This window comes from Neopusillimonas maritima, assembly GCF_003576595.1.
GTDB classification, from domain to species: domain Bacteria; phylum Pseudomonadota; class Gammaproteobacteria; order Burkholderiales; family Burkholderiaceae_B; genus Neopusillimonas; species Neopusillimonas maritima.
Window position 1 is genome coordinate 1 of the sequence record NZ_NQOU01000001.1, and the last position, 57,671, is coordinate 57,671.

Consider the following 57,671-nt stretch of genomic DNA (forward strand, 5'->3'; position numbering starts at 1 on the left):
ATATTAATTTCGATATCGCTCCAGCTTTCCAGGCCGGCGGTAATCAAATCAAGCGTTTCCGAATCGCCGGCTCGCAAAAATTCGAGCGCTTTATCGGAGAACACTACCCCAAAACCAAAGGTCGTGTGCGCATCGTTTTGCTCGAAGACCTGGACTTCAGAGTTGGGCAGGTCACGACGAATTCGGTAAGCAGCGTATAAACCAGCAGGGCCACCGCCCAAAATATTTACTTTCACGCTAAAGTCTCCCTTTGCTAAAAATTGCGTGATTAATTCAAGGGCTGTCTTCAAGCCCTTTTATATCTATTTCATTACCATGCTGTGCATGCAATACAGGAAATCAGACGCCCAAGTACGACTGAACTAATTGCGAATCGGAGCGCAAAGAAGACGAACCACCGTTCCAGACAACCACACCTTTCTCGATCACGTAGTGCTGATCGGCCAACTCAAGCAAAGCACTTATGTTTTTATCCACAACAATCATCGAAAGCCCTTCGTACTTAAGCCTTGTCAAGACAGCCCATATTTCCGCCCTAATTAACGGCGCAAGACCTTCTGTAGCCTCATCCAGTATTAATAGTCGAGGGTTGGTTAACAAGGCCCGGCCAATCGCCAGCATTTGTTGTTCTCCACCTGAAAGCTGAGAACCGAAATTGGATTTTCGTTCTTCAAGTCGGGGAAAAAATTGATAAATACGATTAAGCGTCCATGGCTCAAGCTTGGCGTTTTTTGACGAACGCGCGGTCGCGATCAAATTTTCTTCCACAGTTAAATTAGGAAAAACCTGGCGACCCTCTGGAACAAAACCAAGACCCATTTGCGCCCTGCGGTAGGATGGCATGCGATCAAGGCGCTGACCAGAGAAAGTGATCACCCCTTTTGTCACTGGTAATAAACCAAACAAGCATTTGATTACAGTTGACCGCCCCATACCATTTCGACCCAATAGCGATACAACCTGCCCCTGATCGGCAGCAAAATCGATACCAAATAGAACCTGTGCAGCACCATAACCCGCGCATAGACTATTTACAGAAAGAAGAGACGTCATGAGGTCGCGACCTCCTCTTCACCCAAATAGACAGCGCGAACCTCTTCGTTCGCCTTTATTTCATCTGGCGTTCCAGTAACCAAAATACGACCATAAACAAGCACACTAATGCGATCCGCCAGTTCGAACACCGCATTCATATCATGCTCAACCAGAAGCACGCTGTATCGCCGCTTTAAACTTCTAAGCAACTCAACTACAACGTTTGACTCCTGTACACTCATCCCCGCCATCGGCTCGTCTAACAAGAGAAATTTAGGGTTGGTGGCCAAAGCCATGGCTAACTCAAGCTGACGCCGCTGCCCGTAGCCTAACTGATGCGCCGGCAATTCCATTTGTGCGGCCAAGCCCGTAAGCTCAAGTGCAGATAATGCGGAAGCAACTTCTTGCTTATACGAAAGCAAACTGCCCCAAAAACGATACGCGTGCTTGCGCGAGGCCAACGACGAAAACACAACATTCTCTAGCACAGACAACTCATCAAAAACCGACGTGATCTGATAAGAACGTACCAGGCCTGCACGAGCTCGCTTGCTAATACTCAGAGCCGTGACGTTGTTACCATTGAAATAGACCTCTCCTTCCTGAGGCTCCAATTCGCCTGATAACTGATTAATTAAAGTCGTCTTCCCGGCGCCATTAGGGCCGATAATTGCATGAATCTCGCCTTGTTTGATGTCGATCGAAATGTTGTCTGTTACAACAAGGGCGCCATACTTTTTAGTTAACCTTTCAGTAGTTAATATCGATTTCATTTTTGCTGCTCCGTAACACCTACAACCCCTGAAGCATGCAAGCATTTCGAAGAAAGCGTTCGCAACACACCCAAGATCCCTGCTTTGCCAGCCAAAGCAACAGCCAAAATCGCCAAACCAAGAAGTGCCATCCAGTGTTCGGTGTAAGACTTAAAGACCTCCTCAATACCCAAATAAGCAACAGCACCCAACACCGGACCCACCACTGTTCCAAGTCCCCCTAAAACAACCATGACAATCAACTCACCAGAGACCATCCAAGACATACTGCTTGGAGAGGCATAAGCATTCAAATTAGCCATAAGCAATCCAGCTACACCGCAGAGCACTGCGGATATTACATAGGCAGCTAACTGATAATGCCGTACAGAAAGACCAACAGACATCACGCGTTTGGGGTTCAAACGCCCCGCGCGCAAAACGACACCAAAAGGAGCCGAGCGAAGTTTAAATATCCAATAAACTGAAGCAACCAACACTAACCAAGCGACATAATAGACAGAGGCCACCGAATCAAGCACAAGGCCGGAGAAATCACTGTGATGAGCGATGCTCAACCCATCATCACCACCAAACTGCTTCAAGCTGACGATAACGAAATAGCCCATTTGAGCAAACGCCAGCGTGATCATAATGAATGCAATACCCGACGTTCGTATGCTTGCAAGACCAGTCATCAAACCAATACCCAAGCACAAAAAGCATGTAAATAGCAGGTGAACCCAGCCTGATTCAATTCCGTAATAAGATGACAACGCAACGCTGTACATCCCTATCCCCAAAAACAATGCATGTCCCAAACTTACCAACCCGCCTAAACCCAACACTATATTCAACGCCGTCGCCGCAATTGCATAGATCAACACTCTTGCAATAAAAAGCATCCAAAAAGTATTATTCTCGGCATCTAATAACAATGGTATGGCGGCAATAAATAACAAACCAACAACTGAACAAAAAACGGAAAAACGCATGGCAAACCTCATCGGGCACCTCCAATAGCTGGAAATAAACCTTGAGGCCTCCAGATCAACACCGATGCCATTAACAAATAAACCATCATTGATGCCAAAGCTGGACCGGCTGCATTGGCTATGTCGCGACTCGCGAACTCACGAATATAGAAAGGAAGGAAAGTGCGGCCTAATGTATCAATGACGCCAACAAGCAAACTTGCGTAAAGTGCACCACGCACCGAACCGATACCTCCAATCACAATTACAACCAGAGTGGTAATCAGCACCGGTTCGCCCATTCCACTTTGTATCGCTAGCACTGGGCCTGACATCGCCCCGGCCAATGCCGCAAGCGCAGCACCCAGCGCAAATAAAAACGCGTTCAGCAATCGAATATTGACACCCAACGCACCAACCATTTGAGGGTTAACGGACCCCGCACGTATCAACATTCCAACACGCGTTCTGTGAATCAACCATTGGCTTCCTATTGCAACCAGTAGACCTACAAAAATAATCACGAGTCGATACAAGGGATAAGAAAAACCGAGCAGTTCAAATGTGCCCGACAACCAGTGAGGAAGGGCCAAGTAAAGCGGTTGAGGCCCCCAAATGATATTAACCAGTTCGTTAAAGAACAAAATCAAGCCAAATGTCGCCAACACATGGTCAAGATGGTCTCTACGGTACAAACGGGAGACCGCCACCCACTCCAGGAAAGCGCCAACAACTAACCCCGTAATGACTGCAGCTGACACACTTAATACAAACGATCCAGTTTGCCCCCCCACGACTGCCGCGGCGTACGCACCCAACATGTATAACGAACCATGAGCCAGGTTAACGAAACTCATAATGCCAAACACAAGCGTCAGACCAGCTGCCAAAAGAAATAGCAAGACACCATACTGCAATCCATTCAGCAACTGGCCAAGCAAAAGCGAAATTGTCATAACCGCCTACTTCAACTTACATTCGTTGTGATAAGCATCTTTGTGATTTTTCAACGGCGTATCGATGTGTTTCATCATTACGCCATCGTCAGTTTTTTCCGCCTGAAAAGCGTAAAAATTCTGAATGGGCATATTATTGTTGTTGAACTTAAAAGGTCCTCTAACTGACTGAAAACTGGATCCTGCCTCTTTCACCGCGGCGGCAAACTTCACCTTATCGCTCACTTTGCCATCAACACTTTCAATCGCAGCACCCAACAAATTGGCCGCATCATAGCCAGACGCTGAATACAAACTGGGAACTCTGCCATATTTTTCCTGATACGCTTTTACAAACTCTTTACTAGCGTCATTTTCAAGCGAGGCATCCCACATAGCGCCGGCAATCACACCATCAGCAAGCCCTTTAAGAGCAGGAAGCGTCGTACCATCGACCGTAAAAACAGACAAAACCGGGATTTTTTCCAGCATGCCCGCCTGGCGCATCTGTTTCACAAAATTAATGCCTAAACCGCCGGGGTAGAATACAAATACCGCTTCAGGGGAAGATGCTTGCAACATGGTAATCTCAGCCGAAAAATCAGTTTGCGACAAAGGGGTATAAACTTCGTCAACCACATCTCCCTTATAAAATCGCTTGAAACCGGCCAACATTTCCTTACCGGCTTGATAATTCGGCGCCATCAAATAAACATTATTGAAATTATTCTCTTGTGCGTACACTCCCATTGCTTCCGCCGGGCCGTCGCTTTGCCAAGCGGTGGAAAACACATTAGGCTGACAACCCGCTCCTGAAAGTGTCAACGGGCCTGAATTGGTGGCGATTGCAACGACACCGGAATCAATAATAGGAGGCAACATCGCCATCAACACATTGGTAAACCCCATCCCAACGATTGCATCGACTTTATCCTGATCAACCAGCTTTCTGGCCGCTTGCAGACCAATCTCGGGCTTAACCTGGTCATCCTCACGAATGACTTCAACGGCCTCTCCTCCTAACATTCCTTTGTTCTGCTCAACAGCCAGCATGAAGCCATCATATTGATCCTGCCCTAGAGCTGCTGCCGGCCCAGAAAGCGCCCCGGTAAAGCCAATTTTCACATCGGCCATCGCCTGTTGCCCAAAAAACGATACGGCTAAGATACACGCCAATAAATAGTTTTTTTTCATCTTTGTCTCCTTTATCTTTTGAAAGTTAACGGCATATTTACCGTTGCAACGGATAGGCATCAATTAACACAAAGCCCACCACCGCCGGCTTGTCACTTCGATTACTCCATGCGTGACTTGTACCGCGTTGAACCAGTACGTCTCCCGCTTTCATGTAAACCTCATCCTCATCAAGAACAGCCCAAATCTCGCCTTCGATCACAAATGCATAATCGACTGACTCCGTGGTATGCATCATTTCGTGACGTGACGCGTCTTCCTCCAAAGCCTCGGCGCCCGAATCTCCCATCGAAGCAAAAGCCGCTTCGCGTTTCCATTTGCCGATGTACTCTTTGTCGGGCGGAAACTCTACAACCCTAAAAACTGTTCCGCTCTTGGGCGGAGCAAGAACGATTGGCAAGCTGCAAGGGTCAATATCACCCTCGTTACTGGCCGGCGCCGATTCGGTTTTCCAGATATCCGTCACACCGAAATTCGACACCCCGGCCAGCGACATCGTGTGAGGCGAAGGGGCATCGGTTAGCACAACCGACCGCCCCACCTCGTTATGCCCGGTCACAATTCGTCTGACCGGGCGAAAAGTGGGTTCTGCCACAATTTATCTCCTATCTTTTTAAAGCCCAAAACCAGCCGACACCACTCACACATCATGATGCCCGGCCGGATACTGAACACTGATTATTTAAGAGGTGGCAGCCCCATAATCTCGCGAGCTTCAGTCGGCGTCGTGGGCTCACAGCCCAGTTCACGAATAATTCGAACCATTCTTTCGACCAACATAAGATTTGTCGCCTGAACACCGGGCTCATACATCAGATTGTCTTCCAATCCGACCCGAACATGCCCTCCCATCAGTACCGCCTGTGTCGTTGCGGGTAACTGAGCAGCACCAATAGCACTAACGTTAAACACGACATCCTTCGGAAGGTGATCAACCATTTGCTGGAGTATTTTCGGGGTGTAGGGCAAGGCACCTTGGAATGCGTTCACGCCAAGCACGATGTTGATGAAGTACGGTGGCTTATCAAATCCCGCCGCGATCGCCTTATTCACTTCTTGCACGATGTCAGAAAGACTGAAAACCTCCCATTCCGGTTTGATACCCCGCTCCATCATGCCTTCAGCCAACTTACGTATTCTTGTTGGAGTCGTTGGTACCAGGATTTCTTTATCGCCAAAACTGGCACAAATTGTCTGAGCATCAAGTGTGCACATCTCAACGCCAGGCGCTTGCATCCCTTTTATGCGTTGCTCAAAATTAATTTCCCACAGACCATTATTAAGTTGGTGGACCATATCGCCATTAATGCCACCGCCTGTAGAGTTATTCAATACGATGTCGCACTTTTCACGAATGAGCGTATTCATCTCGCCATAAACGGCCGGATCACACGTTGCCTCGTCGTCCTGGGCACGACGTGCATGCAATGCAACGACACTCGCCCCTGCGTTATAGCAACGGTATACGTCTTCTGCTATTTCCTGTGGTTGAGTTGGTAGATTAGGGTTCTGTTTCTTGCTGGCCATCCCCCCTGTCGGCGCAACTGTCACAATGACTTTCTGTTTACCCATTGAATTGTCTCCTTTCAATGCCGCCAGCCAATCCTGCGGCTAATGAAAGAATTCTATGGTAGCCATTGATATTTGAATAATGTTAAACAGTCATTGCCATTATTCATATAATGGATAACAAACAATTCATGTTTAGTTGCCTTTACACAAACGTTTCAAATGTGCGTTCGCAACCATCAGCAAAGGAGCTTCAAAATACGATGGAACCTCGTCTTCTGGAATATATGCTTCGCGTGGCGGAACTGGGAAGCATCAACAAAGCAGCCGCCGACCTTCATGTGTCCCAGCCGGCCCTATCACGCCATATTGCGGCACTTGAGCGGGAAATGGGCACAAAATTATTTCAACGCTCACAAGGGGGTGTAAAACTAACGGATTCAGGAAAGCTACTTGCCGACAAGGCACGACCACTTTTACGACAACTTTCCATTATTAAAGAACAAGTCGGCGAGATGGCAGCGGGCCAGCTTTCCATTGGTATTCCTCCCTCATGGAATCAGGTGTTCACCGCACAATACATAAGCCAGTTGGTACAGCGCCACTCGGATATAAAACTGCGTGCTCACGAAGGCGTCAGTCACATCCTGCGCGAACAGATGTTGGCCGGAATATTGGATTTATGCGTTATCCCATTTGATACTGCACCACCCACCGGTTTCAAACAAACGCCATTGGCCCGGGAACCTTTGGTTATTGTCGGAGGGAAAGACTCAGGACTCAGCCCCGACAGCCCGGTTTTTCTAAATAAACTCGATGGAGTCAAGCTTATTTTGCCTGGTCGCCCCAACCAGCTTCGGGTACAAATAGAACACATGCTCGCCCGAAAAGGGCTTCGATTTAATGGTGCAGTTGAAACCGACACCCTAAGCTTATGCCTTCAACTGGCAAAAGAAGGTTTTGGTTTAACGGTTGTGCCTGCATGCGCAGTCAGCACAAGCATTCTGGATCAATCCATACACTGGAGCCCCATCAAACGCATTTATCTCACCTGGTCTCTTTTCGAGAACCAATCCCGTTCACACTCCCAAGCCGTGCGGGAAGGGAAAAAACTATTATTTGAAACAATACAAAACGCAGTGGAGAAAAAAAACTGGTATGGGCTTGAGCCATTGGGAGTACTAGCTAAAATGGCTAGCGGCTCAGCGCCACCGCCTGCATAAACGCCCGAATCTTACCTGCGCATTTAACGCCGCCGGAAATCTCCACTCCACTACTAACATCAACGGCAAATGGTGCCACCTGCGCAATGGCCGCGCCAACTGTTTCCACATTCAATCCGCCCGCCAGCACCACCGGCCTTGACTCAGGAGTTGCAATAACCATTTCCAGAAGTCCTAGATCAAACTGCTTGCCGCTACCGCCGTACCCAGCGCTGTAACTGTCGAACAACCAGGCACTGGCGGAGCGATACCGACGACACGTTTCCAATACCGCCTGCGGAGTATCCAAGCCCGGCGCGCCAACGCGAAACGCTTTCATATATCGACGACCATACTGCTCACACTCGTCGGGGCTTTCATCCCCGTGAAATTGCAGAATATCGGGTTGCACTTGATCAATGACTTGTTGCACATCTTCATTTGAAGCGTTCACAAAAAGCGCCACAACACTTACCATGGCCGGAACCAGGTTGCGCAAACCGCAAGCGTTTTCAGGTGATACATAACGGCTGCTGGGTGGATAAAAAACCAAACCGACGGCATCGGCACCCGCGGCCACTGCAGCGTTCACATCTTCAGCCCGGGTTAAACCACATATTTTCACGCGTGTGCGGATTTTCTTCATTTTTTGCCCAATAACACCGGCCATTCACAACAGCCTTCAGGTTCTACCAAAACCCTATTTTAACGAGCAATGAAACGCTGGTCCGGTCAAAGCAAAACAACGCTGCGATTTGCTTGGCACCCACTAACCGACTGTTCTGGTCGTATAGGAGGCAACGAGTTCATGGTTTAACTTTTGGAAGACACCCAACTTTAACCAAGAAAGCCAAAATGCAGCTTGAAGTTTTCTTGTGCTGATAATTGCGGCAAGTTAAATGAATCGGGATAATCGACCCGTGCAAAATACAAGCCGTCGGGTGCAAAGGTAGGTGGCGCCAGACAACGATCTTTGTCGTTAAGCAAAGTGGTCACGGATTCGGGCGTCATGCGCTGCAAACCCACATAAATCAGCGTACCCATTAAGTTACGCACCATGTGGTGTAAAAACGCATTAGCCTTAAACGTAAAGACGTAGTAAACACCGTGCTGCTCAATGTCGACCTGTTGCAAGTCGCGTACCGGGCTGGCTGCCTGACACTCGGACGCCCGAAAGCTGCTGAAATCGTGTTCACCTAACAAGCGTGCCGCCGCTTCTTTCATGAGTGTCAGGTTCAAGGGATAAAAAACCCAACCCACCCGTCGATGCACCAAAGGCGAACGAATGCGATCGTTGCGAACAACATAAATATAGGTGCGGGCTGTTGCCGAAAAACGAGCATGAAAATCGCTGGTAACAGGCTTAACCCAGTTTACGGAAATACTCGGCGGCAACAGACCGTTTAACGCCCTTGTCCAGGATTCAAGCGAGCGATTAACCGGCGTATCAAGGTGTACGACTTGCTCAAGGGCATGAACGCCTGCGTCGGTACGCCCGGAACAAACCGTCATCACCGGTTCGGTGATGAACTGGTGAACTGCCCGCTGAAATTGATCTTGTACCGTTTGGCCATGCGACTGGCTTTGCCAACCGCGCCAAGGTGAGCCGTCGTAAGACACACCCAATGCCAGTCGAGTCATACCTTATCTGCGTTTTTCCGTTTGACCGGTTTCCGTCGAATCGTCGAGATCGAGATTAATGCTTTGCAAACGCTCACGCACCATCTCCTCTGTAATAACGGCATCAGAGTCATCGTCGCGTTCAGCGCCGACACGACGCAGCAACCAAGCAACGATCAAAACAATAAGCGCAAGTGCACCGCTAATGACAATCAGCAAGTTATTCATGAACCACGTAGAAAGTGAACCGGAGTCTTTATTGGCATCTTCAACAGATGCAGCCGCTTCGGTGCCCGAAGGCTTATTGGCGGACTGGGCTTGGGCAGCGGAAGAAGTATTTCCCGCCAATACCCCTGATGAGCCTTCTGTTAAGGTGCTGGTTCCGGCATTGGTGCCGGCACTGATGCTGGCGTTAGCGTTGACGTCGGCGTTAGCATCGGCGTTGATGCCCGAGTTAGTACTGGTGCCGGCATTGGCGGGGCTGGTTGAACTATCACTGCCGGACGTCACCACACTCTTATTCTGATCCGTTTCCGGCGCATTATCGTTACGCCCGTTATTTGCAGAAGCAGTATCAGAGCCGGACATTTCACCATCAACCATTTCCTTCAACTGCTCAACCGTTTCTTCTACTGTTTTTGCACCGTCCACCATCGCTTGATGGGCAGCGGTACCTTGCTGCTGCAAAGCCTGATTCAAATTCTTTACGTTATCTTCAAGTTGATTAACGCGCTGACGTGCCTCTTCAGTATTACGCTCAAGCGCAAGCTGATCATCGCTACTCACCGACGCTGCGCTTGAGCCGGCCGTGCCGCTATTTGCTGGCGTAGTTGAACCCCCGCTGCCGTTCTGACCCCCTGAGTTCGCCACCGATGACGAATTAGCTGAGGGAGAATTTACCGCAGTTGTGGATGCTTGCGCTGATTGCAGCACAAGACGGTCCTGTTGTTGGGGGGCCGGAGCGGGCGCCGAGCCAACTTCGGGTGCTGTGACCTCGCCGCGATCGGTTGCTTGCGCAGTGGCAGGTTCAGCGCGTGCAACTTCACCTGCCAAACGCTGCCGATATTCGGCAAAAGCCGTGGCATGTTTTTGAAAGATTTCACGCGCTTCGCGATCGGACAAAGCCGCAAGCTGCTGCCCGCCCGGCACATTTAATGTTGCGCCCGCCTTGATTAAATTAACGTTATCGTTAATGAACGCCTGCGGATTCGCCTGCATTACCCCAATCATCCACTGATATACGCTGATACCTGGAACGGCATGGCGACGCGCCAGGGCAAACAAAGTATCACCGCGACGAATTTGAATGGATGTGGCCGCAGCATTACCCGGCGTACCCACTGCCCCGGAACCAGAAGCCGTTACGCCGCCACTCGCACGTGCCACTTCGAGATCGGCGGGAGCCAACAAACTAACCTGATGTTGCATCTGACCGGATGAAGAACGCACCGCCAACAGCAAATCTGCCACGTTCGAAGAAAGCGGTTGACTGGAACGGACGGTAATGAGCTTTGACCCGGCCCTAACGCCGTCAACCACGGCAACTTGCATCGTTGCCGGGTCAACCGGCGGCGTCAAACCCGCCTGCTCCCAGGCCGGCGCGGCCGCCACGGAAACCACCAAGGAGTTACGCTCCTGGTCGGTTAACGCGTGCACCGGTACCTGAATCTGCAGGGGCTGACCCACCGGGGACAGTAAACGCGAATGACCGAAACTTATCGCATAAACTGAAGAACTTACAGCTAATGAGGCTAATGCCGTGAGGTAAGCCAAACGAACTGCCAAAGGCTTTACAGTTACGCGACAAGAATCATTCATATTACAGTTCGCCCAAAGTGATACGTAACATGCGGCGCAATGGTTCGGCCGCGCCCCAAAGAAGCTGATCGCCCACCGTAAAGGCACTCAGGTACTGAGACCCCATGGACATTTTGCGCAAACGCCCCACCGGAATATCGAGCGTGCCCGTTACTGCCACCGGAGTCAGATCGTTTACAGTGGCCTCTTTTTCGTTGGGCACAACTTTAGCCCATTTGGAACCGTCGCGAATAATATCGGATATCTCGTCAAGCGGCACGTCTTTCTTCAGGCGAATGGTTAATGCCTGACTATGGCAACGCATGGCACCAATACGGACGCACAAACCATCGATACGCGTTGGTTCCGTACCAAACGCCTCGCCGCGGCCCAGAATTTTATTGGTTTCGGCTTCTGCCTTCCATTCTTCACGAGACACGCCATTACCCAGATCGCGATCAATCCAGGGAATGAGGCTGCCCGCTAAGGGAACCTGGAATTGCTCACGAGGCAAGTTAGGGTCTTTCTGAACGTCAAGCACGCCGCGATCTATTTCCAAAATGGCCGAAGCGGGATCATCGAGTAATGATTTAACAGATTGATTAATAATGCCAAACTGCGTAAGCAACTCACGCATGTGTTGGGCACCACCACCGGAAGCTGCCTGGTATGTCATGCTGGTCATCCAGTCGACCAGATCTTTGTTAAACAGGCCGGCCAAGCCCATGAGCATGCAACTTACCGTGCAGTTGCCACCCACAAAGTTCTTTACACCTCGCTTCATTGCCGCATCGATAACAGGCCGATTTACCGGGTCCAGAACGATAATGGCGTCTTCAGCCATGCGTAATGTGCTGGCGGCATCAATCCAAACGCCATCCCAGCCCGCATCGCGCAACTGCCCGTGCACTTTAGTGGTGTAGTCTCCGCCTTGAGCCGTTACGATCACGGGCAGCTTTTTAAGTGCCTCGATATCGTACGCATCTTGCAAGGGCCCGGCGCCATCAGCCCAGGCGGGTGCTTTTCCACCTGCGTTACTGGTTGAAAAAAACACCGGATTGAATAAGGAAAAATCATTTTCATCGCGCATGCGCTGCATGAGCACTGAGCCCACCATGCCGCGCCAACCGACTAAGCCTACTGATTGGGTCATAAAAAATCACTGTCTATTTAAGAAACAAGCGGCTATTTTAACGCCTTAAGCACCGCATCGCCCATTTCCGACGTAGAAACACGTGTAGTGCCTTCCTCGTGAATGTCGAGCGTACGCAAACCTTGTTTCAACACTGACTGCACGGCTGCCTCAATTCGCTTTGCCTGGTCATCGGCATTCAACGAATATCGCAGCATCATGGCCGCCGACAAAATCGTCGCCAGTGGGTTGGCGATATTTTGGCCGGCGATATCAGGGGCCGAACCGTGGCTGGGCTCATATAAACCCTGGTTCGATTCATTCAGGGAAGCCGAAGGCAGCATGCCAATGGAACCCGTAAGCATTGAGGCCTCGTCGGACAAAATGTCCCCAAACAGGTTCCCTGTCACGATTACATCGAATGCCTTGGGTGCACGCACCAGTTGCATTGCCGCGTTATCGACATACATGTGGGTTAACTCAACATCAGGATAGGATTTCGCGACGTCGATCACGATATCGCGCCAGAACTGAGACGTTTCCAATACATTGGCTTTATCGACGCTGCATAATTTCTTATTACGTTTGCGCGCCGCCTGAAATCCAACATGCGCGATGCGACGTACCTCAGGCTCTGTATACAACATAGTGTCAAACCCTTGACGCTCCCCCTTGAAAGGACCATCGGGCGCTTCACGCACACCGCGCGGACTACCGAAATAAATATCGCCGGTTAGCTCACGAACAATCAGAATATCCAAACCCGCCACCACTTCCGGTTTAAGCGAAGACGCGTTCGCCAGCTCTTCATACAAAATCGCCGGACGTAAATTAGCAAACAAACCCAACGCTTTGCGCAAGCCCAGAATAGCCTGTTCCGGCCGGTGCTCGCGAGGAAGGGAGTCGTATTTCCAATCGCCTACCGCACCGAACAAAATAGCATCTGCGCTTTTTGCCAATTCCAGCGTAGCGGGCGGCAAAGGGTGACCGTGCTGCGCATAGGCGGCCCCGCCAACTGGTTGTGTCTCAAAACTCAAATCGAGATTCAGCGCACTTAGGACGCGCAAAGCCTGATCAATAATTTCCGGGCCGATTCCATCACCGGGCAAAACTGCAATCTTTCGGGTCATTCTGGGTTCTCTGAATGTTCTGGTTTAATGTGTCGTAATCATAAAGCCGGGCCTAAGCCCACCATTTAGCCGGGCAGACCTTCAAGCCACGGGAAACGCGCAAGACGATCGGCTTCGAAAGCACGAATTTTGTCGGCTTTCTGTAATGTCGTGGCGATGTCGTCCAGCCCGTTCAGCAAACAATGTTTACGGAAAGGCTCAACGTCAAACTTCAACACATCACCATTCGGCTTTGTAATGGTTTGCGCGTCAAGGTCGACAGTTAGCTCATAGCCTGGCGTTGCCTCCATTTCACGGAATAGCTCGGATACGACCTCTTCCGGTTGCACAATAGGCAACAAACCATTTTTGAAGCAGTTATTAAAAAAAATGTCGGCATACGAGGGAGCAATAATGGCCCTGAAACCAAACTGCAGCAAAGCCCAGGGCGCATGCTCACGGCTGGAGCCACAACCAAAATTTTTGCGCGTCAGTAAAACTGAAGCGCCCTGATAACGCGGCTGGTTCAGGGAAAAATCCGGATTCAACGGGCGCTTCGAGTTGTCCATTCCCGGCTCACCTACGTCGAGATAACGCAAGGTATCAAACAAATTCGGGCCGAACCCGGTTCTTTTGATCGACTTCAAAAACTGCTTGGGCATGATCAAATCGGTGTCAACGTTTTCACGATCAAGCGGCGCAACCAGGCCCTTATGAGTGGTAAAAGCTTCCATGATCTACTCCTTAACTGAATTGACGAACGTCGACAAAATGACCGGCCACCGCTGCTGCTGCTGCCATCGCGGGGCTAACCAGATGTGATCGCCCACCCTGACCCTGCCGGCCTTCAAAATTGCGGTTTGATGTCGACGCACCGCGCTCGCCAGGCTCAAGACGATCGGCATTCATGGCCAGACACATAGAGCAACCCGGCTCACGCCATTCGAAGCCTGCCTCAAGAAAAATTTTGTCCAAACCTTCTTTTTCAGCCTGACGCTTGACCAAGCCCGAACCCGGCACGACCATGGCCTGTTTGATGTTCGCTGCAACTTTCTTGCCTTTAACGACCGCCGCCGCAGCACGCATGTCTTCAATACGCGAATTAGTACAGGATCCGATGAACACCCGATCTGGTTTGATTTCCGTCATAGGAGTATTGGGCTCAAGACCCATATACTTCAACGCACCTTCCATACCGCTGCGCTTCACGGGGTCTTTTTCCAGGGCGGGATCCGGTACCCTGCCTGATACAGAAACCACCATTTCAGGCGACGTACCCCATGTCACCTGGGGCTGCACATCGGCGGCATTCAATTTGATCACACGATCAAAGTGCGCACCCTCGTCGGAATGCAGGGTACGCCAATATTCAACGGCTTGATCCCACATTTCCCCGGTGGGCGAATAGGGCCGATTACGGAAGTACTCAACGGTTTTATCATCGACCGCCACCATGCCCGACCGTGCACCTGCCTCGATGGCCATATTACACATGGTCATGCGACCTTCAATCGACAGATTTCGTACCGCACTACCCGCGAACTCAATGGCATAGCCGGTTGCACCTGCTGTACCGATTTCGCCGATGATATACAACACCAAGTCTTTGGCTGAACAGCCGAAGGGCAATTCACCATCGACTTCAATCAACATGTTCTTGCTCTTTTTCATGAGCAAGGTTTGGGTGGCCATGGCGTGTTCAACTTCGGATGTGCCGATACCGAATGCCAAAGCCGCCACTGCACCATGAGTACTGGTGTGGGAATCACCGCACACCACCGTCATCCCGGGCAATGTCGCCCCCTGCTCCGGCCCGATGACGTGCACAATGCCTTGACGCATGTCGTTCATGCGAAATTCGGTAATACCGTATTTCTCGCAATTGTTATCCAACGTCTCGACCTGGATGCGGGAAATTTCATCCTGGATGCCCTGATCGCGCGCTGTCGTAGGTACATTGTGATCGGCAACCGCCAAATTGGCACTGATCCGCCATGGTTTTCGCCCAGCCAACGCCAGCCCCTCAAAAGCCTGAGGGCTGGTTACTTCGTGCAACAGTTGTCGGTCGATATAAAGCAAACAGGTGCCATCGGACTCCTGATGCACGACGTGGGCATTCCAAAGTTTGTCGTAAAGGGTTTCAGCCATAATAGTGCTCTCTGAGAATCGAAAAAGAAACGATAAGCCTATTATGCCAAGCTCTTACGCTAGTACAAGAAGATAATTTATACTAGTACTGCAACTAACAGGCTATGCGCACTTCGATTAACGACCTTGAGTGCGTTCGTACAAAGGCATCACTTGATTCGCTATCACTTGTAAATCCTGGATACGCGTGTCAGGAGAAGGATGGGTCGATAAGAATTCAGGTGGCGCGTTACCACGGTCGAGCGCTGCCATTTTTTGCCACAAGGTTACTGCGGCGTTGGGGTTATAACCCGCACGCGCGGCCAGTTCCGTCCCAATACGGTCTGCCTCGATTTCGTGGGTGCGGCTATTGGGCAAGGTGAACATCACATTGGTTAAAGCATTGCCCAAATTGGCTGAAGCCTGACTACCCGTTACAGCCGCCAATACCGACAACCCCAATTGCGTGGCCATTTGCTGGGACACTTGTTCACGCGAGTGCTCACGTAACGCATGAGCAATTTCATGACCGATAACGGCAGCAAGTTCATCGTCAGTTGGATTCAATCGATTAATCAGGCCGCTGTAAACCGCAATCTTGCCACCCGGCATACACCATGCATTCACCTGATTATCATTCAACACATGAACTTCCCAGTTCCATTGGGCGGCATCGGGACGAAACACCCCGGCTTGAGCAATCAGGCGTTGAGCAATATTTTGAACCCGACGTGTTTGGGCGGCATTAGTGTCGAGTTTCCCTTGTGCCCTGGCTTGTGACAACAAACTGTTGTATTGCTGCGCCGCCTCTTGCTGCAAAGCCTGTTCAGAGACCAGCCCTGACATATACTGCTGACGCTCAACGCCCACTGCGCCAGACTGCGTTGTTTGCACACTGGCACACCCTGAAACCACTAAAGTGGTAGCCAGTGCGCCGGCACTGAAAATACGGTTGAATTTCAATTTGCCCATGGTGAACTCCTGATCCGAACTTTCGTTACTACATAAACGTGCCTGATTGGCTACGCCATCATGACTTAACCGCATTGCGCGCGGTGTCGCAACGCATGATCCATTAACACCACTGCCAATAACGCCTCTGCAATTGGCGTCGCGCGGATACCCACACAAGGGTCGTGACGCCCCAAGGTTTGAACCTCAACGGGCTCATTGGCGCGATTCACTGAACGCCGCATTACCCGAATACTGGAAGTTGGCTTAATTGCCAGGGAAACGGTTAGCGGCTGGCCCGACGAAACACCGCCCAGCACACCGCCGGCGTTATTACCAACAAAACCTTCGGGCGTAATTTCGTCCCCGTGTTCAGAGCCACGTTGTGCAACAGCGTCGAAGCCGGCGCCAATCGACACCCCTTTCACTGCATTCAACCCCATCATGGCATGGGCGATATCGGCATCAAGGCGATCATAAATGGGTTCGCCCCAGCCGGCTGGTACCTTTTCAGCCACGACTTCAATACGCGCTCCAATGGAGTCACCATCGCGCCGCAATTGATCCATATAAGCCTCAAGTTCCGGAACAATGCCCGCATTAGGCGCGAAAAACGGGTTCTGCCCCACCATCTCCCAATTAACAAAAGGAATGGGAATTTCGCCCAATTGACTCATGTAACCGCGAATTTGAACACCGAATGTTTGTGCCAGCCATTTCTTTGCAATGGCACCGGCGGCAACTGTTGGAGCGGTAAGCCGGGCGGAGGAACGGCCGCCGCCTCGTGGATCACGATGTGCATACTTGCGCCAATAGGCGTAATCGGCATGCCCGGGCCGAAATGTGTCCTCGATATTGCTGTAGTCTTTACTGCGTGCATCGGTGTTACGAATAAGCAGGCCTATTGGCGTTCCGGTTGTTATTCCGTTATACACACCCGACAATATCTCAACCGTGTCCGGCTCTTTGCGCTGGGTAACATGGCGCGACGTGCCGGGCCTGCGGCGATCCAGTTCCGCCTGTATATCCGCCTCCGACAATGGCAAACCGGGAGGACAGCCATCGACAACGGCACCAATGGCCGGGCCATGCGACTCACCAAAGTTTGAAACACAAAACAGTTTTCCAAGAGTATTGCCCGACATAATGTCCAGTCACGAAAATAATAAACACACCAAAGCGTGATTATCGCATTAAGAGGAGCAGCTTACTTCTAGGTGCCGGGCCCACTCGGGGGCTGCCTGCGCATAGGCCTCAAACCCCGCCCGTTCTGTATACGGGTCGCGCAATACGGTCATTAAGGCATCAATAACAGAAGCATCATCTTTCTCGGCCGCATCAATCGCTTGCTGCGCCAAATGGTTGCGCAACACATAAAGCGGATTCGCAGACAACATTTGAGTCACCCGGTCGGCTTCGCTCCGTCCATCAAACTGCACGCGTTGCCTGTATTGTTCCAGCCACTCGCGCGCCGGAGCCGGCTCGTCGAAGAGCGCAAAAAAGGACTCCGGCTGATCGAGGGCCGTCGCCAAGCGACGAAAACTGAGCGTGAAATCGGCCGATTGAGTATGTAATAACCGCCACCACTCATCCACCAAGTCCTGGTCTTGCTCGTGCCAGGACAGCCAACCGAATTTGCGCACAAGATTTCCCTGATAAGCCTGCAGAAAAGCGCCCTCAAACACCTGTAACTGCGTTTTCAACTCGTCGGACTCCAGACCCAATGCCGTTAAACTGCTGGCCAGGCGATACAGGTTCCAGTGCATAACCGCCGGCTGCACATTCCAGGCGTAGCGACCATGCGTATCGGTGTGGTTGCAAACGTGGTTTATACGGAAGCCATCCATAAACCCATAAGGCCCGTAATCGAGCGTAATGCCCAAAATCGACATATTGTCGGTGTTCATTACGCCATGACAAAAACCACACGTTTGCCAATCGGCCACCAAACGCGCCGACTTCACCACAACTTCTTTTAAAAATCGCAAAATAGTGTCGCGACTTAAGTCGGACTGGGCCGACTCTTGGGCAGCCAGACACTGCGGGTAAAACCGCGGCACAACATAGCGCAGCAACAATTTCAGGCTGTCTGGATCTTGCGCCCAATGCTCGAACGTGCCGAAACGTACGAAGGAAGGCGCCACCCGGGTAACCACGGCCGCAGCTTCCTGTGTTTCCCGATAGACCGGATCGTCGGCCACCACCAGCGACAACGCCCGGGTGGTAGGGATGCCCAGGCCGGCCATTGCCTCTCCGGCAAGATATTCGCGCACCGAGGAGCGCACAACGGCACGGCCGTCACCCATGCGTGAATACGGCGTTAACCCTGACCCTTTCAACTGCAACTCCTGAGGGCCTGCATCGGTTGAAATTTCCCCCAACAGGTGCGCGCGACCATCGCCCAACTGCCCAGCCCAAACACCAAACTGATGCCCGCTATAAACGGCAGCCAAGGTTTGCCCGCCGGGTAAAGGCTCCGAACCCGAAACCACCTCGAGAAACGTCGGGCTTTCGAGGTCTGGCTCCCGCAGGCCGAGCGCATGCGCAACATCCTTGTTTACATGCAACAGCCTTGGATTCGTTAAGGGTTGCGTTTCAAGGCGAGTATAAAAACGCGCCGGCAGATCATCGGCAAACGAATTTTCAATGTGCAAATGCCCAAACGGATTAATGCTCATTTCGCCTCCCTTGCTTTAGCTGCTTTTTTGGCCGCCTGTGCTGCTTTCTTCGCCGGGCGCAAATACATTAAGGCGCAAACGTAAAAAACAAACGACAAAACGATTTCCACGCCGGCAAGCATTGCCGACATGGCATTCGGGTCGGAATAAGCCCGAACCACGCCTTCCATAAAATACAGAAGAATCAACATGCTGGCCCATTGCATGGTGTAAACATTACCTTTCAAAACACCGCGCAAAGGCAACAATAAGGGCAAGACCTTCAACACCAATAAAGAACCACCCGGGCGCAGCGGCGCCCAAAACAATTCCCACGCCAGACCCAATGCAATCAAGCCGATCAAGGAAGCCGAAGCCGTATACCGCAAGTAAGGATTTAATTGAACGTTCATACTGGTATTATTACCCGAATGCCAAGCCACGTCTCGAGAGTCCACGATATCAATGAGTGCAAAGTCGCCGCAACCCACTGATCGCGATGAAGAAACTACCACCACCAAGGCCAAATTGAAGCGAAAATGGCATGATGCGGCAAAAGTACTGGCGTATGCAGCGGCTCATGCGAAAGATAAAAAGCTTACCCAGGTCGCCTCAAGCCTGACCTTCACCACGGTGCTGGCTCTGGTACCCATGCTGGCGGTTTTCCTTTCTTTGTTCACCGCCTTCCCACTGTTTGCCGAATTTCGCGAAGCACTGGAAAACTTCCTGGTGAACAGCCTGATGCCCCCCACCGTATCCGATACGGTTATGCGGTATTTGAATATGTTTGCCGAACAGGCCTCGGGGCTCACCGCCATCGGTACCGTATTTCTGCTGGTAGTGTCGATCATGCTGATCATGACCATCGATACCGTTCTGAATGATATTTGGCAGGTTGAGCAGCAGCGTCCTTTGCCGCAACGCATTCTGGTGTACTGGGCCATTATCTCGGCCGGCCCCATTCTGGCAGGCGCCAGCTTGTGGGCTACGTCGTACCTGGCCCAGCAATCGGCATTCGACGTCGGGCATATTGCCAGCTCCATGCGAATTGCACTGTCGGTCATTCCGGTTGTTATTACCGGGCTCGCTTTCAGTGCACTGTTCGTTTTCGTACCCAACCGCCATGTATTTTGGCGAGACGCATTGGCGGGTGGGTTCGGCACCGCTATTGTGCTCGAAATAATGAAAGCCGGGTTTGCCTACTACATCACGCAATTTCCCTCTTACACCGTTATTTACGGCGCGTTTGCCACCCTACCTATCTTCCTGCTGTGGATTTACTTATCGTGGCTGGCGATCTTATTTGGGGCCACTGTGGCCGCCACGTTGCCCTCACTACGGTTACGTCGATGGGCCGAGAAACGCAAGACGGGTGCAGCTTTCATTGACGCAGTGCGCATCCTGCGCCTTTTGCGCAGTACACAAAACACACCGAACCCAGGGCGCAGCACGCGTTTTTTGGGCGCCCACATGCGCCTGCACGCCAACGAACTGCTCTCGGTACTGCGCGCCCTTAAACAGTTGGGTATTGTCGTGCCAACCCAGGAAAAAGGCATGGATCACTGGGTATTAGCGTGCGACATTCGCGAAGCAAAATTATCGACCTTGATCGACCAATTCCTTCTGGACCGGCATCAGCCCGAATTACAGGAAGATCCTTTCCTGCTCAAAGCGTTGGCACACGCTTTGTCAGATTGCCCCAACATAACGCTGGAAGACTTGTTCAACGAAACAATCCCGCTATCGGAAACGCCCGAATTGTTGGAGAATAAAGAAACCACACCGAAGTCTGGGGAGACGCATCATGCTTAAAGTTAGTGAAATACTGCGGGTTAAAGGCCACACGCTTTACACCGCTACGCCGGAAACACCCATTAAACAAGCGCTTGAAACCATGGCCGAACAAGATATTGGGTCGCTGGTTATTATGGAACACGGCGAACTGGTTGGCATGGTGACCTTCCGCGAAATTATTCGCCACTTACATGGCAACCATGGCGCCACAGGCGACTTCACGATTCGCAGCATTATGGACGATGCGCCCGTTAGCGTCACACCCAACACCAGCGCCGAAGAAGTACAACGGCTCATGCTCGACAAACATGCACGCTACATGCCTGTCATGGATGGCCCTGTTCTGCTGGGCGTCATTTCGTTCTACGACATGGCACAAGCCATTGTGGCCGCACAGCGTTTCGAAAACAACATGCTGAAGGCCTATATTCGAGACTGGCCAACCGAACTAGACGAAGAAAACAACAGCACCAGGCCACCTAAACACTAACGGAACGATGACCGGCCACTTGTTCGTAGGCTCGGGTAATTAACATGGGATCCTGCTCATTCAAATGCGCAGGATCCGACAACATTTGACGCCAGCGTCTGGCCCCCGGGCGGCCGGATAGCCAACCCAGCATAGGACGCACCACCATACGCAAAGGGACTCCTTGCCGGACCTGTTCAGCGGCATAATCAACCATATTTTGCAGCACTTGCGCCTCGTCTGATACCAGGCTTTGCGGCCACAAACGCCTTGAGAGCGCCGACAGCACGGCCGGATCATGCCAGGCAGCCCTGCCTAACATCACGCCGTCAAACCGATGCAATAACGTAACCGCCTGATCAACTTCGGCGATTCCTCCATTCAGCACAAAAACAGCGTCGGGAAAATCATTGCGCAACAGTTCAGCCACGTTGTAACGCAAAGGCGGTATTTCACGGTTGTCTTTCGGGCTCAGACCCTTCAATACCGCATTGCGGGCATGCACGATAAACACGCGGCATCCTGCCTGGTGCAAAGTCCCTACGAAATCACGCACCATACCGTAAGACTCGTCGTAATCGAGCCCCAAACGGTGTTTAACGGTAACCGGAACGGTTACGGCATCCTGCATTGCTTTGACGCAATCGGCCACCAGTTGTGCTTCGGCCATTAGACAGGCACCAAACGCTCCTTTTTGCACCCGTTCCGATGGGCAGCCGCAATTCAAATTGATTTCATCGTACCCCCACTCTTGGCCAACTTGTGCAGCAGCCCCTAACGCCGCCGGCTCACTGCCGCCAAGCTGCAAGGCTACGGGGTGTTCGATGACATTAAAATCCAGCAAACGCGATCGGTTGCCATGTTCAATTGCACCCGTTGTAATCATTTCCGTGTAAAGACGTACGTGCGGAGCCAGTAAACGATGGAAATACCGGCAATGACGATCAGTCACGTCGATCATGGGAGCGACACAAACACGCCAACCTTCGCTACCTGCGCGAAAATGGGTCGGACTAAACGGGTTTTCTTGGGCTGAAGCCTGCACACCACACCTTAAATAACTTTGTCTGAGCATTTTAACGCGGACATCTCTACACGATCTTGCGCCGTAGTCTAAAATCAGACCTTTATGTCTGAATTATTCGTGGTGACATGGCCGTATTTACCCCCGTATCCGAAGCCGATGCAGAAACATTATTAACCCAGTTCAACTTGGGTAAGCTGGTTTCTCTTCGAGGAATTACCGCCGGAATCGAAAACACCAATTATTTTCTGAGCACCACAGGCGGGGAATATGTTCTTACCGTGTTTGAAGTACTTACCTTTGAACAGTTGCCGTTTTATATCGAACTGATGCACCATTTGGCCGAACGCCATATTCCCGTACCGGAGCCGCAAACCAGCAAGCAAGGGCGGCGTTTAACGACGCTGCACGGCAAGCCCTGCGCAATCGTAACGCGCCTGTCCGGCGGCTACGAGCCCGACCCCAGCGAGCGCCATTGCAGATTGGCCGGCCAAACATTGGCGCAAACACATTTAGCAGGTGCTTCATTTCCCATGCACCAACCCAATTTAAGGGGGCTATCGTGGTGGCAGGAAACCATTCCCAAACTGCTCACTTTTCTAACACCGGTACAAAACACGCTTATTCAAACCGTATTAAAAGAACAATCAGAATTTGCCCAAACTGAGCTTTATCAAAGCCTTCCTTATGGTCCGGCACATTGCGACTTGTTTCGCGACAACGTGCTATTCGATGGCACATATGAACAACCTCGAATGGGCGGCCTGATCGATTTTTACTTTGCCGGTTGCGACACATGGCTCTTTGATGTGGCAGTAAGCATCAATGACTGGTGCATACACCGCAATACCGGTGAATTTGATATGGGAAAAACAACGGCCTGGTTGCAGGCCTACGCCGAAATTCGACCATTCACTGAAGCGGAACAACACGCTTGGCCACTCGTTCTCCAGGCGGCTGCATTACGTTTTTGGGTGTCACGCCTATACGATTATTTTCTGCCCCGACCTGCACAGACACTCAAGCCACACGACCCACGCCATTTCGAAATCGTGCTTCAGGCCCGGCGCAACGGCAATAACCCAGAACTACCTAAAGTAACAACGTAACAATGCAAGCGGCCATACTTCCGATCACTGCCGGATGGCAATGGATTATCGACGGGTTCAATCTTTTCCGGCGCCAACCATTAGCCATGTTTTTCTGGAGCCTGATGACAGGTCTGCTCATTACGCTCACCTATCTCATACCCCTATTTGGCCAGGTTTTCCTAATTGCAGCGATGCCTTCCTTAACCTACATCACACTGAACGCATGTCGCCAAATTGAGGCAGGTCGCCCCATGCAGCCAGGCATGTGGCTCATACCCTTAAAAGACGCGCAAGCGCGTGCAGGGCTCATCCGGTTGGGGTTGGCTTACCTGGCCTGCTGCCTGGCGGCCGGCTTTATTGCCACCTTGCCCTTTCTCGATCAGATCATGGCCGCATTGAATAACGAGTCTTTCGATGAAACGGCACTGCTTTCCGCCATTCAAGGCCCATTTCTAACGTTCGGCTTGCTCTATATTCTTATCTCAGCACTATTCTGGCATGCCCCGGCGCTTATTGGCTGGCATCGCCTGAAAATGTCGCAAGCATTGTTCTTCTCCATGGTTGCATGCTGGAGAAACAAGTTTCCTTTCATGTTGTACGGCGCTACCTGGATCGGGCTGTTTTTCGTTGCTCAAACACTGGGAGATGTCTTGGCTGCCTCTGGGCTATCGGCCACGATAACTCAGTTGATTATGACACCAATTAACCTGGTGATCGCCGCCATTCTGTATTGCAGCTTCTACCCTACTTACATGAGCATTTTTGGACGCCCGGCTTATAACCAGGCCGACCAAACCGGCTCAACCCCCGACGGCAACTGAGGTAATTGGCCAAGATCAATTCGGCTTTCCTCAGGGCTGTGAAAGTCGGAGCCGCGCGATGCAAGAAAGCCATAGCGTCGCGCAATTTTGGCATATTCAATATATTGTTCGGGATAATGGCTACCCGTTACCACCTCAATAGCCTGGCCGCCCAAGTCGCGGAAAGCGTCAAACAACTCGCTGAATTGGGTTGAGGAAAACCGATAACGACCCGGATGCGCCACCACGGCCACACCGCCTGCTGCATGAATCCAGCCCAAAGCTTGTTGCAGCGATGCCCACTGCACCCCCACAAAGCCGGGCTTTCCCTCACCCAGATATGAATCGAATACTTGTTGCAACCGCTTGCAATAACCTTGGTCCAGCATGAAACGGGCAAAATGCGTACGACTCAGCAACAACGCATTGCCGGCATAGCTCAAAGCCCCTTCGTAGCAACCGGGAAAACCAAGTTTTTCAAGCTTATCGCCCATTGCCCGCGCGCGATCAGCCCGCCGCCGCCGTACCTCTTGCAAACCGTTCACCAATTGGATATTCGCCGGATCAATATTCAACCCAACAATATGAATCGTACGATTCATCCAGGTGACCGAAACTTCCACGCCGGGGATAAACTGCAGTCCCTGCTCATTGGCGGCAGCTCCTGCCGCAGTTAAACCAGACAGTTCATCGTGATCCGTCAGCGACCAGACTTGCACCCCTTGCCGAGCGGCGCGCAGCGCCAATTCGCGCGGATCCAGCACTCCGTCGGACTGGCTGGAGTGGCAATGCAAATCGGCGTTGACTTCCAAAAGATTCATTTTCAATTCGGAGGGGGAAACAAACATCATTGTAGCGAACCCTGCTGTGACCTATTGTGGGGTCACATTAGGCATTGTGTGTTGCCAGTAACGGCGTTGTAATTGACGTTCCGACTGCACCACTAAACCGCTTTGACGTGACTGCACCGTAACGGCACCGTCGCGATCCGAGCGCCACACCCGCGCCCCTTCACGCCGCCAGCGGGCCACAGTTTGTGGCGCGGGATGACCATAGCGGTTCATAAGGCCAACCTGAGTCAAAACATGACGAGCGCCACTGGCTGACACAAACGCCGGCGTAGAGGATTTCCCCGAACCATGATGGGGAGCAACCATCACATCAACGCGCGGCATACCACGATCAACCAACGCATTTTCTTCGGCCTTACCAATGTCGCCGGGCAATAAGGCGGCGTGATAGGCACCCTGAATGCGCAACACGCAAGAGGCGGCATTACGCACTTTTGAACCCGCCCGCGCCGAGACGTTGTGTTTCAGCGGCCATAAAAAGGAAAATGTCACGCCGTCCATTGTCCAACTCGTGCCGTAGCGGCAGGGTGACTGCGCCAACGGTGCATTCTCCTGCAAAAAAGGCTGCTTTAAACGGCCCGCCTCAATAGACAGATAACGACCTAAAGGAAACGACGAAAACGACTGCTCCACTTTGGTGTTCTCCAGTACCGAGCGCACTCCCCCTGCGTGATCAATATCCGAATGCGATACGATCATAATATCGAGTTTGCGCTCACCCAACGCACGCAAAAAAGGCACGATCGTTCGTATTCCCTGGTCCGACTGGGCACTATGACGCAACCCGCTATCAAACAATAATACGTGCTCCGCCGTTTGTACGACGAGGGCGCTGCCTTGACCAACATCCAACGCGTACAGTGCCCACTCCCCCGCCGCCGGGCGGGTCGGTTGCCAGGTCAGCGCCGGTAACATCAAAAGCCAGCCCATTGACCGCAATGGAAACCCATAAGGTGCAATGGCCAGCACAATGCCAAGCAAAGCAAGCACGGTCAGAGATATCGGTGCCGCTGCAACGGTGAAACTCGCCCAGGGCAACTCAGCCAACCAAACAGTTGGCTGCATCATTGCGTTAAAGGCAGTATGGGCAAACCATGAAATACCGAAACACAATCCGGCAAAAGCCGGAACCAGCACTTGCAACAAAGCAAACAAAGCCAGTAGAAGTGCCAAGGGTGTCACAATAAAACTAATAATCGGAATAGCGTAAGCATTCACCAATGGTGAGACAACCGACACCTCGTGGAAAATGAGCGCAAGCGCCGGCATCAAGCCCACCGTAATGGCCATTTGCAGACACGTTATTGAAATTGCAGCCCGGCAGACAGTTTGATAACGCGAGCCGCGCTCATTACTCAGAAATCGACCCCACCAGGCAGCGCTGGCCAACAAAATCGCAACTGCCCCGAACGACAACCAGAACCCGCTGGCCAGCAACGCCCATGGGTCGAGCAACACCACAATAACGGCTACCGCACTTAGCAAGCGGGACGCAGATAACGGAACACGCAAAAACTGGGCGGCACCAATAACCGACAGCATAAGAAAGGTTCGTCGCGCGGGGACACCCCAACCAGCCAACAAACAGTACAGCCAGGCAATCGTCAACGCCACCACCGCCGCCGCCATACGTGCCGGGATATATTCCGACAAACCGACCCCGCGCCAACGCAATCGCCGCCAAAGCCAAAACACCGCCAACCCCCCAACGGCTGCAATCATCGTGATGTGACTGCCACTAATGCTAACCAAGTGAGTAATACCGCTACGATTAAAAATAATCCAATCGTTTGCACCCACACTGGCCTGATCACCAATGGTGAGCGCCAGCAGCACCGCGCCGTAAGATTTATTTTCCACAAAGGGCAGCATCGCCTTGCGCACGTAATAACGCGCACGCTGCGCCGAAACCGCGAGCCCCGCCCAACCTTCATCCCTTAAATATCGGGGGTTACCCCGCACGCGCCCCAGGGCGCGAATGCCATCGGCAAACACATAGGCTTCATAGTCAAAACCATGCGGGTTACGTGCCCCATGAGGCGTTTTCAATATCAACGCCATTTTCCAAACCTGTCCGGGAATGATTTCCGGGAACTGAGCAACCTCGCCTTGCTCGTCGGCATAAGGTCCGGCGTAACCTTTGGCTCCCCAATTCACCATAATGCGCGACGGAACACCGGAAGGCCGGGACGACAGTACTTCAGCCTCAAACTGGCGACTTCGTGACTTGATACGCGGCAAGCCGGCAACACGCAGTTCAACACGCGACACCAGATTTTCATTCGACAACGCCAAACGGTCGTGCAAACGCGCTTCTGCGCGCCATACAACGTAAGTGAAGGTAGCGCCAAATGCCCACAGCACCAGCAATACAGTTGCACACGGGCGCGACCATGAGCATTTGCGACGCACCAACACACGAAACAAAGCCGTCAGCACACTCAGGGCGCCCAAAAAAACTCCCTGCACCGTTAATGCCGGCAACAACGACAATAGCTGGACAAGACCAGCCGCACACAGCATGGCAAGCGCAACAAAGCGACCCCGCAACGAGACTCTCCGCAAATAAACACAGGCTAGCGGTACTCATTCAAGACCGGGGAACAATAGACACTTAACCAGCACAGGCATAACTACGACTTGTTTTTGTTATGATTTCGCGGGCACAAACGGAGAACGATCTTGAAAGTTATTATTGCTGGAGCAGGAATTGGAGGTTTAACGCTGGCACTGATGTTGCACCAACGCGGCATTGAATGTGAGCTTTATGAAAGCGTGCCGGAACTCAAGCCACTAGGGGTCGGTATTAATCTTCTACCCCATGCTGCCAATGAAATGGACCAGCTCGGGCTACTGGACACCTTGGCCGGTAACGCGGTGCAAACCTCCGCCCTGCACTACTACAACAAGTTCGGACAAAGCATCTGGCAGGAGCCCCGCGGCATGGCGGCGGGTTATCCGGTGCCACAACTTTCCATTCATCGCGGTCGGTTGCAAATGCTGCTTGCCCAGGCTGTTGAAGAGCGCTTGGGTGCCGGATGCATCCACACCGGCATGACGTTTACGGAACTCACTCAAGACGACCAGGGCGTCACCGCGACCTTTATTGAGCGCCAAACGGGTGAACATCACAATGTGCGCGGCGACATTCTGGTTGGCGCCGACGGCATCCATTCGGCCGTACGTAAATTTTTCTATCCGGCTAACGACGAATTTCAGTTTTCCGGGCGTATTCTATGGCGCGCAGTGAGTTACACCCAACCCTTCCTGGATGGGCGCACCATGTTTATGGCCGGCTACCAGGATGAAAAATTCGTCGCGTATCCCATTCTCGACCCGAATACCCCTGAAGGACTCTGTGCCGTTAACTGGATTGCAGAACTGACGGTTGGCGAGCAGCCGTCCAGCACCGATTGGAACCGTAAAGTAGACCAGAGCGTTTTCCGTGGCCCCTTCCAAAGCTGGAAATGGGACTGGATCGACATCCCGGCACTCATTGACCAGGCTGCTGCAGTGTATGAATTTCCCTTGGTCGACAAGAACCCGTTGCCGCGATGGTCATTCCAACGAACAACGCTCATGGGCGACGCCGCGCATCCTTTGTACCCTATCGGCTCAAACGGTTCTGCGCAAGCCATTCTCGACGCCCGTTGCCTGGCTGATCATTTACGCAATGCACACGATCGCCCGGGCGCCAGGCTCGAGCACGTTCTGAAGGAATACGAAGCCGACCGCTTACCACCCACCACGGGCATTATCCTGCGCAATCGTCTGAATGGGCCGGAACAAGTTATGCAAATGGCGCATGAGCGGGCCCCGAACGGCTTCAATCACATTCATGATGTGGTCAGCTATGAAGAGCTTGAGGCGGTGTCGCTGCGTTACAAACGTTTGGCCGGGTTCGACCCGAAAGCACTGAAACGAAGCTAAACAATTAACACAAAGTGGCAAGCCGGGGTAACACCCGGTACGCCGCACGTGTGGTTTCAGCGGCAATATCGTTCAACGACATGTCACGCAAGCCGGCCAAAGTTTGCGCAATCCGGCATAACTGCGCGGGCTCGTTGCGTAATTGTTGAGCCGCCCCCTTTGCAACAGAGTCTTTTGTCACGTCGGCCTTTGTTCCCAGCCACGCAGGGGGAATATCGGGTGCATCAGTTTCCAGCACCAAATTTTCCAGCGGCAATTGGGTTGCCAGCCGGCGAATACGCAAGGCGCGTTCAAAGGTCATGGCGCCGCCAATTCCCAACGCAAAACCGAGGCCGATAAACTGCTGCGCCTGCTGGAGGCTGCCATTGAATGCATGCGCTGTCCCGCCAATAAGCGGGCGCCGACGCAAACCTTTGAGCAAGGCGTCTTGCGAACGGCGCACATGCAAAATAACCGGTAAATTAAACTTCACGGCAAGGTCTAGCTGTGCTTCATAAAAGCGTGTTTGTTTATCGACCATTGCCGGAACGCGAAGTTCAGGTACAAAAAAATCCAGGCCGATTTCACCCACGGCAACCAGCTTGGGGTCGTGAATGTTGGCCGTCAATGCGGCCTCAAGCCGGTTCAAATCCTCTTGTGCCGCTTGCGGGACAAATAAAGGATGAATACCCAGCGCATAAACCGCCTCGGGTACAGCGTGCGCTAACTGACGCACCTCCTCAAAATTTCCCGCCTCAACCGCCGGAATCACTATGTGCCCCACACCGGCATGCCGGGCGCGCTCAATGACTTCTGAGCGATCTTGCAGGAATTCGGTCGCATCGAGATGGCAATGGGTATCAATTAGCATGACTGTGTTTGGCTTTGTATTCAGCAACGTCTACCAAAACACCATTGTCCATATAAAGCTGCCGATGTGCCAGCGCAGCCAGTTCAATATCATGCGTCACAATTGCAAATGCCGTTCCCAATTCACGATTAATCCGCACCAGCAAATCGAACATCGCTTTGGCGGTTTGACGATCGAGGTTGCCGGTGGGCTCATCGGCCAGCACGCAAGCCGGTTGCGTGACAAGCGCACGTGCCAGCGCCACGCGCTGCCGCTCGCCCCCCGACAACTGACCGGGGAAATGGCGTTCACGCGCTTCAAGCCCCACTTGCTTGAGCATTTCATGCGCGGCCCGCCTGGCATCCGGGCGACTAAGGCGGCGTACGATTAACGGCATGGCCACGTTATCGAGCGCGGTAAACTCCGGCAGCAAATGATGGAACTGATACACAAATCCCAAGTTTCGATTACGGACCTGACTGCGCTGTGCCTCCGACAACCCGGTGCTCACCCGACCGTCGATAACGACTTGCCCTGAAGAGGGGGAATCAAGCAAGCCCAAAATATGCAATAAGGTACTTTTTCCGGACCCCGAAGCACCCACGATGGCCACAATTTCAGCGGGGTGCACTTCAATGCTAACCCCGCTCAGTACCTCAACCCGGGAACCGCCTTCTTCATAGTTTTTAACCAGGTCGCGAGCCGATAAAACGGCGGGCTGAACAGGTTTGGAAACAGTTTCAGTCATGACGCAACACCCTTGCCGGTTGCAGGCGTGAAGCCCGCCAACTGGGATACAACGTAGCCAACAACGACAAAATCAGCGAGGTAAGGGCAATAGTGACGATATCCGACATTTGCGGATTCGACGGCAACTCACTAATGAAATAGATTTGTTGGGGCAAAAACTCGATTCCCATCAGGTTTTCAATAAACGGGACGATCACGTCGATGTTATAGGCAACCAACATGCCCAGTGCAACCCCCAATACTGTGCCAACCACGCCAATCAAAGCCCCTTGAATTAAAAAGATACGCCCAATCTCCCGGGGTGTGGCGCCGAGTGTTCGCAAAATCGCAATATCCGACTGCTTGTCTTTAACCGCCATAACTAGCGACGAGAGCAGATTGAATGCGGCAACAGCCACAATCAGGGCCAAAATCAAAAACATCATGCGTTTTTCTGTTTGCACGGCGGCGAACCACGTTCGATTACTCTGTGTCCAATCGCGAGCCCCCACCCCTTGTATATCGAAGGCCAGCTCACGCGCCACAAGTGGCGCCTGCTGCATGTCATGAATTCGAAGGCGGACGCCGGCAGCGCCACTATCGCGAAACACCCGTGCCGCATCTTCAACATTCACAAACGCCAGCGAGGCGTCGTATTCGTAATAACCGGAGGAGTAAATACCGGCAACCGTAAATTGACGCATGCGGGGGCTGAAACCCGCCGGCGAAACCGACCCTTGCGCTGCCAGAACCATCACGGCATCACCCACCAAAACACCGAGTGATCGCGCCAATTGATTGCCCAACACAATTTCAAAACTACCTGGCGTTAATGCAGATAAATCACCCTCAATCATTTGCCCGTGTAAATCAGACACCGCCTGTTCCTGCGAAGGGTCGACGCCCCGCAATTGCGTGCCGACCAGCGTACTGCCGCGCGCCAACATAGCCTGTGCCGACACAAAGGGCGCCGCTCCCGAGACAGCGTCATTTTCAGCCGCTTGTGCGGCAATTGACTGCCATTGCTCAAGCGATTGCATTGGCGTAGCACCGGGGACAAATAGTTCAATATGCGGCAAAACAGACAACATGCGGTCGCGAACCTGGGTCTGGAACCCATTCATCACCGATAAAACAATAATCAGTGCCGCCACACCCAGCGCAATGCCGGCCATGGAACTGGCCGCAATAAAAGAAACAAAACGGTCGCGTCGGCCCGACCTGCCCCGCACCCGGGCAAGACCGGCATAACGCGCACCAATCCAAAACTCATAGGCCATCGTTACAACCACCTTTCAACCATTCACACTACAATACCAGACATGCAAATTGTCATTCCCGGCGCACTTCCCGCGACATCCACTGCACAATCGCTTATACCTTACCTGGCCCAGCGCACACCGAAGCTGATCCAATGGTTTGCGCGCAGCCACGCCCGCACTGAGCGGGTGAATTTACTGACTGCTGCATGCACTGCAACCGAGTACTGGGCACTATCCCACACACGCGCGTTTAAGCCGTCAGCCAACCAGAATGTGTCTAGTGGGCTGGGGCCTTTCCTTGAGCCCAACATCGAACAACCAGATACACCGGTATGGGTTGTCGAGCTGGTTCATGTCTCTCCCGCCCAAAACGGCGCTGCATTACTCACTGCAAATCAACTTGGGATTTCGCAGCAAGAGAGTGTATCTCTATTCGAATCAGCGCGTAGTGTCTTCTTGCATTATGGTTATGAGCTGCGCCCCGGTCGAGATCCCGCACGCTGGATCGTCGCCTTACCCAATGACCTGCGCCCTGTCAGCGTCAGTCCGGCATTGGTGGCATACACCAGTGTGAACGACTGGTGGCCGCAGGATACGGCAAGCCGCCCATGGCGACAGCTTGTGAATGAACTGCAAATGACCTGGTACGATCACCCGGTTAACCTGGCCCGCAACGCCCAGGGCCAGGCGGCCATCAATAGCATCTGGCTTTACGGCGGTGCCACAACAAGCCAACTGAATCCGTTGAATAACGCGCCGGCAACCCAATGGCATCACGACTTGCTGGAACCCTTTCAAGCAGAGGATTGGGGTCAATGGCTTGAGCGTCTCCAGCATCTGGAGCCAACGCTGATTGACGCTTTGGGCGGACGTGACACATTGAGAACTGAACTGGTATTAATAGGCGAAGATCGCGTGGTGACGCTTCAGCCAAGCGCTTTAATGCGCTTGCGTGCACGATTGCCCGGCCAGGCGACACATTGGAGAAATTGGTGGTCACCCCTAAACTAAAAGTCAGAACTGGCAACCAGGACGCCACCCGAAAGCTGATTGATGCGGGTGTACATCCGCTTATGGCCCGGCTTTTCGCGGCCCGCGGCGTGAACAGCGCAAGTGATATGTCACACCACTGGGGCGTCCTGGTTCCACCCTCAAAGTTAACCCATGTGGATACTGCCGCCGTTCAGTTGGCCAACGCAATTGAAGCCCAACGCAAACTGCTGGTAGTAGCTGACTACGATTGCGACGGTGCGACCGCATGTGCCGTCGCAATTCGCGCCTTGCGAAGCATGGGGGCCAACGTCGATTTCCTGGTTCCCAATCGTTTTGAAACCGGATACGGACTTTCACCCGAAGTCGTCGAGCTTGCTACACGCCATCCCAACGGCAAGCCCGACCTGATTATCACCGTAGACAACGGTATTGCCAGTGTCGATGGCGTAGATGCCGCAAAACAAGCCGATATTGAAGTTCTGGTGACTGATCACCATTTACCGGGAGACATACTCCCGGCCGCCCTTGCCATCGTTAATCCGAACCAGCCAGGCTGCGGTTTTCCCTCGAAAAACCTTGCAGGCGTAGGCGTAATTTTTTATTTGATGCTGGCCTTGCGTGCCGAACTGCGCCGGCGAAACACTTACGCCCCCGACGGCGGCCCGCGGCTGGATCAATTGGCCGACTTGGTTGCACTGGGCACCGTGGCCGATGTCGTTAAACTGGATGCCAACAACCGTTTGTTGGTAACCCAAGGGTTGATGAAAATCCGCAAAGGCTTGATGCAGCCGGGTATCCGCGCGTTATTCGCGGTCGCTGCGCGCGAACCGGCCCAAGCCAGCGCATTCGATTTAGGCTTCGCACTTGGGCCGCGTATTAATGCGGCAGGCCGTTTGGCAGACATGAGCCTGGGCATCAACTGCCTGATCAGCAACGATGAGGGAGAGGCCTTAACCCTGGCCCGCGAACTCGACCGTATGAATCAGGAGCGGCGTGGCATTGAACACGAAATGCAAGACCAGGCTCTGGATGCAATCGACCCGGGTCGGCTGGACACCACATCATCAGTGTGTGTGTATCATCCGGAATGGCATCAAGGCGTGATCGGTCTGGTCGCGTCCAGGCTGAAAGAAAAATACTGGCGCCCCACCCTTGCCTTCGCTCGCGACGACAGCGGGCAACTACGCGGCTCGGGTCGCTCCATTCCCGACGTCCATCTCAGAGACGCACTCGACCTGGTCTCCAAGCGCTGTCCGAACACCATTTTGAAGTTTGGGGGCCATGCCATGGCGGCCGGCTTGACCTTGCGCGAAACAGGCTTTGCCGAATTCCAGAAAGCATTCGACGACGCCGTACGCACCCTATCGGGCAAAACCCGGTTTGAACCCGAAATTGAAACCGATGGGTCACTCGAAACGGGGTATGCCAATGCCGAGGTCGCCGGCATGTTGCAACGTCAGGTATGGGGAGCCGGTTTTCCCGCCCCCATTTTCTCCGACTCATTCCACGTGCAACAGCAGCGTATTTTGAAAGAAAAGCATCTTAAACTAACGCTTGAACGCGGACATCAGCGCTTCGAAGCAATCTGGTTTAACCACGCAACCCCGCTGCCCGAACGTATTCACGCCGCCTATCGACTGGACCAAAACATATGGAACGGACGCGTGAGTGCGCAACTGATTATCGAGTACGCTGAAGCTGAATAAGCATTTGTTTCGCCACTTGTTCAGTTGTAAGGTGGGTCGTATCGACTTGGGCATGTGCCAGGGCGTAGAGTTTGCAGCGTGCCTCGAGCGAGGCAAGAATATTGGCCATGGCTTCATCACGCAACGCCGGCGTGGCAATACGGGCGTCGTGCTGCTTCATAACCCGCTGGAAATGCACCTCAGGCGTGGCATGCAACCAGCAAACAAAGAATGAATGCAATAGCAGTTCATAGGTAGCCGGCTCGGCCACAATGCCGCCGCCGGTAGCAATGATTACTTGCGGATAATGCGCAATAACCTGCTCAAGGCAATCTCGCTCGAGTCGCCGAAAGCCCGACTGACCATAGATCGAGAAAAATTCGCTCAAAGCCATGCCGGCACGTTCCGCCACAAGCGCATTCAACTCAACAAAAGGCATGCCCAATGCGTGGGACAACAAAGGTCCTATAGAGGATTTTCCTGCGCCGCGCAAACCGATCAAAGCAATACGATGAGGCGCGCCGGTGCAATGCGTCTTGCCCTGGCCCAAAGTTTCAACCAGATGACTGCGAATTTCACGCAAAGAGTCGGGAGTTTGACGTTTAAGTAATTCGACGATGAGCGCGTAGTCCACCCCGTATTCATCCTGATCGGACAAAAGGCTATCCATCGACACATTCAAGGCACGTGCCAGGCGCTGGAGCACCGAGATTGACACGTTGCCGTCTCCTTTCTCGACCCGTGACAAGTACGGCAACGAAATATCAGACTCTGCAGCCAACTGCTTCATGGTCATGGCGCGGGCAGCGCGTTTGCGCCTTACGCGCTGTCCCAGGCGCAAACACAAGGACTGGATCCCTTGCTCGTCGTGATCTGTAACCGTCATGACAAACCTGTGCTCAGGGGCGAATCACTTCAGGCCCGGATGGTGAGTCATAAAGCGCTTCCACCTTCATTTCACGGCGCTGCAAGACCGCCCGCTGATTGGTGTAGCCTTTGTCGGTAATCTCACCATCATCAACCGATGGGGGGGAGTCCAATAGCAAAGCCCGTTCAGCATGCGTTGAACTGGCTGGATGCGCTTTCTTTAGCCTCGCCAAACCCTGCTGCACAACCTCAACGACTTTAGGATGAGCAATGACCTCGCCAACCGATGCACCCTCATCCAATCCGGCCAATTGCCGGCAGGCAGCAAAATTGGGGAAAACAAGAAACCCAATGTCGTCCCGGTCGTGACCCGTTACCACAATATCCTGCGCAACCGGAGCCAAATACTCCAGGCCTTTCACACGTACATTACCCACGCTCACCCACGTGCCGGTTGTAAGCTTGAAGTCTTCGGATACACGACCGTCAAAAATCAACCCTGCCTCGGGACGTTGCGGGTCGGCAAACCGAACGGCATCGCCGATCTTGTAATAGCCCTCTTCGTCGAACGCCGCCTGAGTGACGTCGGGCTGCTTGAAATACCCTGGCGTAACAACCGGCCCTTTCACACGCACCTCGAGCTTATCACCGCCGGGAACCAATTTAAGTGTGACACCGGGTACCGGAAGACCAATAACGCCAGACCGGTCTGCCTGGAAGTGGCAATCCGTTGCCAAAGGTGAGGTTTCCGTGGACCCCCACGCCGTTACCATAGGCACCGCATACCCCAGCTCTGCGCGCGACATTTCGATTAAACCGTCCCACAAATGCTGAGGTAATGCTGCCCCCGCGTAGAAAATAAGCTGCAAACGGGAAAAAAACTGTTTGCGCAACGCCGTGTCGGTTTTCAACGTTGCCAGCAGCATATCGAAGGCACGCGGTACATTCATATAAAGCGTCGGTGCAATATCGCGCAAATTCGCAATACTGGTTTCGAACAAACCCGGAACCGGTTTGCCACCGTCCAGGTAGAGCGTTCCCCCATGCTTGAGCACCATGTTGAAATTATGATTGCTACCAAACGTATGATTCCAGGGTAACCAATCGAGCAATATGGGTGGCTCTTCTTTCAGGAAAGGCCATACCTGCTCTTTCGCCTGCTGGCTTGAGCAAAGCATGCGCTGCGTATTCAGCACCCCTTTTGGGTAACCGGTAGAACCCGATGTAAACAATATCTTGGCAACTGTTTCGGGCGTAACGGCAGCATAAGCCTTATTCACCAGAGCCAGGTCGGACTGCATCAGCATTTCGGAAATGCGTAAGGCGTTTAACCCTTCACAAGCGTCTTCATCGGCCACCACCAACTGGGCCTGATGCAATGACTCGATTGATTTCAAAGCGGCCTGGAAACGCGCCACCCCGCCGACATAAATAACACCCGGATTCAGCCGCTCAACAAGATTTCGAAGCTTCTCATGATCTTTCGACATCAACGAGTAGGCCGGAGAAATTGACGCATAAGGAATACCGACGTGCATGGCGGCCAGCATCAACAATGCATGATCAACACTGTTGTCGGTTAATACGCAGACAGGGCGATCAGGCGTAACGCGATTTTTCAACAACCACGTACCCAAACGTTGAACCTTGTCGAGCGTTTGCGCATACGTTAAACCCTGCCACAAGCCCGCAGGGCTGCGCTGAGCAATAAATTCGCGATCAGGTGCCGATTCAGCCCAATATTCAAGATACTCGCCCACGCAACGCGCATAGGGCGCGAGCGCAACGGGGTTATCAAACAAAATGGTACCGTCATCGCGTTCTGTAAGCGCAACAGCGGGCGCTGCAAAAATCGAACCCGTTCCCTGACTATTCATTAGTTGTCTCCAGCAAGCTTTGAATTATTTCTTTATTTATAGGGCAAAAGCCCGAACAAATACTATACGCAAATAATTATATTGAAGCAATTTATAGTTTATATGCGTTTTGAATTGAACTTATGGCATCATGTTTGGTATGACTACCGTTCCGTTATTTCCGCTCAGTCGGGCCTTGTTTCCAGGTGGCGTTTTACACCTGCGCATCTTTGAGGTGCGTTATTTAGACATGATTCAACAATGTCTCGACAACAACATAGAATTCGGTGTCGTTGCACTGACCAGCGGCAGCGAAGTTCGCCTTCCGATGACGCAAGAAACTTTTATCGAAACAGGAACACTGGCGCGCATCAACGAATCGCAAACAATTATGCCGGGCTTGATGCAAATTCAATGCTCAGGCACACACCGATTTCAATTAGAAAAATCAACGCAAAAATCAAATGGTCTTTGGGAAGCAGAAATTTCCCTATTACCAACTGAACAATCAATTAACATCACCGACGACCTTCAAGCTTGTGCCGATGCATTAGGCAAAGTCATTGCCGACCTGCAGCGCGATGGCGTGCCTGCGGAAGCAATGCCAATCAGCCCGCCGTTTATGTTAAGCGACACCGCCTGGGTTGCAAACCGATGGGCCGAACTTCTGCCACTGCCCCCCACCCAGAAAGCGCTCTTGCTGCGGGAAAACGACCCTGTTCAAAGACTCGACTTACTCAGAGAAGTTCTACTAGTGAAAGGACTGATTAAATGAAGTCCCGCTCCTACCGCCCCAAAGTCGGCCTCATCCTGGGTAGTGGCTCAGCTCGCGGATGGGCTCATATCGGCGTCATCAACGAACTAAACAAAGCAGGTATTCAACCCGATATCGTTTGTGGCACGTCAATCGGCGCGCTCGTAGGTGCTGTTTATGCCGGCGGGCATCTGGGCGAATTGGAAAAATGGGTGACCAAACTAGGGCTTAAAGACGTCGTCTCATTCATGGACCTCACCTTAACCGGTGGTGTCCTGAAAGGCGAAAGACTCATGGCGTTTTTTCGGCAGAAATTCAAAGACTGCGATATTGAAGACTTGAGTGTGCCCTTTGGTGCCGTCGCCACATCGCTTTACAGCGGATCCGAAATCTGGTTGCGCAGCGGCAGTACGCTAGGTGCGGTCAGGGCTTCCATTGCACTGCCTGCCTTATTCGCACCAGTGCGTCACAACGGCCAAATACTGGTTGACGGTGGCCTGGTTAATCCGGTACCTGTTTCACTGGCACGCGCCATGGGAGCCGATATCCTGATTGCAGTCGATCTGAACTCCGATTTGCTGGGCCGACATTTGCGCCGGGGGGAACAGCCTGAGGCCGATTCACGTTCTCCCTCACCCGACCACCCCGACAGCGAGCAAAGCACTGAATGGGTCAAACGCATTCAGAACAATCTGAATGCGCTGCTGCCAACCTGGAACGACAACGACAATGACGAACCCCAGATCCCGTCCATGCTCGATGTCGTCGCCTCAAGCATCAATATTATGCAGGAACGCATTACTCGCAGCCGCATGGTGGGCGAGCCGCCCCACATTACCATTGCGCCTCGGCTGGCGCATCTTGGCTTGCTCGATTTTCATCGCGCCGAAGAAGCCATTGAGGCGGGCGCACAAACCGCCCGGGAATGCATACCGGCAATTAAGGCATTCGACATTCGAACATCTGGTTAACGCAAGAACCAGTTCGATGCCCGTGTGAGCGGCGCCATTACCATACGGTTTACCGATGCAGGCAAATCCAGCGGCTTGGTCACCATTTTTATCGCCATCGATACCGGATAATGGCGACGCAACCCTTTGGCCAGACGACGGCACAGAATATTGAACTCTTCGCGATTCGCCCCACTGCCTTTGTGAACCTGATACACATGCCAAAGAGCGCAGTCGGCGTCGGAGGAGCGCGCTTCCAGGATGCGACGCTTCAATGCACCAAACACCTTCCAGCGCCCGGGATTCTGCGTTTCACGATATTTCCGGAAATACTGGAAAAAATGCTTGTAATGACTTACCTCGTCGGCACGAATACGCTGGGCGATACCCGCCAGCACCGGCTCGGTTGCCTGACTGGCAAGCGCCGTGTAAAAGGTGGCTGTCCCCGTTTCCACGACACAACGCGCCACCATTTCCAGACCTTGGGTAGGTTCAAGTTCATCGGCCGTGCACATGGCGGAATATTCAGCAAAAAAACCTTCGTACGCGCGTTCCCAGTCGAATTCAGGCCAAACGTGTTGCGTATAAGCTTTCAACACATAACCATGCCGCAGCTCTTCGTGCTGCCATTTGGTTTCCAGCCATTCCTGAATTTCAGGCGCGTCGGAATAATATTCGATCAGGTTACGCGTATATAGATCGGCGGCAATTTCAATGAATGATGCGCCGGCCACCATGTAAAACAAATCCTCATTGTCGCGAACAAGCTCAAGATCGACATCATGCAGCGGCACATTGTCTAATGACCAGTCTGAACTCAAGGCATCCAAAGTTCTTGCTGTCACTTCACTCATAGCTCTACTCCAACCCGATAGAAAAACATGGTTTGATATTCACTTTGCTATGGTAAACCACTACCGGCAAAAATTTCATGCCATACTTTAAACCGAAATATTTTGGGCGTATTTTTCTGTAAAAAATAGGGAATCCATCGTATGTCTTGCACCCAACTCTGTGACACACCCGAACGTTATGGTTTAGTTTCCCGCTTACTCCATTGGGGGATGGCTTTGGTATTACTTTGGCAGTTCACCTCTGTCATTATCCATACGCTGTTCGAAAAAACCGGTATCGATAAATTTTTCTGGGGAACACATAAATCGGTCGGTTCGTTACTGATGGTGCTGATTCTTTTACGTGTACTGTGGGCCCTCGCCAATCTGCGCAAACGCCCACCTGCTGTCAGCAAGTGGTCGATTACGGGACATGTTGTTTTATACATTCTAATGTTTGCCATACCCGTCATTGCACTTATTCGCCAGTATGGCTCAGGAAAAGCGTTCTCCCCCTTCGGCATCCCCCTCATGCCAGGATTCGATGAAACCGACAAAATTGAATGGATGATCGATCTGGGTAGCAATTTCCATGGTCTACTGGGCTGGACACTATTGGCAGCCGCGCTGGGGCACGCCGCTGCGGTGCTTTGGCATTATTTGCGCGGAGATCGTTACGTGCTTGAACGCATGAAATGAAAAGACCTAACTCAGCAGTCAAATAAGGGTTTTCCTTGACACATCAAAGGGTCTCACGCTACCCTATATAAATCGTTATCTATAAAGATAGTCATCAATTCAAGGGCTTGGTTATAAAAATAGCCGATCCCTATCAATCCGGGGCCCGCTTGCCCGGCCCTGCTTTTCACAGCTCGCGCTGTGCTTTTTTGTACCCCGTTAAACAACGGCCGGCCTCACAAGGGCTACCTGTTTCAGGTGGCAATGCCCGGGCATTGCTGTTCGGCCGACTATTACAAGAGGAAACTGTACTCATGGCTAAAGAAGAATTACTTGAAATGACCGGCTCGGTAACCGAAGTCCTCCCCGACTCCCGTTTTCGCGTAACGCTGGAAAACGGCCACCCAATCGTGGCATACACCGGTGGCAAAATGCGCAAGCACCACATTCGTATTCTGGCCGGCGACAAAGTCAAACTGGAAATGTCGCCCTACGATCTTAGCAAAGGCCGTATTGTATTTCGCCATATCGAAGGCCGCCCGCCCATGGCACGCAACAATCGGCGTTAAACCGATTTCGCGTTACAGGTTCGCCCTGCTTCAGATAGACAAACTAAATAATGGGTGACGGCGTCATGAAATGCTCAAGAACGCCCGATCGCTCATCGATGTCGGCCCATCTGCGGGTATCTGGAAACGTAATAACCGCGAGGCTCGCAGGTGGAAATTCATGCCTCAGTCGCACCACCGCATTTTTACTTCCCCGGCCTGTCAGCTTCAGAGCCAACCCTTGCATTCCTGGGTTATGCCCCACCAGCAGCAAAGTCTGGCGTGAATCGGGTTGCGCCCCAAGCACATCCAGCAATGCCGTTATACCGGCCTCATAAATACGGTTTTCATACAGGCATTGAACCGCCGTTGGCAGGCGCTTCTGCACTTGCGCCCAAGTTTGCCGGGTACGTTGTGCAGGCGAGATAACGGCCAGATCCGGAATAAAACCTTCCGTCGCCATAAGCCTGCCCACCTCCAACGCTTCGGTCAGGCCGCGTTCGCTTAAATTTCGCTCGATATCCCCACCGCTTTCCGCAAAGCCGGCATGCGCATGTCTTAGCAATAGCAAACGTCGAACCTGATCAGGCATTACATTACTCATTCAGAAAGACTCACCTATACTAAATCAAAAAAGCCTACGTTCGGCAAGGACACGATATTTACCGCCGCCGCCAGGCACAGCACCGGGAACAGACCCGGCCAACACCACTCTTCGGGCCTGCCAACAGACCGGTTCTCTTAAAAGGCTATGCGGCGCCACAACCTTTCGAGCCAACGTCACATGCGGCCGAAACGGTATTTTCTTATCCCACCAAATTTCGTGTTTGTCCAGAGAACTGCCTAGCATACGCCATAATTGGTCCAAGGGCTGCGGCGTGGTATTTGGCCCCACCCAACTGACTTTAATATTCGGGAAACTATTTAACTCTATTAAATCGAGCGAAAACGCTTCGGGGAGCGGCAAGTCTCTTAAAATGGCATGCAGGACGGGCTGGTTCTCTTCGGGCTGTATCCCTAAAAAAGCCAACGTAAGGTGCATATCGTTCGGATGGGTATGCCTTCCAGCCAGATTTTCTTGCAACTTTGCCAACTTCCCGGCTGTTTCGGCATCGGGCCACAATGCATAAAATAATCGGCTGGGCTGCGAAGCGGCGATAGCAGACGGCACGGGTGTCGGATCGGACAATATACTCATTGCATGAGCATACTAGAGCCCAAGGACAAGTGCATCTTTTTCACTGACAAAAAAGCCCACCACATTGCTTGCGGTGGGCTTCATGCGTTGGAGTCGAGCCCCAGCCACAACTAACCAAAAAACTCAGGCCGTCGCATTTTCGGTCGTCGTCGCCTCTTCCTCATCAGAAACTGAACTGCGAATCAGATGGTCGAACGCGCCCAATGCAGCCTTGGCGCCGTCCCCTGCCGCAATCACAATTTGCTTGTAAGGAACGGTCGTAACATCGCCCGCCGCAAACACTCCCGGCACTGAGGTTTGCCCTTTCGCGTCAATCTCAATCTCGCCAAACTTACTCAAGGATAGACTGCCCTTAAGCCACTCGGTATTAGGAACCAAGCCAATCTGAATGAAGACCCCTTCCAGATCAACCTTTTTGGATTCTCCGGACTGTCGATCTTTATATGTCAGACCGTTCACCTTCTTACCGTCACCAAGAATTTCGGTGGTTTGGGCGGAAACGATAACATCAACGTTCGACAGGCTGCGCAGTTTACGCTGCAATACCGCATCAGCCTTAAGCTCATCGGCAAACTCAATCAACGTAACGTGGCGAACCACACCTGCCAAGTCGATAGCCGCCTCAACACCTGAGTTACCGCCGCCAATAACCGCAACGTCTTTGCCTTTGAACAAGGGGCCATCGCAGTGCGGGCAGTAAGCTACACCGGCATTACGGTATTCGTCTTCCCCTGGAACGTTAATGTTGCGCCAACGAGCACCCGTTGCAAGAATGACCGATTTACCTTTCAACGAAGCACCATTAGCCAGCCTCACTTCAATCATTTTGCCGGGAATCAACTTTTCGGCCCGTTGCACATTCATGATGTCGACGTCGTAGGTTTTAACGTGCTCTTCAAGCGCTGCCGCAAACTTCGGCCCGTCGGTTTCCTTAACGGAAATAAAGTTTTCAATGGCATTGGTATCAAGTACCTGGCCGCCGAAACGCTCGGCCACAACACCCGTACGGATACCTTTACGCGCCGCATAAACCGCCGCAGCCGCGCCGGCAGGCCCACCGCCCACAATCAACACATCGTAAGGCTCACGAGCACTCAGTTCTTCGGCTTTACGTGAGCTGGCACCCGTATCCAGCTGAGCCAGAATTTCCTCAACGCTGGAGCGCCCCTGGCCGAACTTCTCGCCATTCAGAAACATGGTGGGAACCGACATGATTTGTCGGGCGTCCACTTCATCCTGATACAAGGCGCCGTCGATGGCCACGTGCTTGATACGTGGATTAATAATCGACATTGCATTCAATGCCTGAACCACATCGGGGCAGTTCTGGCAAGACAGCGAGAAATACGTTTCAAATTCGTAGTCACCATCAAGATTACGAATCTGCTCAATCACCGCTTCGTCAAGCTTGATGGGATGCCCCCCAACCTGCAATAACGCCAGGACAAGAGACGTAAATTCGTGCCCCATGGGAATACCGGCAAAGGTAATGCCAATATCGGTACCTGCACGGCGGATTTCAAACGAAGGTTTGCGCTGTGAGTCGCCGCTTTCAACCAATGTCACCTTGTCAGACATGGATTCAATTTCCTGCAGCAGTTCGCGCAGCTCAGTCGACTTCGCGCCACCGTCTAAATGAGCCACCAGCTCAACGGGCTCGGAAATACGTTCCATATAAGACTGCAACTGGTCTTTTACATTGGCTTCTAACATAACGTTCACCTTCTTCTGTGTTTTGTCTATTCAAAAAAGTCGCGGCGCGGTTTTTGGCCGTACCGCGACCGGTTCGAAAGCGTGGCCCGTTTTGGCAGGCCACACCGTCCTTCTTAAAGCAGAACCGAATGCCTTGCTTAGATCTTGCCAACCAAATCGAGGGAAGGCTTCAGTGTTTCAGCACCTTCTTCCCACTTGGCAGGGCAAACTTCACCAGGGTGAGCGGCAATGTACTGTGCAGCACGTACTTTACGCAGCAACTCGTCGGCTTTACGACCGATACCGTTGTCGTGCACTTCCATGGCCTTGATTTCACCTTCAGGGTTCACAACAAATGTGCCACGAAGCGCCAGGCCTTCTTCTTCGATCAGTACTTCGAAGTTGCGGGCCAGCACCTGGGTGGGGTCACCCAACATGGGGTACTGCACTTTTTTAATAGCAGCAGATGTGTCGTGCCATGCTTTGTGCGAGAAATGTGTATCGCAAGAAACGGCGTACACCTCAGTATCCAGTTTCTGGAACTCAGGATACAGGTCGGCCAAGTCTTCCAGCTCGGTGGGGCAAACGAACGTGAAGTCTGCGGGATAGAAAACGAACACAGACCACTTGCCTTTCACGGACTCATCGGTTACTTCGGAAAATTTGCCGTTTTGAAAAGCCTGTACTTTGAAAGGTTTGATTTTGGTATTGATAAGAGACATGTCTTAATTCCTCTGTGTTGTGGTTAAAAGTAGGGGTTAAAACTGAATACAAGGTCAGTATAGGCAAGCCCTATGCATTTGTAAAATTGATTGATTTAATAACCTTGGTTGTTTTTTTCTATCAATAAAACAAACTAATCCAAAGAACATGCCTTAACTGCTTAAGTGGGGACATTAGTGCGTGTTTACAAGTACGTTAAAATGCCAAGTTATCGTAAAACATGCTGATTTCAGGAATATTTATGGAAGTGGAACAACAGAACCAGCTTTTGGCCCGCATAGACGACTATGCGCAGCGGCAACATGCGCTACGGGGGTATCTTTGACTTCGCTGGCAAATCCGAACGCCTGCAAGTTGTAAACGCCGAGCTTGAAAGCCCCGACGTTTGGAACGACCCCAAACATGCCCAGGATCTGGGTCGCGAAAAGAAAGGCCTGGAAATCGTCGTTCAAACATTATCTGATCTGGAAACCGGTCTGAACGAAGCCAAAGAACTTTTTGAATTGGCCAGTGCCGACGACGACACTGAAACCCTGCAGGCGATCGAAGCCGATTGCAATGCCTTGGGCGAGCGTCTGGAAGAGCTTGAGTTCCGGCGCATGTTTAACAACCCGGCAGATCCGCTGAACTGTTTCATTGACATTCAGGCTGGTGCCGGCGGAACCGAGGCGCAAGACTGGGCCTCCATGCTGCTGCGCCAATACTTGCGTTATTGTGAACGCAAAGAATTCAAAACCGAAGTCCTGGAAGAGTCGCCTGGCGAAGTCGCCGGTATCAAGTCAGCCACCATCAAGGTGGAGGGCGACTACGCCTTCGGCTTTCTGCGCACGGAATCGGGCGTGCACAGGCTTGTGCGTAAAAGCCCGTTCGACTCGTCCAACGGGCGCCATACTTCTTTCGCCAGCGTCTTTGTCTATCCAGAGGTCGACGACTCGATTGAAATCGACGTTAATCCGGCCGACCTGCGTGTTGACACCTACCGCGCCAGCGGCGCCGGCGGTCAACACATTAACAAGACTGACTCGGCCGTTCGCCTTACCCACATACCCACCGGTATTGTGGTGCAGTGCCAGAATGACCGCTCACAGCATCGCAACCGGGCGGAAGCCATGCAAATGCTGAAATCGCGGCTGTATGAACTGGAAATGCGCCAACGCATGGCGGAACAGCAAAAAATGGAAGACGCCAAAACCGATGTGGGCTGGGGTCACCAAATTCGTTCCTACGTACTGGACCAAAGCCGCATTAAAGATTTGCGCACCAGCGTTGAAATTTCGAACACACAAAAAGTGCTCGACGGCGACCTGGATCCTTTTATTCAAGCCAGCTTGAAGCAAGGGGTTTAGCACCTGTTTCGCCAACGAAGCCCGGCAGCGGCCATAGCCGCTGTCTCCCACTACCTAATATCGCCCTGCTGTTTACATACCTAATCTTTCCACGAAAGTTATGACCCATTCCTCCGATCCTGCTGCGCCTGTTGCCGAAGAAAACCACCTTATTGCAGAACGTCGCCACAAACTGGCGCGGCTGCGTGAAGACGGCGTGGCCTTTCCAAATGACTTCGTACCCGACAATAAAGCCGCAGACCTGCACGCCGCTTATCACGAGCATGACAAACCTGCTCTGGAAGCGCTCGCGCAGCCCGCTAAGGTGGCGGGCCGTATTATGCTTAAACGGGTCATGGGCAAAGCCAGCTTCGCCACATTGCAAGACGGTAGCGGCCGGATCCAGATCTATCTGGACAAAAACGGCGTGGGCGACGAGGCCTATGAGTCGTTCAAAACCTGGGATATCGGTGACATCATCGGCGTGGAAGGCACCCTTTTCAAAACCAACAAAGGTGAGTTATCGGTTCGCGCCGCCGGCATTCGCATGCTGGCCAAATCACTGCGCCCCTTACCCGACAAATTCCACGGCGTAACCGATCAGGAGCTGCGTTATCGTCAGCGTTATGTCGACCTGATCATGAACGAACAAACGCGCCACACGTTTATGGCGCGTAGCAAAGCGATTGGCCGCATTCGTCAGTACATGCTCGACGCCGGTTTCATGGAAGTGGAAACGCCGATGCTGCACCCCATTCCCGGCGGTGCAACGGCCAAACCTTTCGTGACACACCATAATGCGCTCGACATGGAAATGTATTTGCGCATTGCCCCCGAGCTTTATCTGAAGCGCTTAATTGTGGGGGGCTTTGAGCGCGTATTTGAGCTGAACCGGAATTTCCGTAACGAAGGGGTGAGTCCGCGTCATAACCCTGAGTTCACCATGATGGAATTCTATGCAGCCTATACCAATTACCACTGGTTAATGGACTTCACTGAATCGCTGATTCGCCAGGCGGCTATTGCTGCAACGGGTAGCGCCACGTTTACTTATCAAGATCAGGAGCTTGATCTGGCCGCGCCTTTCGATCGTCTCACGATCATTCAGGCCATACAAAAGTATTGCCCTCAATACACCCAGGTACAGCTTGAAGATATCAACTTCCTGCGGACCGAGCTTAAAAAGTTGCGTGTTGACGTTGACGCCCCACCACTGAAGCAAGCGGGCATCGGCGCCTTGCAATTGGCTTTATTCGAAGAAACGGCCGAGGCGCAGCTTTGGAATCCAACTTTTATTGTGGACTATCCTGTTGAGGTGTCACCGCTGGCACGCGCCTCAGATAATCACCCCGGGATTACTGAACGCTTCGAACTGTTCATTACAGGTCGCGAAATGGCTAATGGCTTTTCAGAGTTGAATGACCCTGAAGATCAGGCCGCCCGTTTCCAGGCGCAAGTTGAGGCCAAAGACGCCGGCGATGAGGAAGCAATGTATTACGACGCCGACTACATTCGCGCGCTGGAGTACGGCATGCCCCCCACGGGCGGTTGCGGTATCGGTATTGACCGTTTGATGATGTTGCTTACCGACAGCCACAGTATTCGCGACGTGCTTTTATTTCCGCATTTACGACGCGAAGATTAAGTAATCAACTTGCCATTAAGCAGCACGCAAAGCGCTGCTTAATGGTTTTCCTTGGCATGATTAATTGAATACTTGGGGATTTCAACCGTTAAGTCTTCGTCGGCAATTTTCGCCTGGCAAGAAAGCCGTGACGTGGGCGTTAATCCCCACGCGCGGTCTAAATAATCTTCCTCGTTATCCGTCGCCTCGTCCAGGGAATCAAACCCCTCACGCACAATTACGTGACACGTAGTACAGGCGCACGACAATTCGCAGGCATGTTCAATTTCGACATGATTATCGAGTAGCACCCGACAAATAGATTCCCCCGAGGGCGCGTTCTCTATAACCGCGCCTTCCGGACAAACTTCGGGGTGAGGCAAAACTGTAATTTTCGGCATAATACTTCTAAGTTATGGCTTGGAGACTTCATCAAGACTGCGACCCGACAATGCGCGGCGAATACTGCGATCCATTCTTCGGGCGGCAAACGAGTCGGTAGCCTGTGAAAGGCGCTCAACCGTCTGGCGCACCGCATCGGCAGTGGCGTTGCCTTCTTTCAGCACTGCCCAGCCGGCTTGCATGACTTGATCCACCTGCGCACGCTCATCGTTATCAAGAAGGTCACCGTCCGACTCAAGTGCAGACTGCACCGACTCCAGCAACTGGCTTAACTCAACCTGCTGCTCGCGCAAGGCACGTGCCTGAGCATCTTCCGAGGCATGACTCATCCCTTCACTCAGCATGCGGGCCACTTCGTCATCGGATAAACCATAAGAAGGCTTCACCGAGACACTGGCTTCGGCACCCGTACTTTCCTCACGCGCGCTAACGTTCAATAACCCATCGGCGTCGACCTGGAAAGTAACCTGAATGCGCGCGGCACCCGCTACCATGGGAGGAATGTCCTTTAACTCAAAACGCGCCAGCGAACGACAGTCGGACACCAGATCACGTTCACCCTGAACAACATGGATACTCATGGCTGTTTGGCCATCTTTAAAGGTCGTGAATTCTTGCGCACGCGCCACCGGAATGGTGCTGTTGCGCGGAATCACACGCTCAACCAACCCGCCCATGGTCTCCAGACCCAGCGACAAAGGCGTGACGTCAAGCAAGAGCCAGTCTTCACCCGGAGCACGATTGCCCACCAGCAAGTTGGCTTGCAAGGCTGCGCCCAAAGCAACCACCTGATCGGGATCGAGATCGTTCAAAGGGTCGGTACCAAACAGTTTTCCTACTTCGCGCTGAATGACAGGCATGCGCGTAGCACCACCCACCATGACCACGCCTTTTACGTCAGTTATTTCAAGATCTGCATCACGTAACGTTTTGCGCGCACGGTCAAGCGTACGACTGACGAGCGGCTGTGCCCAGGATTCGAATTGCTCGCGACCCAGCTTCATTTCCACTGTATCGGCCCCTACTTGGGCGCTAAACACAGTTTCATCGGCATCGGTTAGCGCTTCGCGCGCTGCCCGTGCCGCCACATACAAAGCGCGCACGTCTTCCTTGCGATCTAGCTTTAGCGAATGCACTTGAGCAACCTGCTTGACAATTTCAGTGTCGAAATCATCACCGCCAAGCTGGGTATCGCCGCCTGTAGCAACCACCTCAAACACGCCTTTGCTTAAACGCAGAATAGAAATATCGAAAGTGCCGCCGCCCAAATCGTAAACCGCATAAACCCCTTCAGCCGCATGATCAAGGCCATAGGCAATTGCGGCAGCCGTGGGCTCATTCAACAAACGCAACACTGTCAGGCCGGCCAAACGACCTGCATCGCGGGTTGCCTGACGCTGAGCATCATCGAAATAGGCGGGCACAGTAATAACAGCGCCAACCAGGTCGCCGCCCAGCGCCATTTCGGCGCGTGTCCGCAACGACTTAAGGATTTCGCTGGAAACCTCGACCGGGCTGAAATCACCTTGTACGGTACGCAGACGCACCATATCGTCACCTTCGGCAAAATCGTACGCAGCACCCTCAGCCTGAGCCTCGGCCAAAGAACGCCCCATAAAACGCTTCACCGAAGCAATCGTATTTCGCGTATCGCTTGCCTGATGTTCACGCGCTTCGTAACCCACCTGCACATCGCCACTGGACAAATAGCGCACGACCGACGGCAACAACACGCGATGGTGTTCATCGGCCAAGACTTCGGGCGCACTACTACGCACCGCGCCAACCAATGAATGCGTTGTACCCAGATCGATACCAACAGCAAGTTTACGTTGATGTGGAACCGGGGAGTCGCCCGGTTCGGAAATTTGCAATAAAGCCATAAATAATTATTGGTTCCGGTCTGCCAGTTCGTGTTTTGCCACCTGAATTTCGCTTAGCAGCTTATCCAGGAACATCCATTCGCGCACCTTCGCAGCAGCCGCATTCGCATCGTTATTCTCGTCGAGAAGCGCAGCAACATGACACTGCATGTCTGCAATCGCTTCTTTGATCTCTGTATCCAACGCTAAAAAGGCTTCGGGCTTTGCCGCCGATTTCGCTTCATCGAGCGTTTCGCGCCATTCCATTTGGCGCATCAGAAAAGCCCCATCCATTCGCGTGTTGCTTTCGGTTTGCAAATCGCAGCCGGCCAGCTCGCATAAATAGCGTGCGCGCGCCAGCGGCTGCTTAAGCACCCGATACCCTTCGTTAATGGTAGACGCCCATTGCATGGCGACACGCTTTTCGGCTGAGGTGGCGTTGGCGAATCGGTCGGGGTGCACTTGCCCCGCCAATTGTCGCCAACGTGCTTCAAGCAAATGCGTATCCAGTGCGAAAGTTTGCGGAAAATTGAATAACTCGAAGTAGTTTTGAGACGACACACTACACCGTAAATGATTCGCCGCAACCGCAGGTTGCCTTTTCGTTGGGGTTTGTGAACCTAAACCCCTCGTTCAAGCCTTCGCGACCATAATCAAGTTGTGTTCCCTCAAGGTACGGCAAGCTTTTGGCATCGATAAAAACCTTTACACCGTGCTGTTCGAAAACCGAATCGTCGGAGTTTGGTTCATCGACATATTCAAGCTTGTACGCCATACCGGAGCAACCCGTTGTGCGCACACCCAAGCGCAAACCCAGGCCCTTGCCACGTTTTGCCAGATAGCGGCTGACATGATCAGCCGCTTGCGGAGTAAGCGTAATACCCATAGTTTTAATCCTGTTTGCTATGCGTTTCCTTGTAATTCTGAACAGCCGCCTTGATGGCGTCTTCGGCCAGAATGGAACAGTGAATTTTCACCGGTGGCAAAGCCAGCTCTTCGGCAATTTGCGTGTTGCGAATTTCCATTGCCTGATCGAGCGTTTTGCCTTTAACCCATTCGGTTACAAGCGAACTGGAGGCAATAGCCGAGCCGCAGCCATAGGTTTTAAAACGCGCGTCTTCAATAACACCCGATTCATTCACCTTGATTTGCAGTTTCATGACGTCGCCACAGGCAGGGGCGCCAACCATACCGGTACCCACGCCGGCATCGCCTTTTTCAAAACCACCCACGTTGCGGGGGTTTTCATAGTGATCCAGTACTTTTTCGCTATAAGCCATGATGTGCTCCTTGTATTTCTCTTAAATCTTTAGTGTGCGGCCCATTGAACCGTATCCAGGTCAACCCCTTCCTGCACCATTTCCCACAGTGGGGACATATCGCGCAGTTTGCCGACCCGGGCCTTTAATAGTTCGACTGCAAAATCAATATCTTGTTCAGTGGTAAAACGCCCCAGGGTGAAACGAATGGAGCTATGTGCCAATTCGTCGTTCCGGCCTAATGCGCGTAGTACATAGGAAGGTTCCAGACTCGCCGAAGTACAGGCCGACCCACTGGAGACCGCCAATTCTTTGATGGCCATAATGAGTGACTCGCCTTCCACATAGTTGAAACTTACGTTCAAGTTGTGCGGAACGCGTTGTTCCATATCACCATTCAGGTAAACCTCTTCAATTTCGGAAACGCCGTTCCACAGGCGGTCGCGCAGAACACGAATGCGTTCATTTTCTGTGCCCATCTCTTGTTTGGCCAAACGGAAAGCCTCGCCCATACCTACGATTTGGTGCGTTGGCAACGTACCTGAGCGGAAACCGCGTTCGTGACCGCCACCATGAATTTGCGCCAAAATGCGAATACGAGGTTTACGGCGGATAAACAATGCACCCATGCCTTTCGGGCCATACGTTTTATGTGCCGAAAAAGACATCAGGTCTACCTTCAGCTTTTGCAGGTCGATTTCCACTTTACCCGTTGCTTGGGCCGCATCAACATGGAAAATAATGCCTTTTTCGCGGCAAATCTCGCCAATGGTTTCAATGTCCTGAATGACACCGATTTCGTTGTTCACCATTAAAACAGACACCACACTGGTATCAGAGCGCAACGCTTGCTTGAAGACTTCAAGATCAAGCAAACCGTTTTCTTGAACATCGAGGTAAGTAACCTCAAAACCCTGGCGCTCAAGTTCACGACAGGTATCAAGCGTCGCCTTGTGCTCGGTTTTCAGCGTAATAATGTGTTTACCGCGCTCGGCGTAAAAATGCGCCGCGCCTTTCACCGCCAGGTTAATGGATTCGGTTGCGCCGGATGTCCAGATAATTTCACGCGAATCGGCATTCACCAGGTCGGCAACCTGAGCACGCGCCTGTTCCACCGCCTCTTCCGCTTCCCAACCGAAAGCATGACTGCGTGACGCAGGATTACCGTAATGCTCGTAAAGCCACGGAACCATTTTCTCGACAACGCGGGGGTCAACCGGCGTTGTGGATGAATAATCTAAATAAACAGGACGTGAAGACATCGACCAACTCCTTATTAAACCGGCATTGACGGCGCAACCTTGGCGCTCGCCACTTTACTTACCTTGACTGTATTTTCATTACGTTCTGCAGCGGCATCATGTAATGCCCGCATGCGTTGTTTGTCGACCAGGTCTTGCAATGAGACCGAATCGAGGTATTCCACCATTTTGTGATTTAACGTTGTCCAGAGCTCGTGTGTCATGCAACGGCTTGAATGCCCCGTACGACCCACGTTGCAATCTTCCTTACCGCCACAACTGGTGGCGTCGAGCGGTTCGTCGACTGCGAATACGATATCGGCCACGGTGACATCGCGCGCTAAGCGAGCCAGAGAATAACCGCCACCCGGACCCCGCACGCTGTCAACCAATTCGTGGCGGCGCAGCTTACCGAACAATTGCTCCAGGTAAGACAGCGATATATTTTGCCTTTGACTGATTGCCGCCAACGTAACCGGACCGCTGTGCTGACGCAACGCCAAGTCGATCATGGCGGTAACGGCAAAGCGCCCTTTTGTGGTTAATCGCATATGATTTCCTTGCCAGTGTCTGTGCAAACAACAGGAATGAATCTCTACTAATTAATTCCCGACTATTTGACTCAAGTATAGCAAATACCCGACTGAATTGCTAGGTTAAACAGATACAAAAAACCGGGCTAAAGCCCGGCTTTTCGAAGAGGACCACAAGAGTAGCCCCAACAACCTGAACACCCGTAAACGGCTGTCTTAAGCTGCCTGATACTGAGTAGCGCGCTTGCGAACGACTTCAAGGACGCCTTGACAGGCATCTTCAAGGTAATCGAGCACCTTATTGAAACCATCGGGGCCGCCGTAATAGGGGTCGGCAATCGTGGCTTCCTCAAACTCATTAGCAAAACGCATAAGCAACATCAGCTTGTGCCGATAGACCCGGGGGCACTGTTGCTGCAATGCGGAAAGATTTTCCCAGTCCATCACCAGAATGAAGTCGAACTCGCGGAAATCATCCGCCGTGACTTGACGTGCAACGCATTGGGAAATGTCGTAACCGCGCTTGCGTGCCGCAGCCTGAGCCCGCGCGTCGGGAGACTCGCCCACATGAAAACCATGTGTAGCAGCCGAATCAACACCCACCAGACCAGAAAGACCCGCTTCTTCGATCATTTGACGAAAAACGCCTTCTGCGCTGGGCGAGCGGCAAATATTACCTGTGCAAACAAAAAGTACCTTAGTCATCATGGATGAGATTGTGAGGGAAAACCCGAAATAAGGCAATAGATTTAAGCGTAAAATTTTTCTTCACGCAAGACGATTTGTTATAAAGGTATCATCCAAAGCCCGGTTTAATCCGGTCCCGCCGCGAAGCGGCACGACGCGCCAAACCTAATCGAAAAGATGGCCAGATCTGGAGTAATGCACTGCAACAAGCGCCTCGGAGCCGCATTTTCATCGTAATTCCGGGAAAAGACGTAAAACAGGTGTCTTCTGAATGACAAGCAGCCCCTTCTCGCCTTATTGAGCCAACATCGTTGCAATTTAGCAACAGCCTAACGCCTACCGCAGAAGACACATGGAACAAATAAGTTTTTCACATTACTGTATAAGTAAATCAGCTTGGATTGAGCAAAACTTGCTCTTTTAACCGGTTCAACGCGTCGCGCGCGGCGGCAGCCTGTTCAAACTCCAGATTGCGGGCATGATCAAGCATCTGCTTCTCCAAACGGCGTATCTCACGAGCCAATAGCCGGTCATCGCTTAAAAGTTCAGCAGGAATACTGTCGTCGTGCGACGGCTTGTTTGGCTGCTCAACACCATCAATCATTTCACGGACCGCTTTGTTGACCCCGCGCGCAACGATACCGTGCTCGTCATTGAAAGCCAACTGCTTATCGCGGCGCCGTTGCGTTTCATCAATTGCGCGACGCATTGAGTCTGTCACACGATCGGCATACAAGATGGCACGACCGTTCAGGTTCCGGGCCGCCCGACCAATGGTTTGAATCAGGCTGCGCTCCGAGCGCAGAAACCCTTCTTTATCCGCGTCGAGAATCGCCACTAACGAAACTTCGGGAATATCCAGACCTTCCCGCAACAGGTTGATCCCAACCAACACGTCAAAAACGCCCAGACGGAGATCTCGAATAATTTCCACACGCTCAACGGTATCAATGTCGGAATGCAGGTAGCGCACTTTCAAGCCACTTTCAACAAGGTAGTCGGTTAAATCTTCCGACATTCGCTTGGTCAGGGTGGTTACCAAAACCCGCTCTTGCACCGCAACGCGCAGCTTGATCTCGCCCAACAGATCATCCACCTGCGTGACGGCCGGCCGCACCTCAACCTCAGGATCCACCAGTCCTGTCGGCCTGACCACTTGCTCAACCACATTATCGGCATGTTCGTATTCGTAGCGAGAAGGCGTGGCGGAGACAAACACCGTTTGGCGCATGCGCGCCTCGAACTCTTCCATTTTCAATGGCCGGTTATCCAGCGCGGACGGCAGCCGAAAACCGTAAGTTACAAGAGTCTCTTTCCTTGAACGGTCACCCTTATACATCGCGCCCAATTGCCCCATGGTGACATGGCTTTCATCAATAAACATCAGGGCATCATCGGGAAGATAGTCGATCAACGTCGGCGGCGGCTCTCCGGGTGCAGCCCCGGAAAGATGCCGTGAGTAATTTTCGATCCCTTTGCAGAAACCCAGTTCCTGCAACATTTCCAGATCGAAGCGAGTGCGCTGTTCAAGGCGTTGCGCTTCAACCAGTTTGTGATCATCCAGCAAAATTTTTGTGCGATCGCGCAATTCTGCTTTAATCGTTTCAATTGCGCGCAACACCGTTTCACGCGGGGTCACGTAATGCGAACGTGGGAACACAGTGAATCGCAAAACCTTCTGACGCACCTTTCCGGTTAAAGGGTCGAACAGTTGCAGGGTTTCCACTTCATCGTCGAACAACGTAATGCGCACTGCCAGCTCGGCGTTTTCCGCAGGAAACACATCGATTGTTTCACCTCGTGCCCGAAACGTGCCCCGCACGAACTCAACATCGTTGCGTTCATATTGCATGGCAACCAACCGGGCCAGCAACTCCTGGCGCGGCACCCGATCACCCGTTCTCAGCGTCAATACCATCGCATGGTAGTCGCCGGGGTTACCGATACCATAGATGCAGGAAACCGAGCCAACGATAATGGTGTCGCGCCGCTCCAGCAAACTTTTGGTTGCTGATAAACGCATTTGCTCGATATGGTCGTTAATTGACGAATCCTTTTCGATAAACAAATCACGTGTAGGCACATAGGCTTCGGGCTGGTAGTAGTCGTAATACGACACAAAATACTCCACCGCATTCTTCGGGAAGAACTCACGAAACTCGGCATAAAGCTGAGCGGCAAGCGTTTTGTTGGGCGCCAGCACCAAGGCAGGCCGGCCGGTACGCGCAATCACATTGGCCATGGAAAATGTCTTGCCTGAGCCCGTTACCCCCAAGAGTGTTTGGAACATCAAGCCGTCATCGATTCCTTCCACCAAGGCATCAATTGCCGCCGGCTGATCGCCGGCGGGCGGATAAGGCTGGTAGAGTTCAAAAGGGCTGTTCGGATACTGTACGAAGCCCGGTGTTTTCACGGCCATGCTGGACACCTAAGGGTAAACCCCTTATTATCTCATTAATTATCTTCCCTCACACATCACAGGTAATATGACCTCAATTTTCGAATCCGTTGAATTAGCTCCCCGCGATCCCATCCTAGGATTAAACGAACAATACAACACTGACACCCGGTCCGAAAAAGTCAATCTGGGTGTGGGCGTGTACTACGATGACAATGGCCGTGTACCCTTGCTCAAAGCCGTACGTGAAGCCGAAAAAGCACGTATTGAACAGGCTGCACCACGCGCCTATCTGCCCATCGATGGCCTGGCGCCCTACAACAAAGGTGCCCAAACCCTGCTACTTGGCCAGAACAACGAATTGGCCGTTTCCGGGCGCGCCCTTACCGTTCAAACCCTGGGCGGCACAGGCGCCCTTAAAATCGGTGCCGACTTCCTGAGACACGTTCAACCCAACGCCAAAGTTGTCATCAGCAACCCCAGCTGGGCAAACCATCGGGGTATCTTTGAGCGCGCCGGCTTCCAGGTCGACCAATACCCTTATTACAACCCTGAAACACATGGGTTCGATTTCGACGGCATGCTGGCGGCATTGAAAGCACTGCCAAAAGGCACAATCGTCGTACTGCATGCATGCTGCCACAACCCCACAGGTGTTGATCCTTCAACCGAACAGTGGAAACAAATCGCCGAAACCGTTAAAGAAACCGGCTTGGTTCCTTTCCTGGATATCGCCTATCAAGGATTCGGCGACGGCCTCGAAGACGACGCCTCCGTTGTGCGTTTATTTGCGAGTCTGGATATTTCCGTACTCATCAGCTCCTCGTTCTCCAAATCGTTTTCGCTATACGGCGAACGTGTTGGTGCACTAACACTCCTTTGCGCGTCGAAAGACGAAAGCGCCCGGGTTCTTAGCCAACTGAAAATCGTCATCCGCACCAACTACTCCAACCCGCCCACTCATGGCGGCACGGTCGTTTCCACAGTCTTGAATACCCCCGAACTTTATCAACTGTGGGTCGAGGAACTCAGCGGCATGCGTAACCGCATTCGCGACATGCGAACACAATTGGTTCAGAAGCTCAAAGACCACGGCGTAACGCAAAACTTTGATTTTGTTTTGGCGCAACGCGGCATGTTCTCTTATTCGGGCCTAACCAAAGAGCAAGTAGAAGCATTACGCGCCGATCATGGTGTTTATGCGGTTGGCAGCGGTCGTATTTGCGTTGCCGCATTAAACAGTGGCAACATCGATCACGTTGCAAAATCAATCGCAAAAGTGCTCTAAGCAAAAAAGATTGGCAACGGCATTAATAACTTGCCAATTTATATCCGCTGGGGCAGAATAAGGGCTGTATAAAAATACAGCCCTTATTCCATGGCCATCAAACTCACCTCCCGCCAACAGGAAATTCTTGATCTTATCCGTACGCAAATCGCGCGCACGGGTTTTCCCCCTACGCGTGCTGAAATCGCGAAAGAACTGGGTTTCAAGTCTGCCAACGCAGCTGAGGATCACCTCAAGGCCCTTGCCAAAAAAGGGGCTATAGAACTCACTGCCGGGGCATCACGCGGCATTCGCCTGAAAGTGGAAACCGATCCTGAACCGGCGTTATCGCAAACCAGTCTGTCGTCGGGCGTACTCTTCAACCCGCTGGTGTTACCTGTAGTTGGGCGCGTTGCCGCCGGCAGCCCTATTCTGGCCAACGAGCATGTCGAACGGGAACTGTCGGTAGAACCTTCATTATTTTCGGCCACCCCTCACTATTTGCTCAAGGTGCGTGGCCTAA

The 57,671-nt window shown here is 52.4% G+C and carries 57 protein-coding genes (1 of these 57 running past the window's edge); 16 read left to right on the top strand and 41 right to left on the bottom strand.

Translation table 11 applies throughout. The features are described from left to right. The 8 genes from CJO09_RS00005 to CJO09_RS00040 form a co-directional block, all read right to left on the bottom strand. Nucleotides 1–236, bottom strand: a 236-nt coding sequence (locus CJO09_RS00005) for an NAD(P)-binding protein (RefSeq protein ID WP_158582687.1), incomplete at its 3' end; no start/stop codon positions are given. Nucleotides 237–339: 103 nt separating this feature from the next. Next, nucleotides 340–1,053, bottom strand: a complete 714-nt coding sequence (locus tag CJO09_RS00010) for an ABC transporter ATP-binding protein (protein WP_119440559.1) — start codon at nt 1,051–1,053, stop codon at nt 340–342. Next, complete coding sequence (locus CJO09_RS00015) at nt 1,050–1,808, bottom strand: ABC transporter ATP-binding protein (protein ID WP_119440560.1); 759 nt, start codon at nt 1,806–1,808, stop codon at nt 1,050–1,052. Before CJO09_RS00015 ends, CJO09_RS00010 begins: the two co-directional genes overlap by 4 nt. After that, nucleotides 1,805–2,782, bottom strand: a complete 978-nt coding sequence (locus CJO09_RS00020; protein WP_245961188.1) for a branched-chain amino acid ABC transporter permease — start codon at nt 2,780–2,782, stop codon at nt 1,805–1,807. The genes CJO09_RS00015 and CJO09_RS00020 overlap by 4 nt, the downstream gene beginning before the upstream one ends. An 8-nt stretch (nt 2,783–2,790) precedes the next feature. Then, entirely contained in the window at nt 2,791–3,717 is a 927-nt protein-coding gene (locus tag CJO09_RS00025; protein ID WP_119440561.1) for a branched-chain amino acid ABC transporter permease, read from the bottom strand. A gap of 6 nt (nt 3,718–3,723) precedes the next feature. Next, the gene (locus CJO09_RS00030; RefSeq protein ID WP_114420723.1) at nt 3,724–4,890 is read right to left on the bottom strand and encodes an ABC transporter substrate-binding protein; all 1,167 of its coding nucleotides are present in this window, start codon (nt 4,888–4,890) and stop codon (nt 3,724–3,726) included. Nucleotides 4,891–4,927: 37 nt separating this feature from the next. After that, complete coding sequence (locus CJO09_RS00035; RefSeq protein WP_114420722.1) at nt 4,928–5,485, bottom strand: cupin domain-containing protein; 558 nt, start codon at nt 5,483–5,485, stop codon at nt 4,928–4,930. A gap of 83 nt (nt 5,486–5,568) precedes the next feature. Next, entirely contained in the window at nt 5,569–6,462 is an 894-nt protein-coding gene (locus tag CJO09_RS00040) for a beta-keto acid cleavage family enzyme (RefSeq protein ID WP_119440562.1), read from the bottom strand. 200 nt (nt 6,463–6,662) lie between these two features. Between CJO09_RS00040 and CJO09_RS00045 the strand changes: the two genes are divergently transcribed. Then, entirely contained in the window at nt 6,663–7,622 is a 960-nt protein-coding gene (locus CJO09_RS00045; RefSeq protein ID WP_119440563.1) for a LysR family transcriptional regulator, read from the top strand. Here CJO09_RS00045 and CJO09_RS00050 read toward each other — a convergent pair. From CJO09_RS00050 to CJO09_RS00100, 11 genes are all read right to left on the bottom strand, one after another. Continuing rightward, entirely contained in the window at nt 7,594–8,238 is a 645-nt protein-coding gene (locus CJO09_RS00050) for a phosphoribosylanthranilate isomerase (RefSeq protein ID WP_119441315.1), read from the bottom strand. The two genes, CJO09_RS00045 and CJO09_RS00050, sit on opposite strands and share 29 nt — an antisense overlap. A 200-nt stretch (nt 8,239–8,438) precedes the next feature. Further along, the gene (gene truA, locus CJO09_RS00055) at nt 8,439–9,242 is read right to left on the bottom strand and encodes a tRNA pseudouridine(38-40) synthase TruA (RefSeq protein ID WP_119440564.1); all 804 of its coding nucleotides are present in this window, start codon (nt 9,240–9,242) and stop codon (nt 8,439–8,441) included. Nucleotides 9,243–9,245: 3 nt separating this feature from the next. Further along, nucleotides 9,246–11,039: a FimV/HubP family polar landmark protein gene (locus CJO09_RS00060; protein ID WP_119440565.1), complete on the bottom strand. Its 1,794-nt coding sequence runs from the start codon at nt 11,037–11,039 to the stop codon at nt 9,246–9,248. A 1-nt stretch (nt 11,040) separates the two neighbouring features. Beyond that, nucleotides 11,041–12,171, bottom strand: coding sequence for an aspartate-semialdehyde dehydrogenase (asd, locus tag CJO09_RS00065; RefSeq protein ID WP_114420716.1), 1,131 nt, complete (start codon nt 12,169–12,171; stop codon nt 11,041–11,043). A 32-nt stretch (nt 12,172–12,203) separates the two neighbouring features. Then, entirely contained in the window at nt 12,204–13,280 is a 1,077-nt protein-coding gene (leuB, locus tag CJO09_RS00070) for a 3-isopropylmalate dehydrogenase (protein WP_119440566.1), read from the bottom strand. A gap of 65 nt (nt 13,281–13,345) precedes the next feature. Beyond that, nucleotides 13,346–13,993 (bottom strand): 3-isopropylmalate dehydratase small subunit, encoded by a 648-nt coding sequence (gene leuD, locus CJO09_RS00075; RefSeq protein ID WP_119440567.1) that lies wholly within the window; start codon nt 13,991–13,993, stop codon nt 13,346–13,348. A 10-nt stretch (nt 13,994–14,003) separates the two neighbouring features. After that, nucleotides 14,004–15,407, bottom strand: coding sequence for a 3-isopropylmalate dehydratase large subunit (gene leuC, locus CJO09_RS00080; RefSeq protein WP_119440568.1), 1,404 nt, complete (start codon nt 15,405–15,407; stop codon nt 14,004–14,006). A gap of 117 nt (nt 15,408–15,524) precedes the next feature. Then, on the bottom strand, nt 15,525–16,358 hold the full coding sequence (locus CJO09_RS00085) for a M48 family metallopeptidase (RefSeq protein WP_119440569.1): 834 nt from the start codon (nt 16,356–16,358) through the stop codon (nt 15,525–15,527). A 65-nt stretch (nt 16,359–16,423) separates the two neighbouring features. Next, on the bottom strand, nt 16,424–17,482 hold the full coding sequence (gene aroC / locus CJO09_RS00090; RefSeq protein ID WP_119440570.1) for a chorismate synthase: 1,059 nt from the start codon (nt 17,480–17,482) through the stop codon (nt 16,424–16,426). 48 nt (nt 17,483–17,530) lie between these two features. Then, complete coding sequence (locus CJO09_RS00095; RefSeq protein WP_119440571.1) at nt 17,531–19,015, bottom strand: protein adenylyltransferase SelO; 1,485 nt, start codon at nt 19,013–19,015, stop codon at nt 17,531–17,533. Next, a complete protein-coding gene (locus CJO09_RS00100) occupies nt 19,012–19,407 on the bottom strand; it encodes a DUF2069 domain-containing protein (RefSeq protein WP_119440572.1) in 396 nt (131 codons plus the stop codon). The genes CJO09_RS00095 and CJO09_RS00100 overlap by 4 nt, the downstream gene beginning before the upstream one ends. Before the next feature lie 52 nt (nt 19,408–19,459). Between CJO09_RS00100 and CJO09_RS00105 the strand changes: the two genes are divergently transcribed. After that, entirely contained in the window at nt 19,460–20,806 is a 1,347-nt protein-coding gene (locus CJO09_RS00105; protein ID WP_119440573.1) for a YihY family inner membrane protein, read from the top strand. Then, entirely contained in the window at nt 20,799–21,278 is a 480-nt protein-coding gene (locus CJO09_RS00110) for a CBS domain-containing protein (RefSeq protein WP_114420707.1), read from the top strand. The genes CJO09_RS00105 and CJO09_RS00110 overlap by 8 nt, the downstream gene beginning before the upstream one ends. Here CJO09_RS00110 and dusA read toward each other — a convergent pair. Then, nucleotides 21,268–22,302, bottom strand: a complete 1,035-nt coding sequence (gene dusA, locus CJO09_RS00115; RefSeq protein ID WP_281270714.1) for a tRNA dihydrouridine(20/20a) synthase DusA — start codon at nt 22,300–22,302, stop codon at nt 21,268–21,270. The two genes, CJO09_RS00110 and dusA, sit on opposite strands and share 11 nt — an antisense overlap. A gap of 107 nt (nt 22,303–22,409) precedes the next feature. Between dusA and CJO09_RS00120 the strand changes: the two genes are divergently transcribed. Together CJO09_RS00120 and CJO09_RS00125 are read left to right on the top strand one after the other, a co-directional pair. Next, nucleotides 22,410–23,390, top strand: coding sequence for a homoserine kinase (locus CJO09_RS00120; RefSeq protein ID WP_119440575.1), 981 nt, complete (start codon nt 22,410–22,412; stop codon nt 23,388–23,390). A 2-nt stretch (nt 23,391–23,392) separates the two neighbouring features. After that, nucleotides 23,393–24,193, top strand: coding sequence for a BPSS1780 family membrane protein (locus CJO09_RS00125; RefSeq protein WP_119440576.1), 801 nt, complete (start codon nt 23,393–23,395; stop codon nt 24,191–24,193). Here the strand turns inward: CJO09_RS00125 and CJO09_RS00130 are convergent. Both CJO09_RS00130 and CJO09_RS00135 read right to left on the bottom strand, forming a co-directional pair. After that, nucleotides 24,148–25,020 (bottom strand): 3',5'-nucleoside bisphosphate phosphatase, encoded by an 873-nt coding sequence (locus CJO09_RS00130; protein WP_245961221.1) that lies wholly within the window; start codon nt 25,018–25,020, stop codon nt 24,148–24,150. The genes CJO09_RS00125 and CJO09_RS00130 overlap by 46 nt on opposite strands. A gap of 24 nt (nt 25,021–25,044) precedes the next feature. Next, nucleotides 25,045–27,573 carry a DNA internalization-related competence protein ComEC/Rec2 gene (locus tag CJO09_RS00135; RefSeq protein ID WP_119440577.1) on the bottom strand — a complete coding sequence of 843 codons (2,529 nt, stop codon included), beginning with the start codon at nt 27,571–27,573 and terminating at the stop codon, nt 25,045–25,047. A 132-nt stretch (nt 27,574–27,705) separates the two neighbouring features. On the opposite strand from CJO09_RS00135, the gene CJO09_RS00140 reads away from it, so the two are divergent. Next, nucleotides 27,706–28,953 (top strand): flavin-dependent oxidoreductase, encoded by a 1,248-nt coding sequence (locus tag CJO09_RS00140; protein WP_119440578.1) that lies wholly within the window; start codon nt 27,706–27,708, stop codon nt 28,951–28,953. A gap of 4 nt (nt 28,954–28,957) precedes the next feature. Here CJO09_RS00140 and CJO09_RS00145 read toward each other — a convergent pair whose 3' ends face one another. The 3 genes from CJO09_RS00145 to CJO09_RS00155 are packed head-to-tail and all read right to left on the bottom strand — an operon-like array spanning nt 28,958 to nt 31,791. Continuing rightward, complete coding sequence (locus CJO09_RS00145; protein WP_119440579.1) at nt 28,958–29,803, bottom strand: TatD family hydrolase; 846 nt, start codon at nt 29,801–29,803, stop codon at nt 28,958–28,960. Next, nucleotides 29,793–30,530, bottom strand: a complete 738-nt coding sequence (locus CJO09_RS00150; protein ID WP_114420701.1) for an ABC transporter ATP-binding protein — start codon at nt 30,528–30,530, stop codon at nt 29,793–29,795. The genes CJO09_RS00145 and CJO09_RS00150 overlap by 11 nt, the downstream gene beginning before the upstream one ends. Next, nucleotides 30,523–31,791 (bottom strand): lipoprotein-releasing ABC transporter permease subunit, encoded by a 1,269-nt coding sequence (locus tag CJO09_RS00155; RefSeq protein WP_119440580.1) that lies wholly within the window; start codon nt 31,789–31,791, stop codon nt 30,523–30,525. The genes CJO09_RS00150 and CJO09_RS00155 overlap by 8 nt, the downstream gene beginning before the upstream one ends. Nucleotides 31,792–31,833: 42 nt before the next feature. Here CJO09_RS00155 and CJO09_RS00160 point away from each other — a divergent pair, with 42 nt between their 5' ends. Further along, the gene (locus CJO09_RS00160; protein ID WP_119440581.1) at nt 31,834–32,784 is read left to right on the top strand and encodes a hypothetical protein; all 951 of its coding nucleotides are present in this window, start codon (nt 31,834–31,836) and stop codon (nt 32,782–32,784) included. Next, a complete protein-coding gene (gene recJ / locus CJO09_RS00165; protein ID WP_119441317.1) occupies nt 32,766–34,472 on the top strand; it encodes a single-stranded-DNA-specific exonuclease RecJ in 1,707 nt (568 codons plus the stop codon). Before CJO09_RS00160 ends, recJ begins: the two co-directional genes overlap by 19 nt. On the opposite strand, the gene CJO09_RS00170 is transcribed toward recJ, so the two are convergent. Together CJO09_RS00170 and CJO09_RS00175 are read right to left on the bottom strand one after the other, a co-directional pair. Next, on the bottom strand, nt 34,447–35,337 hold the full coding sequence (locus CJO09_RS00170) for a helix-turn-helix transcriptional regulator (protein ID WP_119440582.1): 891 nt from the start codon (nt 35,335–35,337) through the stop codon (nt 34,447–34,449). The genes recJ and CJO09_RS00170 overlap by 26 nt on opposite strands. Nucleotides 35,338–35,350: 13 nt before the next feature. After that, entirely contained in the window at nt 35,351–37,195 is a 1,845-nt protein-coding gene (locus CJO09_RS00175) for a feruloyl-CoA synthase (protein WP_119440583.1), read from the bottom strand. Between the two features lie 139 nt (nt 37,196–37,334). On the opposite strand from CJO09_RS00175, the gene CJO09_RS00180 reads away from it, so the two are divergent. Further along, nucleotides 37,335–37,949, top strand: a complete 615-nt coding sequence (locus CJO09_RS00180; RefSeq protein ID WP_119441318.1) for an LON peptidase substrate-binding domain-containing protein — start codon at nt 37,335–37,337, stop codon at nt 37,947–37,949. Beyond that, nucleotides 37,946–38,899: a patatin-like phospholipase RssA gene (gene rssA, locus CJO09_RS00185; protein WP_119440584.1), complete on the top strand. Its 954-nt coding sequence runs from the start codon at nt 37,946–37,948 to the stop codon at nt 38,897–38,899. The genes CJO09_RS00180 and rssA overlap by 4 nt, the downstream gene beginning before the upstream one ends. Here the strand turns inward: rssA and CJO09_RS00190 are convergent. Further along, nucleotides 38,896–39,732, bottom strand: coding sequence for a ferritin-like domain-containing protein (locus CJO09_RS00190; protein WP_119440585.1), 837 nt, complete (start codon nt 39,730–39,732; stop codon nt 38,896–38,898). The genes rssA and CJO09_RS00190 overlap by 4 nt on opposite strands. A gap of 141 nt (nt 39,733–39,873) precedes the next feature. On the opposite strand from CJO09_RS00190, the gene CJO09_RS00195 reads away from it, so the two are divergent. Both CJO09_RS00195 and infA read left to right on the top strand, forming a co-directional pair. Further along, nucleotides 39,874–40,410, top strand: a complete 537-nt coding sequence (locus tag CJO09_RS00195; RefSeq protein WP_119440586.1) for a cytochrome b — start codon at nt 39,874–39,876, stop codon at nt 40,408–40,410. Between the two features lie 293 nt (nt 40,411–40,703). Further along, entirely contained in the window at nt 40,704–40,958 is a 255-nt protein-coding gene (gene infA / locus CJO09_RS00200; protein ID WP_114420693.1) for a translation initiation factor IF-1, read from the top strand. A 43-nt stretch (nt 40,959–41,001) separates the two neighbouring features. Here infA and CJO09_RS00205 read toward each other — a convergent pair whose 3' ends face one another. From CJO09_RS00205 to ahpC, 4 genes are all read right to left on the bottom strand, one after another. Then, nucleotides 41,002–41,541, bottom strand: coding sequence for a SixA phosphatase family protein (locus tag CJO09_RS00205; RefSeq protein ID WP_119440587.1), 540 nt, complete (start codon nt 41,539–41,541; stop codon nt 41,002–41,004). Nucleotides 41,542–41,565: 24 nt separating this feature from the next. Beyond that, nucleotides 41,566–42,135, bottom strand: a complete 570-nt coding sequence (gene thpR, locus CJO09_RS00210; protein WP_119440588.1) for an RNA 2',3'-cyclic phosphodiesterase — start codon at nt 42,133–42,135, stop codon at nt 41,566–41,568. A 123-nt stretch (nt 42,136–42,258) separates the two neighbouring features. Beyond that, a complete protein-coding gene (gene ahpF / locus CJO09_RS00215) occupies nt 42,259–43,848 on the bottom strand; it encodes an alkyl hydroperoxide reductase subunit F (RefSeq protein ID WP_119440589.1) in 1,590 nt (529 codons plus the stop codon). A gap of 137 nt (nt 43,849–43,985) precedes the next feature. Further along, a complete protein-coding gene (gene ahpC / locus CJO09_RS00220; RefSeq protein WP_119440590.1) occupies nt 43,986–44,549 on the bottom strand; it encodes an alkyl hydroperoxide reductase subunit C in 564 nt (187 codons plus the stop codon). A gap of 242 nt (nt 44,550–44,791) precedes the next feature. On the opposite strand from ahpC, the gene prfB reads away from it, so the two are divergent. Further along, a protein-coding gene (gene prfB / locus CJO09_RS00225; protein ID WP_119440591.1) for a peptide chain release factor 2 occupies nt 44,792–45,896 on the top strand; the annotation gives its coding sequence in 2 pieces (ribosomal slippage) (nt 44,792–44,872 and nt 44,874–45,896; 1,104 coding nt in all). 100 nt (nt 45,897–45,996) lie between these two features. Next, entirely contained in the window at nt 45,997–47,520 is a 1,524-nt protein-coding gene (gene lysS, locus CJO09_RS00230; RefSeq protein WP_119440592.1) for a lysine--tRNA ligase, read from the top strand. A 38-nt stretch (nt 47,521–47,558) separates the two neighbouring features. On the opposite strand, the gene fdx is transcribed toward lysS, so the two are convergent. The 9 genes from fdx to uvrB all read right to left on the bottom strand — a co-directional run bounded on the left by fdx (nt 47,559) and on the right by uvrB (nt 55,896). After that, nucleotides 47,559–47,900, bottom strand: a complete 342-nt coding sequence (fdx, locus tag CJO09_RS00235) for an ISC system 2Fe-2S type ferredoxin (protein WP_114420686.1) — start codon at nt 47,898–47,900, stop codon at nt 47,559–47,561. A gap of 12 nt (nt 47,901–47,912) precedes the next feature. Beyond that, nucleotides 47,913–49,784: a Fe-S protein assembly chaperone HscA gene (hscA, locus tag CJO09_RS00240; RefSeq protein ID WP_119440593.1), complete on the bottom strand. Its 1,872-nt coding sequence runs from the start codon at nt 49,782–49,784 to the stop codon at nt 47,913–47,915. A 6-nt stretch (nt 49,785–49,790) separates the two neighbouring features. Then, a complete protein-coding gene (hscB, locus tag CJO09_RS00245; protein WP_119440594.1) occupies nt 49,791–50,324 on the bottom strand; it encodes a Fe-S protein assembly co-chaperone HscB in 534 nt (177 codons plus the stop codon). A 1-nt stretch (nt 50,325) separates the two neighbouring features. After that, nucleotides 50,326–50,649 (bottom strand): iron-sulfur cluster assembly protein IscA, encoded by a 324-nt coding sequence (gene iscA, locus CJO09_RS00250; RefSeq protein ID WP_119440595.1) that lies wholly within the window; start codon nt 50,647–50,649, stop codon nt 50,326–50,328. A gap of 4 nt (nt 50,650–50,653) precedes the next feature. Further along, complete coding sequence (gene iscU / locus CJO09_RS00255) at nt 50,654–51,043, bottom strand: Fe-S cluster assembly scaffold IscU (protein ID WP_114420682.1); 390 nt, start codon at nt 51,041–51,043, stop codon at nt 50,654–50,656. Nucleotides 51,044–51,072: 29 nt separating this feature from the next. Beyond that, a complete protein-coding gene (locus tag CJO09_RS00260) occupies nt 51,073–52,284 on the bottom strand; it encodes an IscS subfamily cysteine desulfurase (RefSeq protein ID WP_119440596.1) in 1,212 nt (403 codons plus the stop codon). 14 nt (nt 52,285–52,298) lie between these two features. Next, complete coding sequence (gene iscR, locus CJO09_RS00265; RefSeq protein ID WP_119440597.1) at nt 52,299–52,814, bottom strand: Fe-S cluster assembly transcriptional regulator IscR; 516 nt, start codon at nt 52,812–52,814, stop codon at nt 52,299–52,301. A gap of 198 nt (nt 52,815–53,012) precedes the next feature. Then, nucleotides 53,013–53,504 (bottom strand): low molecular weight protein-tyrosine-phosphatase, encoded by a 492-nt coding sequence (locus CJO09_RS00270; RefSeq protein ID WP_114420679.1) that lies wholly within the window; start codon nt 53,502–53,504, stop codon nt 53,013–53,015. A gap of 370 nt (nt 53,505–53,874) precedes the next feature. After that, nucleotides 53,875–55,896 carry an excinuclease ABC subunit UvrB gene (uvrB, locus tag CJO09_RS00275; RefSeq protein ID WP_119441319.1) on the bottom strand — a complete coding sequence of 674 codons (2,022 nt, stop codon included), beginning with the start codon at nt 55,894–55,896 and terminating at the stop codon, nt 53,875–53,877. A gap of 73 nt (nt 55,897–55,969) precedes the next feature. On the opposite strand from uvrB, the gene CJO09_RS00280 reads away from it, so the two are divergent. Beyond that, nucleotides 55,970–57,169 carry an amino acid aminotransferase gene (locus CJO09_RS00280; RefSeq protein WP_119440598.1) on the top strand — a complete coding sequence of 400 codons (1,200 nt, stop codon included), beginning with the start codon at nt 55,970–55,972 and terminating at the stop codon, nt 57,167–57,169. Nucleotides 57,170–57,259: 90 nt separating this feature from the next. After that, a protein-coding gene (lexA, locus tag CJO09_RS00285; protein ID WP_119440599.1) for a transcriptional repressor LexA crosses the window boundary here: on the top strand, nt 57,260–57,671 show its 5' portion. 245 nt of this gene lie beyond the right edge of the window; only the first 412 of its 657 coding nucleotides appear in the window; the start codon lies at nt 57,260–57,262; its stop codon lies off the right edge, out of view.

What these genes read in the sequence shown, in the direction of transcription:
- CJO09_RS00010 (WP_119440559.1), bottom strand. Translation starts at nt 1,053, where the DNA reads ATGACGTCTCTTCTTTCTGTAAATAGTCTATGCGCGGGTTATGGTGCT.
- CJO09_RS00015 (WP_119440560.1), bottom strand. Translation starts at nt 1,808, where the DNA reads ATGAAATCGATATTAACTACTGAAAGGTTAACTAAAAAGTATGGCGCC.
- CJO09_RS00020 (WP_245961188.1), bottom strand. Translation starts at nt 2,782, where the DNA reads ATGCGTTTTTCCGTTTTTTGTTCAGTTGTTGGTTTGTTATTTATTGCC.
- CJO09_RS00025 (WP_119440561.1), bottom strand. Translation starts at nt 3,717, where the DNA reads ATGACAATTTCGCTTTTGCTTGGCCAGTTGCTGAATGGATTGCAGTAT.
- CJO09_RS00030 (WP_114420723.1), bottom strand. Translation starts at nt 4,890, where the DNA reads ATGAAAAAAAACTATTTATTGGCGTGTATCTTAGCCGTATCGTTTTTT.
- CJO09_RS00040 (WP_119440562.1), bottom strand. Translation starts at nt 6,462, where the DNA reads ATGGGTAAACAGAAAGTCATTGTGACAGTTGCGCCGACAGGGGGGATG.
- CJO09_RS00045 (WP_119440563.1), top strand. Translation starts at nt 6,663, where the DNA reads ATGGAACCTCGTCTTCTGGAATATATGCTTCGCGTGGCGGAACTGGGA.
- truA (WP_119440564.1), bottom strand. Translation starts at nt 9,242, where the DNA reads ATGACTCGACTGGCATTGGGTGTGTCTTACGACGGCTCACCTTGGCGC.
- CJO09_RS00060 (WP_119440565.1), bottom strand. Translation starts at nt 11,039, where the DNA reads ATGAATGATTCTTGTCGCGTAACTGTAAAGCCTTTGGCAGTTCGTTTG.
- asd (WP_114420716.1), bottom strand. Translation starts at nt 12,171, where the DNA reads ATGACCCAATCAGTAGGCTTAGTCGGTTGGCGCGGCATGGTGGGCTCA.
- leuB (WP_119440566.1), bottom strand. Translation starts at nt 13,280, where the DNA reads ATGACCCGAAAGATTGCAGTTTTGCCCGGTGATGGAATCGGCCCGGAA.
- leuD (WP_119440567.1), bottom strand. Translation starts at nt 13,993, where the DNA reads ATGGAAGCTTTTACCACTCATAAGGGCCTGGTTGCGCCGCTTGATCGT.
- leuC (WP_119440568.1), bottom strand. Translation starts at nt 15,407, where the DNA reads ATGGCTGAAACCCTTTACGACAAACTTTGGAATGCCCACGTCGTGCAT.
- CJO09_RS00085 (WP_119440569.1), bottom strand. Translation starts at nt 16,358, where the DNA reads ATGGGCAAATTGAAATTCAACCGTATTTTCAGTGCCGGCGCACTGGCT.
- aroC (WP_119440570.1), bottom strand. Translation starts at nt 17,482, where the DNA reads ATGTCGGGCAATACTCTTGGAAAACTGTTTTGTGTTTCAAACTTTGGT.
- CJO09_RS00095 (WP_119440571.1), bottom strand. Translation starts at nt 19,015, where the DNA reads ATGAGCATTAATCCGTTTGGGCATTTGCACATTGAAAATTCGTTTGCC.
- CJO09_RS00100 (WP_119440572.1), bottom strand. Translation starts at nt 19,407, where the DNA reads ATGAACGTTCAATTAAATCCTTACTTGCGGTATACGGCTTCGGCTTCC.
- CJO09_RS00105 (WP_119440573.1), top strand. Translation starts at nt 19,460, where the DNA reads ATGAGTGCAAAGTCGCCGCAACCCACTGATCGCGATGAAGAAACTACC.
- CJO09_RS00110 (WP_114420707.1), top strand. Translation starts at nt 20,799, where the DNA reads ATGCTTAAAGTTAGTGAAATACTGCGGGTTAAAGGCCACACGCTTTAC.
- CJO09_RS00120 (WP_119440575.1), top strand. Translation starts at nt 22,410, where the DNA reads ATGGCCGTATTTACCCCCGTATCCGAAGCCGATGCAGAAACATTATTA.
- CJO09_RS00125 (WP_119440576.1), top strand. Translation starts at nt 23,393, where the DNA reads ATGCAAGCGGCCATACTTCCGATCACTGCCGGATGGCAATGGATTATC.
- CJO09_RS00130 (WP_245961221.1), bottom strand. Translation starts at nt 25,020, where the DNA reads ATGTTTGTTTCCCCCTCCGAATTGAAAATGAATCTTTTGGAAGTCAAC.
- CJO09_RS00145 (WP_119440579.1), bottom strand. Translation starts at nt 29,803, where the DNA reads ATGCTAATTGATACCCATTGCCATCTCGATGCGACCGAATTCCTGCAA.
- CJO09_RS00150 (WP_114420701.1), bottom strand. Translation starts at nt 30,530, where the DNA reads ATGACTGAAACTGTTTCCAAACCTGTTCAGCCCGCCGTTTTATCGGCT.
- CJO09_RS00155 (WP_119440580.1), bottom strand. Translation starts at nt 31,791, where the DNA reads ATGGCCTATGAGTTTTGGATTGGTGCGCGTTATGCCGGTCTTGCCCGG.
- CJO09_RS00160 (WP_119440581.1), top strand. Translation starts at nt 31,834, where the DNA reads ATGCAAATTGTCATTCCCGGCGCACTTCCCGCGACATCCACTGCACAA.
- CJO09_RS00170 (WP_119440582.1), bottom strand. Translation starts at nt 35,337, where the DNA reads ATGACGGTTACAGATCACGACGAGCAAGGGATCCAGTCCTTGTGTTTG.
- CJO09_RS00175 (WP_119440583.1), bottom strand. Translation starts at nt 37,195, where the DNA reads ATGAATAGTCAGGGAACGGGTTCGATTTTTGCAGCGCCCGCTGTTGCG.
- CJO09_RS00180 (WP_119441318.1), top strand. Translation starts at nt 37,335, where the DNA reads ATGACTACCGTTCCGTTATTTCCGCTCAGTCGGGCCTTGTTTCCAGGT.
- rssA (WP_119440584.1), top strand. Translation starts at nt 37,946, where the DNA reads ATGAAGTCCCGCTCCTACCGCCCCAAAGTCGGCCTCATCCTGGGTAGT.
- CJO09_RS00190 (WP_119440585.1), bottom strand. Translation starts at nt 39,732, where the DNA reads ATGAGTGAAGTGACAGCAAGAACTTTGGATGCCTTGAGTTCAGACTGG.
- CJO09_RS00195 (WP_119440586.1), top strand. Translation starts at nt 39,874, where the DNA reads ATGTCTTGCACCCAACTCTGTGACACACCCGAACGTTATGGTTTAGTT.
- infA (WP_114420693.1), top strand. Translation starts at nt 40,704, where the DNA reads ATGGCTAAAGAAGAATTACTTGAAATGACCGGCTCGGTAACCGAAGTC.
- CJO09_RS00205 (WP_119440587.1), bottom strand. Translation starts at nt 41,541, where the DNA reads ATGAGTAATGTAATGCCTGATCAGGTTCGACGTTTGCTATTGCTAAGA.
- thpR (WP_119440588.1), bottom strand. Translation starts at nt 42,135, where the DNA reads ATGAGTATATTGTCCGATCCGACACCCGTGCCGTCTGCTATCGCCGCT.
- ahpF (WP_119440589.1), bottom strand. Translation starts at nt 43,848, where the DNA reads ATGTTAGAAGCCAATGTAAAAGACCAGTTGCAGTCTTATATGGAACGT.
- ahpC (WP_119440590.1), bottom strand. Translation starts at nt 44,549, where the DNA reads ATGTCTCTTATCAATACCAAAATCAAACCTTTCAAAGTACAGGCTTTT.
- lysS (WP_119440592.1), top strand. Translation starts at nt 45,997, where the DNA reads ATGACCCATTCCTCCGATCCTGCTGCGCCTGTTGCCGAAGAAAACCAC.
- fdx (WP_114420686.1), bottom strand. Translation starts at nt 47,900, where the DNA reads ATGCCGAAAATTACAGTTTTGCCTCACCCCGAAGTTTGTCCGGAAGGC.
- hscA (WP_119440593.1), bottom strand. Translation starts at nt 49,784, where the DNA reads ATGGCTTTATTGCAAATTTCCGAACCGGGCGACTCCCCGGTTCCACAT.
- iscA (WP_119440595.1), bottom strand. Translation starts at nt 50,649, where the DNA reads ATGGGTATTACGCTTACTCCGCAAGCGGCTGATCATGTCAGCCGCTAT.
- iscU (WP_114420682.1), bottom strand. Translation starts at nt 51,043, where the DNA reads ATGGCTTATAGCGAAAAAGTACTGGATCACTATGAAAACCCCCGCAAC.
- CJO09_RS00260 (WP_119440596.1), bottom strand. Translation starts at nt 52,284, where the DNA reads ATGTCTTCACGTCCTGTTTATTTAGATTATTCATCCACAACGCCGGTT.
- iscR (WP_119440597.1), bottom strand. Translation starts at nt 52,814, where the DNA reads ATGCGATTAACCACAAAAGGGCGCTTTGCCGTTACCGCCATGATCGAC.
- CJO09_RS00270 (WP_114420679.1), bottom strand. Translation starts at nt 53,504, where the DNA reads ATGATGACTAAGGTACTTTTTGTTTGCACAGGTAATATTTGCCGCTCG.
- CJO09_RS00280 (WP_119440598.1), top strand. Translation starts at nt 55,970, where the DNA reads ATGACCTCAATTTTCGAATCCGTTGAATTAGCTCCCCGCGATCCCATC.